Origin of the sequence: Microcoleus sp. LAD1_D3 (assembly GCF_036702135.1) — a bacterium.
Classification (GTDB): Bacteria; Cyanobacteriota; Cyanobacteriia; order Cyanobacteriales; family Microcoleaceae; genus Microcoleus.
In genome coordinates this window covers 1-52,958 of record NZ_JAUBSB010000044.1, presented here as the reverse complement: position 1 = coordinate 52,958, position 52,958 = coordinate 1, and the positions used below count along the sequence as shown (strand labels likewise).

General features: G+C 45.7%; 35 protein-coding genes and 2 pseudogenes. 20 read left to right on the top strand and 17 right to left on the bottom strand.

Annotated features, from left to right (window positions below; genetic code table 11):
* The first annotated feature begins 229 nt into the window (after nt 1–229).
* The 4 genes from rd (at nt 230) to QUA74_RS21460 (ending at nt 3,360) form a co-directional block, all read left to right on the top strand.
* Nucleotides 230–388 carry a rubredoxin gene (rd, locus tag QUA74_RS21475; protein WP_333333291.1) on the top strand — a complete coding sequence of 53 codons (159 nt, stop codon included), beginning with the start codon at nt 230–232 and terminating at the stop codon, nt 386–388.
* A gap of 24 nt (nt 389–412) precedes the next feature.
* A complete protein-coding gene (locus tag QUA74_RS21470) occupies nt 413–1,660 on the top strand; it encodes an NAD(P)/FAD-dependent oxidoreductase (RefSeq protein ID WP_333333290.1) in 1,248 nt (415 codons plus the stop codon).
* A gap of 125 nt (nt 1,661–1,785) precedes the next feature.
* Nucleotides 1,786–2,457, top strand: a complete 672-nt coding sequence (locus QUA74_RS21465) for a hypothetical protein (protein WP_333333288.1) — start codon at nt 1,786–1,788, stop codon at nt 2,455–2,457.
* Between the two features lie 129 nt (nt 2,458–2,586).
* Nucleotides 2,587–3,360: a class II aldolase/adducin family protein gene (locus tag QUA74_RS21460; protein WP_333333286.1), complete on the top strand. Its 774-nt coding sequence runs from the start codon at nt 2,587–2,589 to the stop codon at nt 3,358–3,360.
* 110 nt (nt 3,361–3,470) lie between these two features.
* On the opposite strand, the gene QUA74_RS21455 is transcribed toward QUA74_RS21460, so the two are convergent.
* The 4 genes from QUA74_RS21455 to QUA74_RS21440 form a co-directional block, all read right to left on the bottom strand.
* Entirely contained in the window at nt 3,471–4,373 is a 903-nt protein-coding gene (locus QUA74_RS21455; RefSeq protein ID WP_333333284.1) for an Rpn family recombination-promoting nuclease/putative transposase, read from the bottom strand.
* A gap of 36 nt (nt 4,374–4,409) precedes the next feature.
* Nucleotides 4,410–5,156: a HEAT repeat domain-containing protein gene (locus QUA74_RS21450; protein ID WP_333333282.1), complete on the bottom strand. Its 747-nt coding sequence runs from the start codon at nt 5,154–5,156 to the stop codon at nt 4,410–4,412.
* A 338-nt stretch (nt 5,157–5,494) separates the two neighbouring features.
* Nucleotides 5,495–6,031, bottom strand: coding sequence for a GNAT family N-acetyltransferase (locus tag QUA74_RS21445; RefSeq protein WP_333333280.1), 537 nt, complete (start codon nt 6,029–6,031; stop codon nt 5,495–5,497).
* Between the two features lie 4 nt (nt 6,032–6,035).
* Nucleotides 6,036–6,239: a hypothetical protein gene (locus tag QUA74_RS21440; protein ID WP_333333278.1), complete on the bottom strand. Its 204-nt coding sequence runs from the start codon at nt 6,237–6,239 to the stop codon at nt 6,036–6,038.
* Nucleotides 6,240–6,374: 135 nt separating this feature from the next.
* Here QUA74_RS21440 and QUA74_RS21435 point away from each other — a divergent pair, with 135 nt between their 5' ends.
* Together QUA74_RS21435 and QUA74_RS21430 are read left to right on the top strand one after the other, a co-directional pair.
* Nucleotides 6,375–7,736 (top strand): calcium-binding protein, encoded by a 1,362-nt coding sequence (locus QUA74_RS21435; protein ID WP_333333276.1) that lies wholly within the window; start codon nt 6,375–6,377, stop codon nt 7,734–7,736.
* Between the two features lie 282 nt (nt 7,737–8,018).
* Nucleotides 8,019–9,377 carry a calcium-binding protein gene (locus tag QUA74_RS21430; RefSeq protein WP_333333274.1) on the top strand — a complete coding sequence of 453 codons (1,359 nt, stop codon included), beginning with the start codon at nt 8,019–8,021 and terminating at the stop codon, nt 9,375–9,377.
* 215 nt (nt 9,378–9,592) lie between these two features.
* On the opposite strand, the gene QUA74_RS21425 is transcribed toward QUA74_RS21430, so the two are convergent.
* Nucleotides 9,593–10,957 (bottom strand): MFS transporter, encoded by a 1,365-nt coding sequence (locus QUA74_RS21425; protein WP_333333272.1) that lies wholly within the window; start codon nt 10,955–10,957, stop codon nt 9,593–9,595.
* Nucleotides 10,958–11,091: 134 nt separating this feature from the next.
* Nucleotides 11,092–13,173 carry an Eco57I restriction-modification methylase domain-containing protein gene (locus QUA74_RS21420; RefSeq protein WP_333333270.1) on the bottom strand — a complete coding sequence of 694 codons (2,082 nt, stop codon included), beginning with the start codon at nt 13,171–13,173 and terminating at the stop codon, nt 11,092–11,094.
* A gap of 89 nt (nt 13,174–13,262) precedes the next feature.
* On the opposite strand from QUA74_RS21420, the gene QUA74_RS21415 reads away from it, so the two are divergent.
* The 3 genes and pseudogenes from QUA74_RS21415 to QUA74_RS21405 all read left to right on the top strand — a co-directional run bounded on the left by QUA74_RS21415 (nt 13,263) and on the right by QUA74_RS21405 (nt 15,083).
* On the top strand, nt 13,263–13,505 hold the full coding sequence (locus tag QUA74_RS21415) for a CopG family transcriptional regulator (RefSeq protein ID WP_333333268.1): 243 nt from the start codon (nt 13,263–13,265) through the stop codon (nt 13,503–13,505).
* Nucleotides 13,506–13,521: 16 nt separating this feature from the next.
* A pseudogene (locus tag QUA74_RS21410) lies at nt 13,522–13,776 on the top strand (type II toxin-antitoxin system RelE/ParE family toxin).
* Between the two features lie 122 nt (nt 13,777–13,898).
* A complete protein-coding gene (locus QUA74_RS21405; RefSeq protein ID WP_333333266.1) occupies nt 13,899–15,083 on the top strand; it encodes a DNA cytosine methyltransferase in 1,185 nt (394 codons plus the stop codon).
* Here the strand turns inward: QUA74_RS21405 and QUA74_RS21400 are convergent.
* Nucleotides 15,080–16,210: a hypothetical protein gene (locus QUA74_RS21400; protein WP_333333264.1), complete on the bottom strand. Its 1,131-nt coding sequence runs from the start codon at nt 16,208–16,210 to the stop codon at nt 15,080–15,082. The two genes, QUA74_RS21405 and QUA74_RS21400, sit on opposite strands and share 4 nt — an antisense overlap.
* 289 nt (nt 16,211–16,499) lie before the next feature.
* Here QUA74_RS21400 and QUA74_RS21395 point away from each other — a divergent pair, with 289 nt between their 5' ends.
* Nucleotides 16,500–18,023, top strand: a complete 1,524-nt coding sequence (locus QUA74_RS21395; RefSeq protein ID WP_333333262.1) for a family 10 glycosylhydrolase — start codon at nt 16,500–16,502, stop codon at nt 18,021–18,023.
* Nucleotides 18,024–18,215: 192 nt separating this feature from the next.
* Nucleotides 18,216–18,800 (top strand): Uma2 family endonuclease, encoded by a 585-nt coding sequence (locus QUA74_RS21390; RefSeq protein WP_333333260.1) that lies wholly within the window; start codon nt 18,216–18,218, stop codon nt 18,798–18,800.
* A 392-nt stretch (nt 18,801–19,192) separates the two neighbouring features.
* Here QUA74_RS21390 and QUA74_RS21385 read toward each other — a convergent pair whose 3' ends face one another.
* From QUA74_RS21385 to dusB, 6 genes are all read right to left on the bottom strand, one after another.
* Nucleotides 19,193–20,326 (bottom strand): hybrid sensor histidine kinase/response regulator, encoded by a 1,134-nt coding sequence (locus QUA74_RS21385; protein ID WP_333333258.1) that lies wholly within the window; start codon nt 20,324–20,326, stop codon nt 19,193–19,195.
* A 285-nt stretch (nt 20,327–20,611) separates the two neighbouring features.
* On the bottom strand, nt 20,612–22,333 hold the full coding sequence (locus tag QUA74_RS21380) for an EAL domain-containing protein (protein ID WP_333333256.1): 1,722 nt from the start codon (nt 22,331–22,333) through the stop codon (nt 20,612–20,614).
* 3 nt (nt 22,334–22,336) lie between these two features.
* Nucleotides 22,337–29,203, bottom strand: coding sequence for a PAS domain S-box protein (locus QUA74_RS21375; RefSeq protein WP_333333254.1), 6,867 nt, complete (start codon nt 29,201–29,203; stop codon nt 22,337–22,339).
* 152 nt (nt 29,204–29,355) lie between these two features.
* Nucleotides 29,356–30,549, bottom strand: a complete 1,194-nt coding sequence (locus tag QUA74_RS21370; protein WP_333333253.1) for a transposase — start codon at nt 30,547–30,549, stop codon at nt 29,356–29,358.
* A 718-nt stretch (nt 30,550–31,267) separates the two neighbouring features.
* Complete coding sequence (argF, locus tag QUA74_RS21365; protein ID WP_333333251.1) at nt 31,268–32,188, bottom strand: ornithine carbamoyltransferase; 921 nt, start codon at nt 32,186–32,188, stop codon at nt 31,268–31,270.
* A gap of 99 nt (nt 32,189–32,287) precedes the next feature.
* A complete protein-coding gene (gene dusB, locus QUA74_RS21360) occupies nt 32,288–33,298 on the bottom strand; it encodes a tRNA dihydrouridine synthase DusB (protein ID WP_333333248.1) in 1,011 nt (336 codons plus the stop codon).
* Between the two features lie 463 nt (nt 33,299–33,761).
* Between dusB and QUA74_RS21355 the strand changes: the two genes are divergently transcribed.
* From QUA74_RS21355 to QUA74_RS21345, 3 genes are all read left to right on the top strand, one after another.
* Nucleotides 33,762–35,354: a glucose-6-phosphate isomerase gene (locus tag QUA74_RS21355; RefSeq protein WP_333333246.1), complete on the top strand. Its 1,593-nt coding sequence runs from the start codon at nt 33,762–33,764 to the stop codon at nt 35,352–35,354.
* Between the two features lie 63 nt (nt 35,355–35,417).
* Nucleotides 35,418–36,152, top strand: a complete 735-nt coding sequence (locus tag QUA74_RS21350; RefSeq protein WP_333333244.1) for a DNA-binding response regulator — start codon at nt 35,418–35,420, stop codon at nt 36,150–36,152.
* A gap of 62 nt (nt 36,153–36,214) precedes the next feature.
* The gene (locus QUA74_RS21345; protein WP_333333242.1) at nt 36,215–37,615 is read left to right on the top strand and encodes a hypothetical protein; all 1,401 of its coding nucleotides are present in this window, start codon (nt 36,215–36,217) and stop codon (nt 37,613–37,615) included.
* A gap of 1 nt (nt 37,616) precedes the next feature.
* Here the strand turns inward: QUA74_RS21345 and QUA74_RS21340 are convergent, their stop codons facing one another.
* From QUA74_RS21340 to murC, 4 genes are all read right to left on the bottom strand, one after another.
* A complete protein-coding gene (locus tag QUA74_RS21340; protein WP_333333240.1) occupies nt 37,617–38,120 on the bottom strand; it encodes a low molecular weight protein-tyrosine-phosphatase in 504 nt (167 codons plus the stop codon).
* A gap of 171 nt (nt 38,121–38,291) precedes the next feature.
* A complete protein-coding gene (locus QUA74_RS21335; RefSeq protein ID WP_006634273.1) occupies nt 38,292–38,642 on the bottom strand; it encodes a YbaB/EbfC family nucleoid-associated protein in 351 nt (116 codons plus the stop codon).
* Nucleotides 38,643–38,704: 62 nt separating this feature from the next.
* Nucleotides 38,705–39,661: a UDP-N-acetylmuramate dehydrogenase gene (gene murB / locus QUA74_RS21330; RefSeq protein WP_333144613.1), complete on the bottom strand. Its 957-nt coding sequence runs from the start codon at nt 39,659–39,661 to the stop codon at nt 38,705–38,707.
* A gap of 150 nt (nt 39,662–39,811) precedes the next feature.
* Complete coding sequence (murC, locus tag QUA74_RS21325; protein ID WP_333333238.1) at nt 39,812–41,368, bottom strand: UDP-N-acetylmuramate--L-alanine ligase; 1,557 nt, start codon at nt 41,366–41,368, stop codon at nt 39,812–39,814.
* 620 nt (nt 41,369–41,988) lie between these two features.
* On the opposite strand from murC, the gene nadD reads away from it, so the two are divergent.
* The 6 genes and pseudogenes from nadD to QUA74_RS21295 all read left to right on the top strand — a co-directional run.
* The gene (gene nadD / locus QUA74_RS21320; protein WP_333333236.1) at nt 41,989–42,705 is read left to right on the top strand and encodes a nicotinate (nicotinamide) nucleotide adenylyltransferase; all 717 of its coding nucleotides are present in this window, start codon (nt 41,989–41,991) and stop codon (nt 42,703–42,705) included.
* A 191-nt stretch (nt 42,706–42,896) separates the two neighbouring features.
* On the top strand, nt 42,897–43,916 hold the full coding sequence (locus tag QUA74_RS21315) for a type I glyceraldehyde-3-phosphate dehydrogenase (protein WP_333333234.1): 1,020 nt from the start codon (nt 42,897–42,899) through the stop codon (nt 43,914–43,916).
* 418 nt (nt 43,917–44,334) lie between these two features.
* Nucleotides 44,335–45,294, top strand: coding sequence for a GDP-mannose 4,6-dehydratase (locus tag QUA74_RS21310; RefSeq protein WP_172185785.1), 960 nt, complete (start codon nt 44,335–44,337; stop codon nt 45,292–45,294).
* An 821-nt stretch (nt 45,295–46,115) separates the two neighbouring features.
* Nucleotides 46,116–51,155: an FkbM family methyltransferase gene (locus QUA74_RS21305; RefSeq protein ID WP_333333232.1), complete on the top strand. Its 5,040-nt coding sequence runs from the start codon at nt 46,116–46,118 to the stop codon at nt 51,153–51,155.
* A 291-nt stretch (nt 51,156–51,446) separates the two neighbouring features.
* Entirely contained in the window at nt 51,447–51,611 is a 165-nt protein-coding gene (locus tag QUA74_RS21300) for a hypothetical protein (protein ID WP_333333230.1), read from the top strand.
* A gap of 142 nt (nt 51,612–51,753) precedes the next feature.
* A pseudogene (locus QUA74_RS21295) lies at nt 51,754–52,958 on the top strand (hypothetical protein); the annotation flags it as partial.

The window sequence follows — 52,958 nt, the reverse complement described above, 5'->3', positions numbered from 1 at the left end:
CTTATCACCAGCGACCGTTGCCGTTGGTGAGTGCAGTGACGATCGCGATTTAATAGCTGTTTAGTCTAAACTCCAGTAATTAAATTTTAGATTTTATAATTTTGGAAAACTTAATTTTTAATAATTTGAAAAGTGCCGAAAGTCGCATTACTTTTTGAAAGTGGTATTGCACTAAGTTGGGTTGTCAAGTACAATCAATAGGCTTACCATATAAAATTAAGTTAAGGAAATGCAAAAATACGTTTGTACAGTTTGCAATTACGTCTACGATCCCGAACTAGGCGACCCCGACGGGGACATAGCTCCCGGCACTGCCTTTGAAGATATCCCCGACGATTGGGTTTGTCCCACTTGCGGGGCGGCAAAATCCGATTTTGAACCAGAATAAGCGAGAAAAAATTTGTCCGATCGAATGCTCAAAATTACAGTTATCGGTGGCGGTGCAGCAGGTTTTTTTAGTGCAATTACCTGTGCCAAAACCTACCCGCAGGCCCGCGTCACTTTACTAGAAGCTGGCCGGCAACTCCTGGCAAAAGTTCGCATCTCTGGCGGCGGGCGCTGCAATGTGACTCACGCTTGTTTTGACCCCGGTGTTTTAGTGCAGAATTACCCCAGAGGAGGGAAAGCTCTGCGCGGTGCTTTTACTCGATTTCAACCCCGCGATACTGTAGAATGGTTTGCTGGTCACGGTGTGAAGTTGAAAACCGAAGAAGACGGGCGAATGTTTCCGACCACAGACGATTCGGGGACCATTGTTAACTGTTTGATTCGCGCTGCTGAGGATGCAGGCGTAAAAATTCGCACGGGCGATGCAGTAGTTTCAGTAAAGAAATTAACAGGGAATACATCAGAGAGCGAACAGGGGGACACCGCCCCTAGGTTTGAAATTGAGTTGAAGTCGGGGGAGAGTTTTAAGTGCGATCGCATTCTTCTCGCTACAGGCAGCAATCCTTCGGGTTATAAGTGGGCAAAAGAGTTAGGTAATACTGTAGAACAGCCCGTTCCTTCTCTATTTACTTTTAATATTTCCGACAGCAGAATCAAAGAATTAGCCGGAATTTCTGTTCCTAATGCTAAGGTGAAATTGCCGGGAGCTAAATTAGAACAAAGCGGGCCTTTGCTAATTACTCACTGGGGTTTAAGTGGGCCCGCTGTCCTCAAACTTTCGGCTTGGGGTGCGAGATTTTTGCACGATCGCCATTATAAAACATCTGTCCTGATTAATTGGCTTCCCCAGTACAATGCGGAAGTTTTGCGACAGCAACTGCTAGCGGTTAAGTCGCAGCTGTCGCACCGATTGATTGTCTCTAGCTGTCCGTTTCCGGTGCCGCGCCGCCTCTGGGAACGCTTGACAAGTTCGATCGGCATTGATGAGCAAAAACGCTGGGCCGACTTATCGAATAAAGGGATCGATCGCCTCCTGCAAGAACTCGTTCAAGGCGAATATCAGATTGCCGGAAAAGGGGCATTTAAGGAAGAATTCGTCACCTGCGGCGGTGTCAACCTCAAAGAAGTCGATTTCAAGACAATGGAAAGCCGCCGCTGTCCCGGACTTTTCTTTGCTGGCGAAATCTTGGATATCGACGGCGTGACGGGCGGTTTCAACTTCCAAAGTGCTTGGACTACGGCGTGGTTGGCCGGGAACGCGATCGGCCAATGAACTCGATCTAGACTTGCCAGTATTAAATTTTGTGTTATTTTTGAATTAAGGCGCACCAAATGTGCATCCACTTCAGCTTCTAGACAAAATTCACACTTTTGCTGAGTTAACATTGGGTGAGATACATGAAAAACTTGAATCTAAAAACCCTAAAGTTCGATCGCAACCTTGAGGGCCATTTTGACTCACCTTTCATCGAAAAAAAAGGGTTGCTGGAATTCAACCCCAAATTTATCACTCCCGAATTTTTAACAGCCTGGACGTTTGAAACACACCTGTACGACGAACAAGTTGCGATCGACCACTTTGTCATCACATTTCCCAGCCGAACCGAACTCGAAAACTACGCCGAATCTTTTTACCCCTTGGGTGCCAAAACAGTTGAAGGCCCCGACTTATTCCCGATTAACTTTTGTGCGGGAAATATTAACGTTCCCTCCGATTTGTGGCTGCATTTAATGACTTTATTAATGCCAGCGGGCGGCTTAGTAGTATTAGATGCGCCCCACGCAGCCGGCGACCAAAAAAACCGCTTCCAGCAAGAAAGAGGATTAACAGCAGTTCACCACGTCGCGCTTCGAGTCGAAAACGTGCAGAATGCTGCTACGATATGGCAAAATAAAAACTTTAAACCCCTATCAGAGCGTCCTCTAGACTACGGCTCATTAACCCAGTGGTTTCTGCAAAACCCCGCCGGACAAATTATCGAATTAATCGAGCGCCACCCCGGCAATAACGCCACTTTCGACTGCAAAAACATCGCAGGTTTGCGCCTCAGCGAAATCGCAGTTGAGTAGGGCAGGCAAGATGCCTGCCCCAAATTTCCCAATTCAAATTTCCCAATTCAAAATTTATCTTGTTCCCAGTCTCAGACTGGGAATGCCGATTCGGAGGCTCTGCCTCCTGTCTTTTCACTAATAAAATATATGGTTGCAATAAAAATCCCCAAAGTCTCTTTTCAACCCCCAACATTCAACTCAATTGAAGAAGAACGCCGCCACCGCAAACAACGTTTAGCCGCCGCATTCCGATTATTTGCCCGCTTCGGATTCAGCGAAGGAATTGCCGGACACATCACCGTCCGCGACCCCGAACACCTCGACCATTTTTGGGTCAATTCTTTTGGAATGCACTTTAGTTTAATTCGAGTCAGCGACCTAATTTTAGTCAACCACAAAGGCGAAGTTGTTGAAGGAAATAAACCCGTAAACGAAGCAGCATTTGCCATTCATTCCCAAGTGCACAGCGCCCGCCCCGACGTAATCGCAGCAGCCCACGCTCATTCTCCCTACGGCAAAAGTTGGTCGAGTTTGGGTCGCGTGCTTGACCCGCTGACGCAAGATGCTTGTTCTTTTTATGAAGACCAAGCTTTATTTGACGATTACACCGGAGTTGTTTTGGAAATCGAAGAAGCTAAACGCATCGCCAAAACTTTAGGTGAGAAAAAAGCTATTATTTTACAAAATCACGGACTATTAACAGTAGGTCAAACAGTAGATGAAGCGGCTTGGTGGTTTATTTCAATGGAACGTTCTTGTCAAGCGCAGTTAATGGCAGAAGCAGCGGGAAAACCAATTCTCATCAAGCCAGAATGTGCGCGTTTGACACAGCAACAAGTAGGGTCTCACCGTATGGGATGGTTTAGCTTTCAACCGCTTTATGACATGATAGTGCGCCGGGAACCCGACCTATTAGATTAGGAACTAGGCGGTTGAAATCGCTAGTACACAAACACCGTCCGCCTGCGGCGAATAAAGAATGAAGGGGTATTAAAGCCGGATTTAGTATCAGAAGTGAAAAATTTATAAATTCATGCTGACACGGATTCCAGCCAAGCTATCAAATCCTCTTGACTGGTAAAATCTAACACGATTTCTCCTAAATCATCTAATTGTTCGAGAGATAGCTGCTGGATGCGAGTTTGGATTTCCGGCGAAATTTCACCAGTTCGCCGCGCGATTTGACGCAGAATTAATGCTGTTTGCCCCTCAATTATGCCTTCTTTGCGGCTTTTAATAATAGCACCGCGCTGGTCTTCAAAAAACATTTCCCGCTTTTCCACTTCCTCTAATTCCTTAAGGGTTAAATTACTTCGGCTGGCGATGGAAAAAGCTGTTTGAATTTCGGGAATTGATGCAAATTTTTCAGGAATTTCATCGAAGAGGGGAGCATTTTTGATAAAATAAATCCAGCTTTGAATTATGTTTTCGACTTGTTCCAGTTCTTTGTTAAACTTGGGCAGTTCGACAAACACTAATTCGATTTCTCTGTTATAATACTCGAAGTTTTCTTCTAGTTCTTTAAATACAAAATGGGTGAGAAACTTTTCGGTATTTTCAAATAGAATAAAATCGGTAATTGTTAAAGCAATGAGAGGATTTAATTTCGAGTATCCTTCCCTGGGTCTGAGTTGAGTTGCGTAGGTTTTGGCGGCATTGTACACTACCCGTTTAGTAAAAGCTTCTACATTTATTACCTGCATTTCGATAATCACAGTTTTGTTGCCTGTAATTTTGGCTTTAACATCCAGGTAAGTGTCTTTTAATCCAGTAACGCTCGGCGCGGCGTAAAGGTCAATAATTTCTAAGTCTTCAATGGTTGGCTGTGCGTCATAGAGCATCGCATTGAGGAAGCTAATCAAAATGTCTTTGCTCTGGGGCGAACCAAAAATTTTTTTGAAACCAAAATCTGTTTTAGCACTGATGAAAGGCATAATTAGTAATGGTAATTGGTAATAGGGGCGTTTAAATCACAAAAGTCCTTCCATTTCTAAGTCTTCAATAATCTGCAATCCGCGCGGGTCGCCAACTCGCAAAAGTGAAGATTTAGCATCTTCCCTCACGCCCATATCTTCATCTTCTTCTAAAGCTTCAATCAAACCGTCGATCGCCCCAGCGTACACTATATTATTCGGCAATTCGCGGGCCAGTTGCCCGATCGCCCAAGCGCAGTTGCTCCGCACAGCAGATACAGCATCTCCCCGCAGCGCTTCAATCAACGGCGGAATCGCAGCAATCAGCACATAGTAACCAACCTTTGCCATTTGACCCAGAGAACTCGCCGCCCACAAACGCACCGCCGAAATATCTGTTTTCAGAGCATCAATTAAAGATGGCAAAGCGCGCTGATCTCTGCAATTTCCCAAAGCCCAAACTACCCCTTTGCGAACGTAACCGTTCCAATCGCGGTTGAGCTGAAGAATCAGCGGTTCCACAGCATCGGGACTCGGATTTCGCCCCAAACCATAAGCCGCGCTCACCCGCACCAAGGGGCAACCGTCTCTCAACAAATTAATTAAATGCGAAATTGCTCGATCGTCTTGCAGTTCGCAAAAAGCCCGCGCCGCAATCATCCGGTGCTGAGGTTCCGGGGATTCCAGCAAAGGCAGCATTTCCTCGGGATCTGGCAGCGGGGGTTCGGATTCGTCAAATTGATCCAAAGGGCTTTCCAGTTCCGTATCAGTATCAAGGGCGTTGGGGTAGTCGTTATTGTTCATAAAAAAACTTTACCGCACAGAGGATGCTCCTAAGCAACTCAGTCAGCAGTCAGCAGTCAGCAGTCAATAATTGTAGGGTGCGCGCGCAGTACCTTACTACTGAGATATTGCACCATTGTCAGCAACAGGCTTTTGGGCCTGTTCCACAAGAAAATTTATCTTTTGTGGAACAGGCCAGAAAGCCTGTTCATAAAAGGCTAATTGAGAATGGTGCAACATATGAGTTACTACAAACGAATATCTCTGCTGTTACTTAAGTTGGTAGTGAGGAATTCAGTCCTCATAATTTGGATGAATCAGGACTTTAGCCCTGATTCCAAACCACTAGAATTTATTTTTCAAAGAGACTTGAGCATCGAGACGGAATGACTTTGATAGCCTAATTTTTGATAGAGATTCACCGCCGGCTGATTGCTCAGAAATACTTGCAAACCAATTTGCCGATCGCCCCTTTCCCGCGCCCAGTTTTCAGCATGAATAACTAAAGCTGCACCGATCCCCAGACGGCGGTGTTCCGGTGCTACGTAGAGCAAAAAAATGTGAGCGTGGCGGGCTCCTGTGGTTTGGTCGATCGAATTTCCCAACCACAAACATCCCACAACCGATGTCAGATTTTGGACTTGAGATTGGGGATTGAGATGCTGCGAGGGAAGCATCGGCAAAATTTCTGCCTCTTCCTGGCTGTTTTTCTGGCACTCTACCCACCAAACCGGCGTCTGGTTAGAAAAATACTGCTCGACAGTTTGAGCCAAATGTCCCAATTCCCCATCCGGGTAAAGCTCTTGATATGTCCGGTGCATAAACTTTACCAGTTTTGCCCGATCGAGTCCGGATCCCGATCGCAGCCAGTAACCCGGTATTAGTTGAGCAGACATCAGCTCAGCGGACACGGAGAGCGGCCTCATTTAGCCCCAAGAAAATTGGATTGACTACTGCCGCTTGCTTTTGGGGGATCGCTTCCTCAATCGGTGCCGGGGCAGCCATGTCACCAGGCAAAAAGATGCGAGCACTGACTGCTACCAGAGCCGCGAAAAATACTAATACCGCTATCAATGGAGCAATGTATTGACGAATGATACCCATAACCGCAAAAACTTAATTCTTGAGTTGATATTATCAAGTGTACCATAAAATCTTGTCAGCTATAATGGCTACCATTGGACAATCAGCTCAAGAAGAGAGCGATCGCAAATACCAACAAACAGAAAATATAATATTATGAGTGCCTCGCCTGCTGTTTATGAAGCTCTGGCTAAATCAATTGTTTTTTTGAATCAAAAGCCGAGCGCGCAAAATGAAGTTTCGAGTTTCCTAGATACTAATGGCTACTATATCGATCGCATATTTGACGACCCCGAAACAAACTTTTATGCGATCGGGTTCGGTTCATCCAATCCCGAAAACCCGCCCGCCCTCGTATTTAAAGGTACAGACTTCATCGACGGCGACGCTATCTTTTCCGACTCGCGGGACATTGGTTTACCTGAATTTGAAAAGAACAAAGATAATATCAAAAATTGGCTCACAGAAATCGGGCAAAATACTGGTAAAAACCCCAACAAATTATTGCCCGATGTCATCGGGCACAGTTGGGGCGGAGCAGTCGCTCAAATTGTAGCAACCGAATACACATCTCTGACCGGAGATATCTTTACTTTCAACTCTCCGGGAGTCTCAGCGAGTACATTCAACACTTTTCGGAGAAATCTCAGCAGGGCAGGCAACAAAAATGTCACTCACTACATTGTCAGCGGAGATGTAGTCAGCTTGTTTGGCGAAGCATTTATCCCAGGTAAAGTATTTATCCAAAGTTTTACAGACCCGAGTATTAATCCCTTAACTGTTTTGGCCAAACATCGAAGTGAAAATTTGTTAACTACTCCGCCCGTGGGTTTTTTGCAGAGGCAAATTTCCGTAGAACAATTAAACAGTCCCGAATTTACTTATAACAACGACTCGGATTTTAACGAATTTATCGCTGCCCTAAATTTTCCCCTGGCCAATGTGTCAATCCCAATCAGAACCAGAGGCGGTGCAGAGAGTTTGAGAACAGCACCAGAATTTTCTTTTGTGCAGTTAATCAGACAAATGCAGTACGGTTTAGCTCCCTTACAACCGAATTATTTATCAGGGGACGATCGCAACAATACTGCTACCGGCGGCCCTGGAGAGGATACAGTTATCGGCAATCGCGGTAACGATACTCTCAGAGGCAATCGAGGTAATGACAGCATCATCGGTGGTGATGGCGACGATTTCTTGTACGGCGGCAGAGATAACGATTATTTGGAGGGTGGCGACGGAAATGATTTGATTTCCGGTGAGTTTGGCAACGATTTTTTAATTGGTGGTGCGGGGCGCGATCGCTTTGTATTGGAATCCGGCGGCGGAGCAGATGTGATTTTAGATTTTCAAGATAGTGAAGATTTAATTACACTGTCGAGGGGTCTAACTTTTCCTCAAGTTATAGTAACCCAAGGTGTTGACGGAGCTTTAATTAGTATCCCGATTACTGGGGAAATTCTTGCTACTCTCAGAGGCGTAGTTGCCAGCGATCTTACTAGGGTAGATTTTGTATAGCTTTAGTGCTAGAAAATTGGGTAGTTTGGGTGGCGGGAAAGCTGGGCGACTTTAGTACCAAACTTGTTTTTTATCAAAGGGATTGTTGGCTAACCCCGCCCCTACAAAGCTGGGCTGGTTTTGTAGCTAAATTGTTTTTTATTAAAAAGATTGTTGGCTAAGCCGAACCTAAAAAGCAGGGCGATATGAGAAACTAATTTTTTTAATAAGCGTCACTTAATCTACAATGAGTTAACTAACTTAAAAATCAATTCCCCATCAAACGACAGGAAATAAAAAAATATGCCATCCTCCCCCGCCGCTTACGAAACTATAGCCAAGCAACTTGTTTACATAGATAACAACCCCCAGTCTCAAACTTTAGTTCAAACTGGTTTGGCGGCTGCTGGCTACCAAATCGATCGCACCTTTGACGATCCCGGAACTGGATTTCACGCGATCGGCTTAATTTCCACCACCCCAGACAAACCGCCAGTTTTGGTATTTCGCGGCACCGACTCGCCCGTAGATGATATTGCCAACGCAGACCCGCGCGGCACCGGTTTCAACCAATTTGAAGCCAACAAACAAGCATTAGGAAATTGGCTGACCCAAATCAGTCAAGATACAGCCAAAAACCCCAGCCGCTTGCCACCCGACCTTCTCGGACACAGCTTGGGCGGCGCCATAACGCAACTAGCCGCCACCGAATTTACATCTACTATTGGAGATGTTGTCACCTTCAATTCTCCCGGAGTTGCTCAGAGTACAGTCAATTCATTTAAGCAGAAAGTCGGCGCCGGAAAAAATGTAACTCACTACATAGTTAGCGGCGATTTTGTGAGTTTGGGAGGAGAAGCTTTTCTCCCAGGAAAAGTAGTTCTTCAAACATTTACTAACCCCATTATCAACCCGCTACTTGTCTTGGAAAAGCACACGCAAAGCGGTTTGTTAACTTCTCCACCTCCCGGCTTGACTCAGACAGAAATCTCTGTAGACCAGTTGAGCCGCCCTGATTTCACTTTTACCGATTCAGATTATTTAGAGCTGTTAGCTGGCTTAGACTTTGCACTGCCGGCCTTGGGAACATCGCTGGAATCGCGCAGCAGTTTAGAGCAATTAAGAACCACTCCGGGAGCCTCATTTTTAGCAAACGTTGCAGCAATGCAAACTGCTCTAGATCCATCCCAAATTAATAATTTAGTCGGCGACGATGCCAACAATACAGCATCAGGTTTTGGAGGGGACGATATTATCACTGGCAATGGGGGAAACGACACTCTCAGCGGCAACAAAGGCAACGATATTATCAGCGGTAGCAGCGGCAACGACCTGCTATTAGGCGGCAAAGGGGATGACAATTTGAGCGGGGGAGAAGGAGACGATACGCTCATTGGCGGAGCGGGTGCGGATCTCTTAATTGGTGGCGCTGGACGCGACGTATTGGTGTTAGGACTAGGCGCCGGTACAGATACACTGGTAGACTTTCAAAAAGGTCAAGATTTAATCGGTTTGAGCGGAGGTTTGAGCTTCAACCAATTGAGAGTTACTCCAGGCGATTTTATAACGACGATCGAAATTGCCAGTAACGGCGAAGTTCTTGCCAGTATTCCTGGCATTCCAAGTAGTCCGCTAACAGCTAGTGATTTTATTGCGATTTAGTTGGCTGCTGGCAATACAGATATTGGGTAGGGATACAACAATGTTGTGTCCTTATTTTATTTTAGGAAAACAAATACGCACAATTTATACTCTTCCATGATTAAAAACATCAATATTCCTCCAAGGGCGGGTTCACCGAAATCTCGAAAAAAAAGTGCAGACATTGGTAAACCAGCCCCGCCGGAACCTGATAATTATAGCGACCGGACTTGATATTAATCGAAATCGTCAAGTCCAGGTCTGGGCATGGATGCCAATTTTTTCTCATCTTCTAGGGGCAGAAAGAAAATGGTCAGCATACCGGGAATCACAGCCAGCGCGCTCATCAAAAAATAATTTTGATAGCCGAGATTCGCCTGCAAGTAGCCGCTAAAAACGCCCGGAATCAGCACTCCTGCTGCCATAAAAGCCGTTGTAATTGCATAGTGAGATGCTTCATATTCAGGGCGGACAGTCCGCATCAAGAACACTGTATAGGCAGCTACGCCAAGTCCGTAAGTAAATTGCTCGATCGAATTTACGGCATAAGCCCATTCAATCCCCGGTTGATTGATTGCCAACAGCCAATACAGCACGTTAGTCGAATTTTGCAGAATTGCCGTCGGCCACATCCATTTTTTCAGCCCTTGTTTCGCAATCAAATAGCCGCCCAGCAACCCTCCTATTAACAGAAATATTACCCCGATCGTACCCGATAACAGACCCATGTCCGATGTAGAAACTGCTAATCCTCCTTTCTCCACCTTATCCATTAAAAAGGGCGGAGCCATTTTAAATGTCAAGGCATCGCCTAACCTAAAAATTAAGACATAAGTAACAATCCAACCTATTTTATCTTGCTGGAAATAAGTTTTAAAGGCTTCGATAAAGCTGGTTGTTTGTTGGGGGGTGTCGGATTCCAGCTCGTAATTTCGAGGATAGGGAAGATACCACCGCTGAAAAAGATATATCAGCACAAATATAATCGCACAAATGCCAAAGGCTGTCGCCCATCCGTAGTTAAGCGCCGACACGCTAAAATCCGAACCGAAAAGTGACAGCGGAATGTTTTGATATATTTTGGTGTCGCCTGTATTTCCGGTGACTAAATGCTGTTCTGCCAGTTTCCCCGCTAAGAACACCAATAAACCGCTACCGGCAATGACAGCACCTCTATAAGCCGTGTTGCGAACCCCGACAAATAGTGCTTGTTGGTCTTTATTTAGAGTGTTTAAATAAAATCCGTCAATGGCGATGTCGTGAGTAGCTGACACAAAGGCGATCGCCGTAAAGATAACAAGCGATATAATAATCGGGGCCGGCGTTAATACACCAAAAGCTAGGAAAGCAAACAGAAAAGCACAAATGATTTCGGTTGTTAAAATCCATTTGCGTTTAGTTGAATACAAATCAACCACTGGGCCCCACAAACCTTTTAAAACCCAGGGAAAAGACAACAGACTTGTTAAGCCGATGAGTTCGTTGCTGGTTCCCATACCTTTCAAAAAAATCACCGACATTAAATTAACGACGGTGTAAGGGAGACCTTGAGCGAAGTATAATACTGATACCCACAATCCAGCGTTATGCTTTTTTTCCATTGCAGAGATATTTTACCTAGTTACTTATTTGATTTACTGAGTGCGATCGACAATTCCGGTCAATTCAACCCCTGGCATCACAGTATATGCCATTCCGATGCCAGCCGCAGCCATATAAATAGTGCATTTTAGCATCATTCAGACTCACAAATATTTCTATTTTTTGAATAACCCTGCAAAAATTTTTCTCCGTTAAAATGAACGAGGTAAGCGCGAACATTCTTGTCCCAATCATAAGTACCATAGGTTCGCAGCAGTTCCAAAGCACTTTCTTCTATCTGATATGCCGTTTTTGGACTCTTCAGCGGACGTTTGGGACTGTCAGGATTAACAACAATTAAGCCTGCATCTAGAAATTGATGCACCGTCTGGTGGCGCACAGTTTCCAGCGTATTTGGCGCATACTTTTTACCGTATTCCTGCTCCATAAATTCCATAATTGGTGTGATTCCCCGAAGTGGAGATTTTGCCAATCCCCAAGCATCCTTTGGCTTGAGGTCAAGCAAAGCCAGAAGGGTTAAAGCGGAACGTTCGTTAAGCTGACCTTTTGGAAAACCCAGCGCTGCAAGTATTTCTAGAGATTCATCAATACGGTTCTTGATTGTCATTGGGCTATTTTCTAACGGATTCGGATCGTTAAACAGTTGTGTCTCGACAAGTTGATCGAGCTCCCGCTGTGTAGGAAATATTTCTCTTATTTGAGCGCCAAGTAAAAGTAATTGCTCTACAGTAGGATACTTCAAATTGCGTAAATCCGTAGCATTAACTTGAGTGTGTCCGTTGAACAGTCGGAAAAACGCATCTACCAAACTCGAATTTAGATAAACGGCCAATCCCCGCGCCAGGGTGAGGTCTAATCCGCGTCCATGTTGGTGAAAGTAATTCAAATGGTTCTCAAAACCCACGCGAGAACTATTAATTTTATTGGCATCCCAGACAACTGCAACAATTCGCTTTTTCTCTTCCTTTGACGAGAAGCGCTTGCTCAAAACATAATGTTCGTTAGGTACGAGGAGTGCAGCAGTTTTTTCCGTGACAGCTAAAGCTTGATGCTTTCTCGTTGCTGTGGGATATTCAACACCGCCAGCCGAGAAGTGTGCGGGATAAATCAGCGGAACTGTACCGTTTTCAGGTTTTAGCCGCCAATCAGAGCGAACACGAAAATCTACAACTTTTCCGGTAGAAACTGTTAAGCCTAATTCCTCTAGGGTGCAAGTAAATTGAGCTATTTGCTCGACTACTTTCTGGCTGACAGAATCCGGTAAAATCCGAATAAATTGCTCGGAATCTTGGGGATTCATTAGGGCGGTATAGGGCAGTTGGTGAGACAAAACCAGGTCGTCGCCCCCGCTGCTGCTTGAGGTAATTAGTACAGTATCTGGCTGTTCTATTTGTTTGGTGGCGCGCACAATAATAGTTTCTTGCAGCACCGCATCATCGCGAAATGGCAACTGTCGGGATTCAAAGATGTGTACTTGGCGTAAAGCCATCATTTGAAGGAATACTTTGCGGAAATCTCGAAAGTATAAACCATTGCAAAAGCTGCGGGGAGTAATCGATACTAATTCACCGTTTGGTTTGAGCAGGTGAGCTGCAGCAACTGTGAAGCCCGCGTAGAGATTGCTGGTTTCTAGTCCTATAGAACGCAGCAAAGTTCGGGCTTGGGATTTAGCGTCTATCTTGGCATAGGGAGGATTGATAATTGCATGGGTAAATTCCCGTTTTACTGGTTGTGTAAATAGATTGGGCTGCAACATATCGGCGCTGTCTTGAATAAAATCAATTTCGCGCACCTCACAGGTAAAAGATATCCCAAAATGCTGACATTCAATACTGCATAGTTCTAAAGTTTGCTTGAGGTATTCAATCAAAATAATGTCAATTTCATAAGCTGTAACGTGCAGGCTACTCGGTCTGTTTCGGCGCTGACAAAGTTCGCAAACAACGGCTGCTAACAGCGAACCAATACCAGCACCGGCATCTAAAAGCGATATATCAGGACAGTTAAATTCAAACATTCCCGCCATCAAATTTGCCACGGACGAAGGTGTTAAAAATTGTCCCTTTTCTCCTCTCTGGCTTTGCTGCAACTTTCGGGTTGCTTCTTGGCGCCAGCCATCTACTCGATCGAGTAAATTGCTTGCAGTTGAGTAGCTGTTACCCGGAAGGGCTAGCGTTTGAAAGTGCGGTACTATCATTTGTTCAAAAAGTGCCATCGCCAGTTCAGTTTATTTTCGCCCAAATAGGAATCTCTACGCTATCATAGTACCAGTTTACTCTCTTCCCATAACAGCAAAGGGCAGCCATGAGTCAAGAAAATTTTACATTTCTACTAGACAGCGATAAAAAAGAAGCGCTGAGGGCGATCGCTAGTGTCACCGATCGCGATTTAACCTATGTTTTGAACGAAGCGATCGCTTCTTACCTGGATATCTATCAATGGGAGCTCGATGAGATTAACAAAGGCGTTGCCGAGGCAGAAGCAGGAGACTTTGCCAGCGATGATGAAGTCGAAGCAGTTTTTGCCAAGTTGACTAATAAAAATTAAGTGGCTGCGACAAGCTTTGCGAAATCTAGAACAGGCTCACGCATATATTGTTAAAGACGATCCAGAGGCAGCAAGGCAATTAATTTTAAGGATTCAGAGTGCTGTAGGTCAACTCGCAGAGTTTCCTTTTATGGGCTGAGTTGGTCGCGTAGAATCTACTAGAGAACTTGTCATTTTCAATACCTCTTATCTCATCATCTATGGAGTAAAAGAAGAAAACGTAGAAGTTCTCCGTATCCTTCACAGTTCAAGAAAGTATCCCGAAAATTAGGTGATGTTGCCGATCGCCAGTTCAGTTTATTTTCGCCCAAAATTTCACCGATGTGCGAAAATGTCAAGCGGACGCGAAAATCTACAACTTTCCCGGTGGAAACTATCAGGAGGTAGCTGACGATGACAAAAACTCAAACCAAGCGTTTTCCGCGCAGCCTTGACTTATTTTGCGGCATGGGAGGGTTAACTCTGGGTTTTAAACGTGCTGGCATCCAAGCGATCGGCGGCATAGATTACTGTGAAAACGCCAAACAAACTTTTGAACGCAACCTATCTCCACTTCCGTGTCTGGTATCTGACTTAACCCAGACAACCGTTTCCGAAATAGAGGAATTCTTTAAAATTTCAGCAGCAGAAATCGACATTATTACGGGGGGAGCACCGTGCCAAGGATTCAGCACTGTTGGCAAGCGAGAGATAACAGATCCTCGCAATTCTTTATGGCGCAATTTTCGCGACTTGGTGGCTGAAATTCGTCCTGCTTATGTCATTATCGAGAATGTTGAAGGAATGCTGGTAATGCAGGGAGGCAAAGTGCGCGATTCAGTCATCGCTAGCTTTGCTGATATCGGCTATCACATGAAATGTCGCCTTTTAAAGGCGGCTGACTACGGCGTACCCCAACTGCGAAAACGTGCTTTTTTTATAGGTTGGCTTGATGGATTGCTGCCGCCTGAGTTTCCAGTACCAACTTCTCACTATTATGTGACTGTAGCTGATGCAATTTCAGATCTACCGCCATTAAATGCTGGAGAAATATGTAAATCTTACCAGAGTATACCACAAACTGACTATCAAATAGCTAGGCGCAAGACCGCCAACATACTGCTACATCACGAGGCTGCCAATCATTCACAAAAGTTAATTGAAATTCTGAAGTATATCCCAGATGGTGGAAACCGAAAGTCTATTCCCGATCGCCTTCAACCAGCCAGCGGTTTTCACAATAGCTATGCTCGACTAGCTAGTAATAAACCAGCTATTGCTGTAACATCTAACATGAGAAAACCTTCGTCTGCACGAGCCACTCATCCTAGTCAGCATCGAGGATTGACTGTCCGCGAAGGATTGAGGCTGCAATCTTTTGATGATGATTTCGAGGTTATTGGTTCGAGAACATCACAGTACCTTCAAGTCGGAAATGCCGTACCCCCACTACTAGGATTGGCGGTAGGCAAGGAAGTTGTCAAGGCTTATCAAAGCCACTCAGATGAGGAAATTTTTAGAGCCAGAGCGCAAAAAGTAAAGTCGCTCAATGCAGACTTAAAGTTTCCCATTCAGCTTGCTCTTGAAATCCTAGTTTAACTTTGATAATAAGTAAGAGAGTTGTGTTCAGGATCTCGCTCGCCGATAAATGCCAGTAGCCGGGCAACAGCACTAGGATTCTGTTCAACGTGAGCAAGATAGTGAAGCATTTCATGCACTGCAGCATCCTGCTTTTGCCAATCCCAGATCCTCACGGATCTAATTAGCTCGTCTTGTGCGAACGGAATGATGCCGTCTTCGCTAAGTAGAGAACGCGCTTCGCTGTTTATGGAAAGTACAAAAGCCACGCCAAGAATTTGATGGCCTGTTACTTGTTTCTGGAAACTTCCCAATTGTTGCTTGAGGTTTTTAAGCGAAATGTGGCAGTCTTTTACTTCTATTGATATTTCTAGATCCAGACCGTAATAACAGTCAATATCTCCAAAACGGCGCTGTCGGGACGAACCTGTTCGTACCTTATCAACGACAAAGCTGAGATGAGGCCGATCGGCTTTGAAATAACCGCAAGCAATCGCTTGAAAAACTAAACCCCCATTCTCATCTGGATCGCTGCGCGGGTAATTGTTTATTATCTCTGGAAATAAACGAACTCGTAACGATTCTCTAGTAACAAATATGTTCTTTTGCAATCGTTCAAGACCAAAATCAATAAGTTTTTGGCAGAGTAGAAAGCGTCCAGACTCGGACAGACGAAAACAGAGAATCAGCAGGTCTTGAAACTTTTGCCATTGACCTGTATTGTAAACATAAGCACTGGGATATTTAGAACGATTTAGACTGTGAAAAAATTGAACAATTGACTCTTCTATACGTCGGATACCTACTTGAGTAGATTGAGCAAATTTTAAAGTTAGTGTATTTGCCTGTTGTTCTCCCCGTTCAGTGACAACTTGGTAACGTTTAAATAATTCTTCAATTGTAAGCTGCTCTCTTAATTCTTTGGCAGAGTCATCAACATTAGATAGACGCTGTGCGACGATCGCAAAATCAAGGGCAAGACCGAGGATATACTTCATCCGGGTAAATCGGCTACCTACGTATTCCAATACCTGTTGGATTATTATCTGTTCGCTATTTGCTACTTCGTCAGGCTCAAAGCCAGTCCCAAAGTGTGGCGAAAGAAGTTCTTGAATTGCTTCTATCTCACTATCAGTGCGTTCGTACATTGAAAAAATAGAGTGATCGTATACAAAATACCAGAGTTCAGTATAAGCGATCGCTATTCCAGAACACAGCTTGGCCCCATAAGTTGCTTTAACGCAAAGATGTGCGAAAATGTCAAGCGGACGCTCAAACCAAAAGTCCGTAAAGGACTGTTAAACGCTCTCTCACACATTTCTGATGCGAAATACCAAAACATTCTTTTTGTCAAGCTTGTTCCTGATTGGCTTAACAATTAGTTTTCTGCTGACTCCTGGTTGGTTCTCAAACTTCCCCTCCCGGGCAATCGCAACTATGCCCCCGCAAACCCAAACCGCCGAATTTCGCGCCTTCTGGGTGGACGCCTTCAACCCCGGCTTCAAAACGCCTCAAGAAGTCACAAAATTGATCGCAGACGCGCAGCGGGCAAATGCCAACGCGATCGTCGCCCAAGTCCGCCGCCGTGGCGATGCCTTTTACACGAGTGCGATCGAACCCCGCACCCTCGATCCTAACGTTCCCCCCGGTTTCGATCCGCTGCAAGATTTGATTGACAAAGCCCACGCCGCAGGCATTGAAGTACACGCTTGGATGGTGACGCTGCCGGTGGTTTCGGGCACCAAACTTCCCGCCGGTCACGTTTGGCAACAACACGGGCCTTCGGCCCCCGGCAGCGACAATTGGGCGATGCTGACTTACGGTGGGGAAGCCCAAGGCTATCTTGATCCCGGTCATCCAGACGCCGTAGATTATACTGTTTCCGTCTATTTGGACTTGCTCAAGCGCTACGATGTGGACGGCGTACAGTTGGATTATGTGCGCTACGGCGGGCCGACTTGGGGCTACAATCCGACTGCGATCGCCCGTTTCAATCAGCAAACAGGTCGATCGGGCAAACCCGCACCCACCGATCCAGCGTGGATGCAGTGGCGGCGCGACCAGGTAACAAATTTAGTGCGGAAGCTTTATGTAGAAAGCCTTGCGATTAAACCGCGTGTTAAAATTACCGCCGCCACGATCGCCTGGGGAGACGGCCCGAAAAACGAGGCAGGGTGGTATCAAACGCAGCCTTACAAAGAAGTATTGCAGGATTGGCGCGCTTGGCTGGAAGAAGGGATCGTAGACATGGTGATGCCGATGACTTACCAGCGCGAGTACAAACGATCGCAAAAACTCGCTTATGACAACTGGATCGAGTACGCCAAAGACCACCAGTACAACCGCCAAATTGCGATCGGCCCCGGCAATTACCTCAACTACATCGAAGACACTCTAGGCCAGATTCGTCGCGCCGAACAGCCGTCTGCGAAAGGAAATCACGTCGCAGGTACGGTGCTGTATTCCTACGCTAGCAGCAACGTGTACACGAATGTGGAACTGCGATCGGGCGGTAGCGGTGATTTGCCCCGCCAGCCTTGGAAATACGTTCCCCAAAGCAACGATTTGTTTTACACCGCGCTTTCGCAGCCGAGTCAATACGTTGATGCTGCGACGGGCAAAACCTATGAAACTCAGCCTGTGTGGGCGACAGCAGCAGCGGTTCCCGATATGCCTTGGAAGTCGCGGCCGACTACAGGTGCGATCGCCGGAAATTTGCAGCGGTGCGATTCCCTACGGGATAGCTTCGCTGCACGAACTTGCGACGGTGCGAACTTGACATTGCAGTCGATCGATGCTGTTGGCAAGGTGCGTCAACTGCGCGCGGATGGCAAAGGATGGTTTGGGGCGATCGAGCTTTCTCCAGGAACTTATCAGTTGAAAGTTGACGGAAGTCAAATTCAACAAACAGTTAATGTTCTTGCGGGCGAAGTAACAAAAATCAATCTCGGAGCATCTTAATCAACTTGTAGTTTACTCGTTACCAGGCAGAGCCTGGTAACGCAGATCCGCAGGCTCTGCCTCCAATTTCCATAAAAGCTTGCGAGGCAGAGCCTCTAGATATCGGTTCCCCGGCTCTGCCTGGGAACCAGTTAATATCATAAGCTAAAATAAAATCATCCCACATCAAATTATAAATTTATCAATCGAGATATGCTAACAACCGAAGCTGCTTTCACGCTCCGTAAATGGACAGTTAAAGAGTATCACAAACTGGGAGAGATGGGATTTTTTCACCCAGAGGAACGAGTCGAATTACTTTCAGGAAATATCATCAAAATGAGTGCAAAAGGAACTGCTCACACTTCAGCCACGAGACGTACTGCCAGCGTGCTGAGCGATCTTCTGGGAAATCAGGCTGCTGTTTATACCCAAGATCCGATCGCCCTTGATGACAATTCTGAACCAGAACCGGATATCGCCGTAGTCAGAATCGATCCTTTTGACTATGCGACTCACCATCCGACTCCCTCAGAGGTATATCTAATTATCGAAGTGGCAGATACCAGCTTGGCTTACGATCGCGAAATTAAAGCCAAAATTTACGCGCGATCCGGCATTGCCGATTATTGGGTGCTAAATGTGGGCGATCGACAACTGCACGTTTTTCGAGAACCTACTGAAAATGGCTATCAAAGTGAAGTAATTCTTGGGGAAACTGCGAGCATTTCACCGCTGGAATTTCCCGCGTTCAATATCGCAATTCAGGCAATGTTGCCTCCTCTGGTATCACATTGAAAACGGGTGTATCAATTCTATTCATTGGCTAGCAGAGTGTTCGCAGATAAGTAATTAAATATTGGTTCAGAAAAATTGGGGGTTAAAACTAATTAATTAGCGCATTAATGGTGTTTTAAGCAGCTAGTAATTGCCTGATATTTAGAGTCATGATTAAACCTACATATTTTTTTACGGTAGTAGATACAAGTCCTTAATTTAACTGAGATTATTAAATTATAATGCCTATTAGCTTTAAACAAGCGAATTAAGAGCATTTTTTCATTTGAGGTTGACTCTCAGTCCAAATAATGTGGAGGCCCTTGGCATAATAGCTGTTTAATCGCAATCCTTCAATCGACACCATTCACTATACGATAACGATGCCGCCGAGCTTGATATAAAAACTCATGCTAATTGCCGACAATCGGCAGAGTGATATGTACCGTTGTTTCCTTTTGATAGATACTGGTAATTGAGAACTCTCCTCCTGCGAGTTCGACAATTTTCTTGACAATTTTTAAGCCGATACCGATGCCCTGTTGCTCATAAGTCTTGCGATCAAACTGCATGAAAGCACCAATTTTAGCAATTTGCTCTTCTGTCATGCCCCGCCCTGAGTCATGTACAGATAAATTCAGCATCTTCCCTACAACTTGACTACTAACATTAATGGTTGTCTCTGGTGAGGAGAATTTCAGCGCATTATCAACTAATTGATAGAGAATCGTTGATAGATATCGGTCTGATAGAGCGATCTCCGCTTCCTCAAGTGCCAACACGAGATCGTTGCTACGGTTGACGCTCTCAGCCTGGGATTTCAACGCGGCTTCAATGGCGGAAGCTGAAAATTGAGTCCGGGCCGATTCGATCTTGTGCTGGCGACTTGCGGATAGTTCTAATTCTAAATAAATCAGGAATTTTTTCGTTAATTTTTCTAGGCGACGGGCAGATTCATCGGCCCAGCCTAACATCTCACGGATTTCGGCGATATCCATGTCTTCGATATCGTCCTTGAGCAACCCGATCGTGCCTAAGATGCCATTGAGGGGCGTATTCAGTTCGTGGGACAGACTAGAAGCTAAGTTGCCACGCAGTTCATTGAGGGTGCTTTCCAAGACATTAATGGTATTTTCTTGGATGTGGTATAAGTTCTGGATATTATCATACTGTTGCTTGATTCTGAGCATTGAATGTACGCGGGCACGCAGTTCAATTCCATTCAGAGGTTTACTAATAAAGTCGTCGGCGCCCGCGGTTAGACACTGGGCAAGATCGGATTTTGAGCTTAATGCCGTTACCATAATGATTGGAACAGCTTTCCATTTTGACATCGCTTTGATTTGCCGACAAACTTCGATCCCGTCTATTCCTGGCATCATCACATCGAGTAAAATTATATCGGGCTTAAATAAATCTAGAGATGCGATCGCCTCTTGACCATTAGCAGCGTAATACAATTCATACTCCTGCTCTGATAACAACGTTTCAAGTACATCAAAGTTATCAGGCTCATCATCAACAATTAAGATAGAGAATTGAGACATGGTTGTAACCCCTGCAAGAATGTAGAAAGTTTTATGGGTTTAGGTGATAGTTTTTAGCTGTGCTGCCAAAGTGATTTCAAAAATGCTTCCTTGCGGTTGGTTGCTTCTAATATCAATTCCGGTTGCACTCCTCCGGAATAGTTGACTGTTGAATCGGGGTCGAAAAACTGCATGGTTGAGTGTTAAATCTTGACTCTATTTTATGATTCCGATGCAACCGGAAACGATATGACAGAAATTTCGCCATGTGCCTCAACGAGCATTTTGCAAAAGGCTAAACCCAACCTATTTGAGATAAATCCTTTCAATTTCAGCCCCCGCGAGGGGTTTAGAAAATAAATAACCCTGTCCAAATTCACAGCCGAGTTGTTGGAGGCACTGAAGTTGCTGAGTCGTTTCAATGCCTTCGGCAATGACGGCAAGTTCGAGTTGATTACTCAGAGTAATAATGGTGTTAACGACTTGATATTTGCGATTTCCTGCTTGGATCTGATTGACAAAAGAGCGATCGATTTTGAGGTTATCCACTGGAAAACAGTGCAAATAACCCAGGGAAGAATACCCCGTCCCAAAGTCATCAATGCTGATCTGAATTTGCCGCGATCGCAATTGTTCAGTCAGCGCGATCGCCTTCTGAGCATTGTCCACGATCGCGCTTTCGGTAATTTCCAGTTTCAGGTGAGCGGGGTTGACGGCGGTTTCTGCCAAAACCCGATCGATATCAGCCAAGAGGGTCGGGCAAGTAAATTGCCGCACAGAAAGGTTTACGCTCATGGTTAACTGAGTCCAGCCCCGTTGCTGCCATGCACGCAGTTGCTGACACGCCTGCTTCAACACCAGCATCCCGACTGGCACAATCAGCCCTGTTTCCTCCATGCAGGGGATAAATTCTCCTGGTAAAACCATGTCTCGATCCGGATGCTGCCAGCGTACCAGTGCTTCAAATCCAACGACCTTTTGGGTTTGAAGATTCACAATCGGCTGGTAGTAAGTGACAAACTCTTGATGTTCCAGCGCTCGCTGCAAATCATTTTCCAGCGTCAGGCGGTTCAGCATTGCCAAAGACATCTGGCGATCGAAGATTTGATAGCAGCCTTTACCTCGAAGTTTAGCTTTGTACATTGCCGTATCAGCATCTTGCAAGGGTTCTTCCGGTTGTTGATAAACACTACTGCCTAGAGCAATGCCGATACAAGCAGTCATAAAGAGTTCACAATCGGCAACCACAAACGATGTGTCAAAGCCCCGTAGAATAGCTTGGATAAATGGTTCAAGGGCGATCGCATCATCAATTTGGTGCAGCAAAAAGCAAAACTCATCCTCACCCATACGCGCTAACACGTCGCCGGGGCGCAGATGATGCTGTAACCGTTCTGTGATGGCGATCAGCAATTGATTGCCAATAGCGTAGCCAAAGGAACCATTCACCAGTTTGAACCGATCGCAGTCTAGATACACCACCGCAAAGGAGGATTCCCCAGCTTGTAAAACCTCAGCCAACTTCTGAAGCAAGAAAGTCCGACTGGGTAGCGTTGTGAGCGCATCCTGAAAAATCATGGTTTGCAACTGGGCGGTTCGCTGTTGCACCGTTGCTTCTAATCTGGCATTGAAGGTTACTAATTGCTGATATTGTCGGTGGATGCGTAACATCGATCGCACCCTTGCTGTTAACTCCAAGCGATTCACGGGCTTGCTGATAAAGTCATCCGCCCCAGCCGTCAAACATCTTGCGAGCTCCGTTTTGGTTGTCAGGGCGGTTACCATAACGATCGGCAGAGCTTCCCATTTGGGCATAGCTTTAATGCGCTGACAAACTTCAATGCCATCCATCCCTGGCATCATCACATCCAGCAAAATCACATCTGGCTCAAAGAAGTTTAAGGAATCGATCGCTTCTTGCCCGCTGGCAGCGTAATGCAATTTATAGTCTCGATTGTTCAAGAGAGTTTCAATCACATCAAAATTATCAGGTTCGTCGTCAATGACCAAAACAGATGGTACATTCATGAATTATCTTCCCTGGGAAGTTAAAAGCTGTTGAATGGTGGCTGCTAACTGCTTCAGCTTAACGGGTTTACTAAGGTAATCATTAGCTCCGGCGGCAAGGCAACGATCGCGATCACCTGTCATGGCTAAGGCAGTTAGGGCAACGATCGGCACATCGACCAAGCTAGGATCGAGGCGAATCTGCTGCATAGCTTCTAGACCATCCATACCAGGCATTTGAATGTCCATCAGAATTAGATTGGGGTTTTCCGACTTGGCCAGGGCGATCGCCTCCTCTCCATTCTTAGCCAAAAGAATGCGATAGCCTTTAGCTCTCAGGTAGCTCGAAACCGTACTGATATTGGCTTCGTTGTCTTCGGCCAGCAAGATTAAGGGAGAACCTTCCTGTTCGGGCTGGCTGGGTTCGATGCGGGGATCGGTCTGGGATTCTAGGTCACGAGAGGAGGGCGCACCAGCAGTGCAGGGAAGGTCGATCGCGAAGCAACTTCCTACACCCACCTCGCTAGTTAGCAACACCTGCCCCCCGTGGAGTTCGACAAAGCGTTTCACCAGGGCAAGCCCCAAGCCAGTGCCTGTATATTGACGATTCAGGGCGCTATCGATTTGGATAAAGGGCTGAAACAGTTTGTTGATATCTTCTGGGGCAATACCGATGCCCGTATCGATGACAGCAATTCGCAGGGTCTCTTTGACCAAAAAATCGGGTGGGGAATCGGCAGAATCTGGGTCGGCCGGGCGCTGTTGACGGCTGACTTCTAGGGTGATGCGTCCTCCCTCTGGGGTGAATTTGACAGCGTTGTTGAGCAGGTTGATCAAGACTTGGCGGATGCGCCGTTCATCTATTAATAAGTCGGGCAGATTGAGTTGCAGTTTAATCTCTAGCTGGAGGCGTTTTTGCAGGGCTTGTTGTCTGATAAATGCTAGACTGGATTGACAGAGATGATTGACCGAAACTGGGGTGCAATCCAGCTCCATTTGACCCGATTCAATTTTGGCGACATCCAAAATGTCGTCGATTAATTCTAGTAAGTGAAAGCCACTGCGCTCGATGGTTTGTAAAGCTTTAATTTGTCGTTCGTTGACGATGCCAAAAACTTGATCTTGTAGCCCCTCGCTCATGCCCAGAATGGCATTGAGGGGAGTGCGGAGTTCGTGACTCATATTGGCTAGGAATGCGTCTTTGAGCCTTGTAGCGCGAATTAATTCTTCGTTGGAAATGCCGAGTTGGGCGTTTGTTTCGGTCAGTTGAGCTTCTGCCCGTTGACGTTCGGCTAATTCTGTCTGTAATTGCTCAAAAAGATTAGACTGCTGAATGGCGATCGCTAATTGGTTAGCCGTTTGTTTAAATAAATTAATTTCCCAATCTTCCCACTGGCGCGGACGATCGCAGTGATGGGCGATCAGTAATCCCCACAGAGATTGATTCAGAATAATTGGAACTACAAGTTTAGCTCTGACATGGATGGATGCGAGGAATTCAATCAAGCAGGGTAAGACTGACTGGTTTTCATCTTCGCGATCGCTGAGGGCATACACTCTTCCTTGGAGATAGCGATCGTAGTTCTGTTTTGGGAAAACTTCTTCAGGAAATACGATATCCAGAATCTTAGGCCATTTTGGCAAAACAGATTCCGCAATGGCAGCCCCCGTTCCTCCAGGAAACACACGATAGACTAGCACTCGATCTGATTGCAAAACCTGATGGACTTCCTCAACAGTGACATTGAGAATCTCGTTTAGGTTCAGAGATGACCGCATCCTTTGATTAATCGATCCCAGCAAGCGTTCCTGTTTTGCTTGTTGTTCCAATCTCAATTCGGCTTGTTTGCGATCGCTGATATCCGATAAAACTCCCTGGATATTAATCACTACTCCTTTAGCATTTCTAATAGCTGTGATGCTGGTTCTCACCCAAATATAATTACCATCCTGGTAGTAATATCGGAACTCAGAATGAGTTGACGTTTTAGAAAAATTGAGATTTTGCTGATAATCACTATACACTAATAGCCGATCGTCTGGATGCACCAGTTCTATAAACGGCTTACCAATCCATTCACTCTCTTCCCAGCCAAAAATATTCTTGAATTGCGGTGAGAGATAAGTGATAATGCCATCTTTATCAGATGACCAAATCACATCTTTACCTCCTTCTACTAGCTGCCGGAATTTACCTTCACTCTCTGCTAATTGAGCCTCAATCTGTTTGCGATCGGTAATGTCTTGGATCAAGGCCAGTATATAAATCAGTCCGTCGTTGCTCGATAGGATTGAGGCAGAAATGGCGATTGTGCGTTTCTGCCCATCTTTACGCTGGATTTCCCTTTCCTGGGCAATAAAGCTTTCCCCTTCTTGTATCTGTCTGAGGTTGGCGATCGCCTGTTCTTGAGCCTCTAAATCCGGGTACACACTTCGATACAAACCCAAGTGGTTGATTTCTTCTAAGGTGTAGCCCGTAATCGCTTGCATTTGCTGATTCCAGACCGTGAAGCGGACAAAGGGAAATTTCTCAGTTTCATTGAAAACGCACAGCCCTTCTGCCATGTTTTCTACAATTTGTTGACGGAAACTATTTTCCTGCTGAAGCGTTGCTTCGGCTAACTTGCGATCGGTAATGTCGAAGTGAATGGCTAGATACTGAAAAGGCCGCCCGCCTTCGTCCAGAAAGGGGACGATGGTGCTGGCAACCCAGTACAGGCTACCGTTCTTCGTGCCGTTGCAAATTTCACCGCGCCAAATCAGACCGCTGGCAATGGTGCGCCACAGGTTTTGGAAAAAGTCGGGGGGATGGTAGCCAGAGTTTATCAGGCGATGGGTTTTGCCGATGAGTTCATCGCGGGAGTAGCCAGAGACTGCACTGAAGCGATCGTTGACGTAGGAGATCACCCCTTTACCATCGGTGATGGCGACACTCGCGGAATGATCGAGGGCGAGTTTGAAAGCGGAGAGTTCTTGAATTAACTGCTGCCGTTCCAGTTCAATGTGTTTGCGATCGGTAATATCAAAGTTGACCCCAATCATGCTCTGGGGATTGCCTTGGACATCTCGCACCACCACTCCAAATGCTTTAACAAAGTGGATGCTGCCATCGGGATGCAAGATCCGATACTCGGTATCGTATTCTGTCTGTCCCAAAACAGCTTGGTGGAGCAATGTTTCAGTGGAGGTGCGATCGTCGGGATGTAGCCTGTTCATCCACAAGTCGTAGACCATATAGGAATTAGATTGTTTCGTGAGGCCAAACAGTTCGTACATCCGCTCATCCCCAAGGATGGTGTTCTGTGCAATGTCCCATTCCCAACAACCGATCGCCCCAGATTTGAGGGACAAGGCGAGGCGATCCGATAGTTTCTGTAGTTCTGCTGCGGTTCGTTTGCGATCGCTAATATCTTTGGCGATGGCTAAAAAGCCGATAATTTGCTGATTGGCGTCCTTGAGGGCGGTGATGGATAGTGACACAGGAAAGCGAGAGCCATCTTTGCGAATATAGCTCCACTCTTCTTCACTGATCGTGCCTTGGCGGGCTTGGGCAACAAAAACTTCAAAGCCAGGAGGAATATTTTGCCCCAGTTCAACAGAGAGCAATCCTGCCCGATCGATTACCTCGTTTACATCGTGGATGAATGCGGGTGTGACTTTGCCAACTATTTCTGCGGCACTGTAACCCAGCATCCGTTCGGCCCCGGCATTAAAGGTCTGGATGATGCCAGTTGGGTCAGTGGAAATGATGGAATAATCAGCACCATCGAGGATAGCGCGTTGCAGGCTGTTGACTTGCCAAAGCTCTTGGGTGCGTTCTGCGACTTTTGCTTCTAGATGTTGGTTGAGTTGGTACAGTTGTCGCTCGGCCTGTTTGCGATCGCTAATGTCTCGAATCATAAACAGGGCTTCATCTTCGCTGCTTTTGACAACTCTGACCTCTTCATCGTGAAAGCGATCGCCTATCTGCACCTGTTGTTCATAAATTTGCAGTTCTCCTGTGCGTAAGGCTTGTTCTAGGTAGTGTAGATGTCGGGTTGCAATCTCTGCTGGCATAACATCTACCATCGCGAAACCAGTAGAATCGAAATCTATGGGGAGAAAGTCAATCTCACGATTGGCTGTCACGCCCCCCCGATAAATACCATCGGCACCCACGCGAAACATGAAGTCTGGAATGGCTGCTAATATGGCTCGGCTTTGGGCTTCGCTTTCGATCAGGGCCGCTTCTGCTTGTTTGCGATCGCTAATATCCCGAGCAATTTTTGATGCGCCAACGATCTTTCCAGTCCCATCTTTAATAGGAGAAACCGTAAACGAAATATCCATTAACTTTCCATCTTTGTTTTGTCGCACAGTTTCATAATGAGTAACGGCTTCTCCTTGCTGAATTTTTTCCAGAATGGATAATTCCTCATTCCTGAGTTCAGTGGGCCTCAGTAGGAGTATCGATTGACCGATGACTTCCTGAGCCTGATAACCAAATAGTTTTTCTGCCCCTGCGTTCCAGCTAACGATCGCGCCATCTAAAGTTTTACTGATGATGGCCTCCGCAGACGACTCGACAATAGCTGCCAGTTGAGACAGGGCGACTTCTGTTTGCTTGCGATCGCTAATATCTGTAACAGTGCCTACATAGCCGATGGCTTGCCCCTCTGTATCGAGTTCGGCAACAGACTGCCCATAGACCCAAGTCACCCCACCGTCGGGACGTTGAAAGCGGTATTCGAGCTGGAAGGGACGATTTTCTTCGATAGATTGCTGCCATTCGGTGGCGATCGCGACGCGATCGTCGGGGTGTAGCCCTTCTCGCCATCCGTCTCCGAAGGCGCTTGTTGGGGTGAGTCCGCTAATCTGACACCAGCGATCGTTAACATAGATGCAGTTGCCCGCAGCATCGGTGCGAAAAATCCCCACTGGAGACGCTTCCACTAAGGTGGCGTAGCGTTCTTCGCTCTCTTGCAGGTGGGCTTCAGCTTGTTTGCGATCGGTAATATCTGTAACTGTGCCCAAATAGCCGACTATTTGCCCCTTGGCATCCTGTTCAGCGACGGACTGCCCATAGATCCACGTCACCACACAGTCGGGACTTTGAAAGCGATATTCGAGCTGAAAAGGCTGTTGGTCTTGGATGAATTGCTCCCATTCGGCGATGACCCAATCGTGATCGTCGGGGTGTAGCGCTTGTTGCCATCCGTTCCCAATGGCAGCTTCTGGTGTGAGTCCGGTGAGTTGAAAGTAGCGCTCGTTGATATATGTGCATAGCCCCGCAGGGTCGGTGCGAAAAATCCCCACTGGAGCCGCAGCCGCAAGAGTAGCATAGCGTTGTTCGCTCTCTCGCAGGCGGGCTTCGGCTTGCCGTCGTTCCGTCAGTTCTTCCTGCAATTTTTGGTGGGTGGTAGCTTGCCCAAGGGCGATCGCCAGATGCACCGATAAGGCTTGCACGAGTTCGATTTCTTCCGGTTGCCACTCGCGGGGATGCTGGCTTTCGCTGGCATTAAGCAAGCCCCACAGTTTATCGCCACACAGAAGAGGTACTAAAATTTTGGCTCGCGTTTGGAGGCGGATCAGCAGATTTCTGTGACAGTCTGACATTGCGATCGTGTAGATATCCGGCACAACGTGAATCCGCCCCAGGCGATACATCTCAGCCTGGTCTTGCTTAAACCAGGTGTCCTCGATCCGTTCGCCGATCAGAGACAGGGACGAGTCGGTGGATTCTGCTACGGCACTGACTTGCCCATCGGCTTCAAACTGCCAAATATTGACGCGATCGCAGCCCAACACTTGCCGCACCTGCTCGACAGTCGTATCCAGAATCGTTTGCAGGCTCAGGGACGAGTAAATTTGCGTGGCTAGCTCTGCGACTAATTTTTCTCGCCCGGCCTTAGCTTTTAGGGCGATCGTCCGGGCTTCAACTTGCTCCTCTATGATATTTTCCAGCATTTGAATCTTCTCCGCCTCTTGGCGCACCACTTTCTCTTCCAACTTCTGGGCCAGCTTGTAGAGTTCCAGCGGGTTGAGGGCTTGCAGCAAACTGGTCTGGGTGACGATGCCCAATAACTCCCCTTGCTCGCTCGTCACTGCCAACCGCCCGCTCGATCGCTGCTCCATCATCTGCTGCACAGTCCAGAGCGAATCGTCGGGTCTAACGGCGAAAATCGGCGTACTCATTACCCCCTGTGCCGTACAGGTTTCCTGGTCCAAGCCCAATGCCTGAAATTGTACAATATCCCGCTCGGTAACAATCCCCACCGGAATTTGCAGCCGTTCTGGTCGATCGCCCGGTTCTAGAATCATGACGGAACTGACGCGGTGCTGGGACATCCGTTGGGCGATCGCGAGCATGGAAGTATCTGGTGCAACACAAATGACATCACTCGTCATCACCTCAGACACCAGCCGCAACCGCAACAGGTCAATTGGTCGGGAGGTTTGCCGCAGACTTTCATGAGTCACGATCCCCACGAGGCGATCGTGCTCATCTAGGATGGGCAAATGGCGAATGTGATACTGCTGGAGCAAACTAATAGCAAAAAATAAATCGGTCAAGGCAGACTCGTGCAGGGTGACGACTGGATGGAGCATCACCTCCCGAATTGCCAAATTCTCTAAGGAACGCTGCTGAGCACTCAGTAGCACCACGTCCCGCTCTGTCAAAATACCGAGCAACTGCCTGTCTTCCATGACCAATACGCAGCTTGACCGTACCTCTAGATGGAGTTGAGCCCGTTGTCCATCCACAGTTTTGGCGGCATCACAGATAGCTCGCATGCCACTCATCTGGGCGATCGCATCCATCACTGTTGTATCCGGTGAAACCACCAAGGGTTCCCGGACGATCGCAGCCCTGAGTTCTACTGGAGTGAGAGCCGTAGTACGAATGAACATGGGTTTATAGGGTTAGAATCTGTATCACAGAATCTCTGCACGTCTGTGTACATCAGGTCATTTTGCGTAGGTTTATGCCTAATTGTATCCGTCCTTCCCATGAACTGGTGTTAATTGACACTCCCCTGCCTAAAGGCGAGGGGATTCTTGGATCAGCCAGTCAATTTGCTCGTTGATGTCGCCACCAACAAGTAGAGATCGCCCTGTCCCCCAGCGTGAATTCCGGTGTGCCCCACCGTATTTAAATTGATTCCTGCCTGCTTCAATCCCTTTGCCAAAATATTTCTTCCGGCATTATGGTCGCGATCTAGTACCGTACCGCAACCACAAATATGAGTTCGAGTTGACAGAGCTTTCTTGACTGAATTGCCACAATTTGAACAATCTTGGGAAGTGTACTGAGGTGGAACAGCAATTACTGTTTTGCTGTACACTTTCCCAAAATATTCCAACCATTGAGCAAACAGTGACCACGCCGCATCGCTAATTGACTTAGCAAGCTTGTGGTTTTTGACCATGTTCCGCACCTGAAGCTCTTCGTAGGCTACGAAATCGTTAGATTTCACCACGCACAACGCCGTCTTTATGGCGAAGTCTTTACGCTGCCGACTAACCTTTAAGTGCTTTCTTCCTAACTTGTCGATCGCTTTTTTCCGGTTTTTAGAACCTTTCTTTTTCCGAGAAACTCGCTTCTGCAATCTCTTTAAAGCTTTTTCACTTTTTTTGAGATACCGAGGATTAGGAACTGTTTCACCGTCGCTGTCGGTATAGAAGTGGTTTAACCCGACATCTATGCCAATAAACTTACCAGTAGAAATGGGTTCCTCTTTTCGTTCAACGTTGATGCAGAATTGGGCATAGTATCCGTCGGCACGACGCACTACTCTAATTCGCTTAATCTCATCGGGTGCATAGAAATGCAAATCCCGACTGCCGATTAACTTGAACTTCCCAGCAGCAAAACCATCCTTAAATGTTAGGCATCTTTTGTTATTAGAAAGCGACCAACCCGACTGCTTGTACTCAACGGAGCGAGTGTGTTTCTTGAACTGTGGGTATCCTTTTTTCCCTGGTTTCTTGGCTTTGCAATTGGCAAAGAAACGTTGGATAGCAAAAATGGTACGTTCCGCCGAAGCTTGACGTGCCGTTGAGTTAAGCTTGCCTGCCCATTCAAACTCTTTCGCCATAACGGCGCATTGTTTGTACAGGTCTACTAGCTTAATTCCTTGATTGTCTACCCAATGTCTAAGAGTTTTATTTCGGACAAATTGAGCCGTCCGAATCATGTCGTCAATGATCCGATATTGCTCTGCTTTGCCTTTCAACTTAAACTCTAATACTATCATTGAAATAGTTTATCATTTTTACTGAAACTTTTACTTACAAATCTGTGCATTTAACAAATTTTTACGATCTTTGTAATTAAAGCCGTCCTATAAGGACGGGGCTTTAGACCCAATTTCTTGGTAAGTAGGCGGGGAAATTTTATAAGTATGTAACTGAATATTAAGAGTCGTGATTGGAGTTAAATTTTATCCGTTTCGTGCTGTAGTTTCCTCTTTCTCCTCTAGTTTCCACTCCCTGAATGACTCCGTAGGCAAGTGTTCTAAGCTGCTACGCATTTAAATTGAATCCAGATCCGGGTTCTCCGGCCAGTTCCACAATAATTGTAGAAAAATTGACTGTCAAATTAGATGCACAACAGCTTAGCTCGTCATCCAACATTTTTCCTACTTCTTCATCTTTTTTAATGTGTTGCCACTCCTATTCAATTGGGTTCATTTCTGAACAATATGTGGGCAATAACAAGATGTATGAACCTTAATCGAGCGCCTCTATATTGAGTTATTTTAGTAGATATATTTTTTATATTTACTTATTATTTTAACATAGTTTTTTTTAGCACAGACTTACTTATGTTTTTTTATTAACCACAGAGGGCGCAGAGAAAGAGAAGAGATAGAGAGAATGGCTTTTCTCTTATTTTTCAGTCCCCCTCTGCTAGGACCAGAGTTTGTGTAGACGCGGTTTCAACCGCCGATTCTTCTCTTCCCTTCTCTATTCCTAATCGCTTTCTAGAATGCTTGCAAGCAAAGCTTGCTGAGCGTGCATCCGATTTTCTGCCTGATCCCAAACGCGCGATTGACTGCCTTCAATCACTGCATCGGTAATCTCTTCATCCCGGTGTGCGGGCAAACAGTGCAATACAATTGCATTTTTATCTGCTAACTTCAGCAATTGTTCGTTTACCTGATAGGGTTCAAACAAAGGAATCCTGATTTTTGCTTCCTCTTCCTGTCCCATACTCGCCCAAACATCAGTATAAATCACTTGAGAATTTTTAGCAGCAGATTCCGCATCAGCAGTCACAGTAACTTCTGTTTTTCCCTGAGCAATTGCCTTAGCTTTTTCCACAATCTCAATATTCGGGCCGAAATCTTCAGGACAAGCAATTCTGACATTTATCCCGGTCATTGCACAGCCCAACATGAGCGAATTTGCCATGTTGTTACCGTCGCCAAAATAAGTCAGGGTCAATCCTTCTAGCTTGCCAAAACACTCTTTTACTGTCATTAAATCCGCCAGCACTTGACATGGGTGTTCGTCATCTGTCAGCGCATTAATCACAGGAATTTTCGCATAGTTGGCAAAAGTTGCTAAATCCTTTTGCTCGAAAGTCCGAATCGCCAAAATGTCTAAATATCTGTCTAAAACCCTGGCTGTATCTACCAAAGGTTCACCGCGGCTGACTTGGGTAACGTTGGGATTAAGGTCAATCACTTGCCCTCCCAATTTATACATTGCCACCGTAAAACTTACCCGCGTTCGCGTTGAAGCTTTGGAAAATAACAAGCCGAGAACTTTATTGCGTTTCAGCTTGACCATTCCCGATTTTAAACTGGTTGCTAGATCCAGCAAATAATTTAATTCGTCAATGCTTAAATCTGCCAGACTTAATAAATCTCGCCCTTTTAAGGAATCCATGCTTTCCCCCACACACAAATTTTTAACTTTGTCTTAAATCTTAGCCCGCAGAGGTGAATTTTGTTTCTGTAATCCCTAATTGACATCTGCGGGTAAGGTTTATGCGGGCAATTGCTCGATCGCGCGATCGATCGAATCGCAACCTTGTTCAACCGTTTCTACCACAGCCAACACGCCGCGCAATTCCCCAGCGCCGGGGAAGCCCTTAGCATACCAGGTTAAGTGCTTGCGCGCTTGGCAGACACCGCTTTCACCTTTATATTCCCACAAAGCCCGCAAATGTTCCTTAGCACATTCGAGCCGTTCAATTGGTGTCGGAGCTATCTTTTCCACACCAGTTTTCAAGAAATAATCAACTTCTCCCACCAAAAAAGGATAGCCCAAAGTTCCCCGCGAACACATCACTCCATCAGCGCCGGTTTCTTCCAGACATCGCATCGCTGCTTCCACTGAAAAAATATCCCCGTTAGCAATAACTGGAATCGATAAAACTTCTTTCACTCGGCGAATCCACTCCCATTTTGCCGGGCCGGTGTAACCTTGCGATCGAGTGCGGCCGTGCACGGTAATCATTTTTGCTCCCGCATCTTCCATCCGCTTCGCAAATTCCAAAATATTAATTTCTTTGTCAGTCCAACCGATTCTAGTTTTAACAGTGACAGGAACATCTACCGCTTCCACAACAGCCCGCACAATTGCCTCGGCTGTTTCCGGGTCTCGCAGCAGGGAAGAACCGCCGCCGTTTTTAGTAATTTTGTTAACCGGACAGCCCATATTAATATCAACAGTATCCGCTCCTTCTGCCACTGCTTTCTGCGCCGCTTCTGCCAAGAAATCCGGCCGGCAGTCAAACAATTGAATGCTAATCGGACGCTCGTTCGGGTCAACTTCCATAATTCTTGGCAGTTGCTTCACGTAGTGCAAACCCGTAGCGTTCACCATTTCCGTGTACATCATCGAATCCGGCGCGTAGCGGCGCACTAGGCGGCGAAATACCAAATCGGTAACGCCGGATAAGGGCGATTGCAGGACGCGGCTTTTAACTTCAAAATCGCCGATTTTGAGCGGAGTTGCTAATCTTTCTTGTAATTCTGGAGATAGAGTAAGCATAGTCGATCGCACTTTAATTCTAATATCTGTATATTATACTACACTTCAGATAGTTGACCGTTGTTAACTATATTTTTAGCCGATTATTGACTGACAGCTAAAAGTATATTTAACCTAACCACAATGCCTATTTTACATATCCCCATCGCCCGAATTTGAATATTGTGAAACCAGAGTCCAAAGGGCAACCCCGACCACAGTTAAATCTCTGTGCCACTTCGCTCTATCTATGGGGTGTGGCCATTAATGGGGGATCTACCTACTAAGAGTGTTGCCCAAGTCATATTTTTCTTGTTTAATTCGGCCGAATGCTCTGCCTGCCGAATGCTCCGGCTGCCTTCAGACGATTAATGCTTAAATTTATTGCGATTCTGCAAAAGCCGTACATCAGATCGTTTTAAACTACAATTGGTGGATTCCTGACGACGCCGATCGAACATTAAAAAAATTGTAGAGAATTCCTATGGACGCCGCAGCACTCTGGCAACGCTATCAAGACTGGCTTTACTATCACGAGGGATTGGGACTTTACCTCGATATCAGCCGCATGGGATTCGACGACGCTTTCGCAGCAGCACTGAAGCCCAAATTTGACAAAGCTTTCAAAGATTTGGCAGCTTTGGAAGCAGGTGCGATCGCCAATCCAGACGAAAACCGCATGGTGGGCCACTACTGGCTGCGAAACCCCGATTTAGCTCCCACTCCAGAATTAAAACAAGAAATAGTCGAAGGCATAGCACAAGTCGAAGCATTTGTCAAAAAAGTTCAAAACCGCGATATTAAACCGCCCTTTGCTCCGCAATTTACCGACATAATTTCGATCGGCATCGGTGGTTCTGCCCTGGGTCCCCAATTTGTCGCCGAAGCTTTATCCCCAGACATTCCGCCCCTAGCAATTCATTTTATCGACAACACAGATCCCGCTGGGATCGATCGAATTCTCAACAAAATCAAAGACAAACTCGCCAGCACCCTAGTAATTACAATCTCCAAATCCGGCGGCACCCCCGAACCCCGCAACGGGATGATCGAAGTTCAAAAAGCCTTCGCCACCGAAAAACTGGATTTTGCCAAACAAGCAATTGCCATCACCGGAGTTGACAGCCAACTAGACAAATTAGCCAAATCCGAAGGCTGGATTACCACTTTTCCAATGGCAGATTGGGTGGGAGGACGCACTTCCGAATTGTCAGCAGTCGGACTTTTGCCCGCAGCTTTGCAAGGCATCGACATTCGGGCGATGCTCGACGGCGCTAAAGTCATGGACGAAGCTACCAGAACCACCGAAATCAAACATAATCCCGCCGCTTTGTTAGCAATGTCCTGGTATTTTGCTTGCAACGGACGTGGCGAAAAAGATATGGTAGTTTTGCCGTATAAAGATTCACTGCTATTGTTCAGCCGCTACTTGCAGCAATTAGTCATGGAATCGATCGGCAAACAGGAAGATTTAGACGGCAACACAGTTCATCAAGGAATCGCAGTTTACGGCAACAAAGGCACCACCGACCAACACGCTTACGTCCAGCAACTCCGAGACGGCGTGGCGAATTTCTTCCTAACATTTATCGAAGTTTTGCAAGACAGGCAAGGCATTTCCCCAGAAGTAGAAACAGGCGTCACTTCAGGAGATTATTTGTCGGGTTTGTTGCAGGGAACTCGACAAGCTTTGTACGAAAATCACCGAGATTCAATTACTGTCACCATTCCCCAAGTCAACCCTCGGACAGTAGGAGCATTAATCGCCCTCTACGAAAGAGCCGTAGGTTTTTACGGTTCTTTGGTGAATGTCAATGCCTATCACCAACCGGGCGTCGAAGCAGGCAAAAAAGCAGCCGCTGCTGTATTGGACTTGCAGCAACGGGTACTGCAAGTGCTCAAAGACGCCCAAAAACCTCTTTCTGTAACAGAACTAGCAAAAAAAGCAGGAAGACCAGAGCAAATCGAGACAATTTACAAAACTCTGCGGCATTTGGCAGCCAACGGGCGCGGCGTAGCTTTGGAGGGCAAATTAGGACAACCGGCGACTTTAACTGCAAGTTATCAAGAGAATTAAACAGTAGAATTAAACATTAAAAGTGACTAATTTCACTTTTAATGTTTAATTTTTAATTCCCCCATGCCATTAACGATTCTGGTTGCTGACGACGATTTCGCGACTCGCTTGTCGATTACTGATTATCTGGAAATTACCGGATACTCTGTAATCGCTGCTGAGAACGGCAAAGAAGCTTTAGGCTTGGTAGATGAATTTCAGCCGCACTTGATTGTTACCGACATTACAATGCCGGAGATGGATGGCTACGAATTTGTGCGGCGAGTTCGGACTCGTCCCTCTTTCCGCTTGCTGCCGGTGATTTTTTTGACGGAACGCACGAGCACGCAGGAACGGATTCGCGGCTATCAGATGGGGTGCGACAATTATCTGGCTAAGCCTTTTGAACTCCAAGAATTGGGGGCGGTAATTCGCTCTTTGCTCGATCGCTACGCTCTAATCGCTCAGGCGCCCTCTCGTTCCCCGGAACCCGAACCAACGCCAACAGAGACACGCAGCAGAGCCAATGACAAGCCAGAAGCAGATTTTTTAACTCAAAAGTCAAACACAGGCGATTCCCTACGGGATAGCTCCGCTTCACGGGCCTCTCCCAGCCAAAATGCTCCGACTTTGACTCAGCGAGAGCGACAAGTGCTAGATTTGCTGACAGAAGGTCTTTCTAATATTCAAATAGGCTCCACACTCCACCTCAGCCCTCGAACGATCGAAAAGCACGTCAGCAGCTTGTTTAGAAAAACTGAAAGCAACAACCGAGCAGAACTCGTTCGCTTTGCGATGGAACACCATTTAGTCAGATAACCGCCAACGCTCTGGGCAAGAAAATTACCTGCACTTACTTACCACACTGAATAAATAACATCATGGTCAACAATTACTTAAAAAATCAGAAAATTCTATATGCTGCAGCATTAGCAGCTTCCATAATTTTCTGTATGGCCATGACCTCAATGGGAATCACCAAGTATTACAGCGTTTTACAGGGTGGAGACAACTATCACGATTTCCCTACCAGCGGTTTCAGCCTCATCCGAGTTCTAATTAACGGTTCCTACTTGATAGCAACAGTTACATATATTATTTGGTTAATTCAAAAAAAACAGACAAGTTCCAGGTTTCTAGACATTTGCAAGTATGCAATCTCCTTTCTGGCACTTGCTCTCATAGCTTATCCCCAAAGCAGTGACATTTATATTTACTTGCACTACGGAACAATGAGCTTAAATAAAATTAATCCTTATCTGAATAATCCCGATACCTTAATTTCTAACGTATCTCCCTTCCTCCACTGGGGGCAAACTTCTACCTACGGCCCCGTTTCTTTATTCTTTTTTGCCCTATCAGCACTTGGTGGAGTCATTAGCCCTTTACTAGCAGTTTATATTTTTAAAATAATCTGCGTGTTGGTACACACGCTCAATGCCTACTTAATTTGGCGGTTGCTAACAAATGCTGAAAACCGCAACCTCATAACAATGGCATATTTAGTCAATCCCATGCTATTGAACGAGCAAATAGCTAATGCTCACCTTGACGTTCTTCTTGCCAATACATTGATCGTTTTAATAGGATGTATTTATTACCAACGTTATGTTTTGGCAATTTTAGCAATTTGGGTAGGTTTTTTAGTAAAAACCTTACCTATAATTTGGTTACCCTTAGTTGTTGCTTTCCTCTGCAAGCAGCGTCGGTGGAAAGATGTAGCAGCATCAGTCTTGCTTTCTTTATTAATTATCGCGGTGATAACTTATACATTTATGCCAACAGTTTCAGCTTGGAGAAGTCTTTTAAATCCGGGAACCGCCGGGGCGACCGCTCGATCTTTTCAGCATGGAATCAATTTATTTCTGAATTTTTTGCCAAATGTAAGTGTTGAAACTAGGGAAAGTATTCTATCATTCCTCAAATATTTTGCGTATTTGAGCTGGATTGTTTACTATGCAGGGACGTTAATTAAATCATTATTCCGCAAAAAAGATTCGGAAATTAATTTGGTATCAGATATTGGATGGACGACTCTGACTTTGTTTTTGTTTGCTACACCTTGGCTAATGCCTTGGTATCCATCTATTTTGCTGCCAATTGCTGCTTTGAGTATCAATTCTCCCAATTTTGTATTGACAAGTTTAACTTTTTCTTTGTCACCCAGTATCATTTTGGGAGGGGGAGCTGGAACAACTCTGATCTCCCTAGTTACGAGTTTTGTTACCGTTGTCCCCCCTACAGCATTGCTAATATTCGGGCGGAAAAAGGCACTTTTTTAATTTAAATTAATTGCGGAGCGCCAACTGTTAATTTTTCCTGACTGACAACGTACTCTAACAAACCCTCGGAAGCATCGTGCAGCAAATCAATTACTCGATCGAATCCCTCCGGGCCACCGTAGTAAGGATCTGGCACTTCTTTAAGGTCGTATTTCTGGCAAAAATCGCACATCAACCGCACTTTATCTTTATACTTTCCAGCAGCATCCAGGGCAAGAATATTGCGATAATTGTCCCGATCCATCGCCAGAATCAAATCAAAACTTTCAAAATCTTTCCTGGCAAATTGGCGGGCTTCGCCTAACAATTCAATGTCTCGCTTCCTAGCCGCTAATGCCATCCGCCTGTCAGGGGGGCTGCCAATGTGATAGCTAGCAGTTCCGGCAGAATCGCAGGTGATACGATCGCTCAAACCAGCTTGTTCAATTAAGTGATTCATAATATTTTCTGCTGAGGGCGATCGGCAGATGTTTCCGAGGCAGACAAACAATAACTTATAAGACATTTAATTGATAATTAGTAATTGGTAATTTTTAAGGGGAAAGAAGAAAGAAAATTTTTTATTTCTTCTTTCCCAAAGTTTCGTGTTTGAGAGAAATCAATCAGTCATTAGCTATAGATTTCTTTTTAAACACAGAGAGCTAACAACTAATGACTGATGACTGATGACTAATGACTAACCGAAACCGGGGAGATTTAGTCCGCCGGTAAGTTCTTCCATTTTTTCCCGCATCGTCATCGTAGACTTAGCGTAAGCATCCTGCATCGCCACCGTGACGAGTTCAGAAACCACATCAGCACCTTCACCGAGGGCATCCGGTGAGATTTCCACGCGGCGGGGTTCTTGGTTGCCGCTGAGAAAAACCTTGACCAAGCCGCCGCCGGCAGTTCCCTCAATTTCCATTACATCCAACTCTTCTTGGAGCTTTTTAGCTCCTTCTTGAACCTGCTGAGCTTTTTTGAAAGCTTCAGTCAGTTCTTTCATTTTTCCCAGGCCGAAGCCAAATCCTTGTCCTGATTTTGTCATAACTACTTTGTGATGGTGTGTGGGCTGGCAGTCTGCCGTTTCCGTATTACTTCAATGATGCCTTAGAAGGGAAACTCTCCCAGTATTCTAACTTCTGGCTCCAACAACAGCGACCACCGCTGCTCGACTTGCTGTTGAACGTGGCGGATCACTTGAAAAATATCATTGGCCGTTGCCGACCCGCAGTTAAGAATAAAATTAGCATGGCGCTGAGCCACTTGTGCGCCGCCGATCTGATATCCCTTCAGTCCCGCTTGTTCGATGAACCAACCTGCCGTCTTGGGGCCGGGGTTACGGAAGACTGAGCCACAGCTCGGTAAGTGGTAAGGTTGAGTTGTCCGCCGCTGGCTGAAATGGTCATTAGTTTCTGCCATTACTTGCGATCGGTCAAATCCCGGCTGCAACTGGAAAGTCGCTTCTGTTACTAGCCGATCGCCCCCTTGCAGCACTGAAGTCCGGTAGCGGTACTCCAACTCTTGGGGAGTCAGAATTTCCACCTTGCCGCCGGGGGATAGGACGCGAGCATTGACTAGAATATCAGCAGTACAGCCTCTGTGAGCGCCTGCATTCATCACCACAGCCCCTCCCACGCTGCCCGGTATGCCAACTGCCCATTCTAGACCTTTCCAGCCGCGTTTAGCCGCCAACCAAGCGAGGCGGGGAATTGACTCCCCCGCCCCCGCTGTAACTTGACCTGTTTCTGGATTAAAATTCACCTGTTTGAGGTAGCGAGTGCCGACGACCAAACCGGACAAACCCCGATCGCTCACCAACAAATTAGAACCCGCACCCAGCAGAGTCACCGGCACCCCTTCAGAGTCAGCCCAGGCAAAACTCGCTTGCAAAGCCTCCATACTGCGGGGAGCAACGTACCACTCGGCCGGGCCACCGACTCGGAAGGAAGTCAGGCCCGCCAGCGAAACTTGGGAATTAATCTTGCAATCAGTTCCCCGCAAAGAAATAGGAGAATACACTCGCCGATTGTCCTTAACAGAGGAGTCATTCGAGATAGTCACCATCTTGAAAATCCTTAAAAATACCTTCGCTCGAAGACGTGGTTGAAAATCCATTTAGCTAACTTATGTCGCCCCTTTGAGCGAGCCGTCCGACAGAAGTTTCGGCACAACGTGCCATGCCATAATGTCGATCAACTCTACTCAGTTCGCGAGCTAATCGGGGCGATCGGCTTGTTGATAAAAAGCCATAACCTCTGGAATAATCTGATTCAGATTACCAGCGCCCAAAAACAGAGCCAAATCCCCCGGTTGCAGATTTTTGGTTAAAAACTTAGTGACTGACTCCAGGGAAGGCGCAAACTCAACCTCTCGGCCTTCTTTAGCAATCAAATCAGCAACTTGCTGCCCGCTAATTTCTCCTAAATTTGGTTCCCCAGCACTATAAATATCGCAAGCCACAACCAAATCAGCATCCCCAAAAGATTGAGCAAATTCTGGCAAAAATGTCAGAGTCCGGCTGTAACGGTGGGGTTGAAAAATTGCAACCACTCTTCTGGATTTGGGATTTTTTTCGCTACCTTCGATCCGCAAGCGAGCCGCCGCCAAGGTGACACGAATTTCGCTAGGATGGTGGGCGTAGTCGTCCACAAACAGGATGTCATTGTGAAAACCCCGCACCTCAAAACGGCGGCGAGCTCCTTCAAAGCCAGCAATCGCTTTGGCAATCGCCGAAAACTCTAACCCCAACAATCGGCCCACTGCTACCGCAGCTAGTGCATTGCTGAGATTGTGTGTGCCCAGCAACTTCAACTCCATTTCCCCCAGGAAAGCTCCTCGCTCCCAAATCCGAGCCTTGGTGCTTTCTGCCCCGTACTCCACGCCCGAAGCCGTGTAGTCCGCACCGCTATCCGGCTGCAAGCTATAACTGACATCAGGCTGAAGGCAGTCTTTGACGATTTGGTCGTCAATGCAGCCCACCAAGGTTTGACAGTTTTGGGCAAACACCTTAAATGTGTCTATTACCTGGTCAAGGGTATCGTAATGGTCTGGATGATCCAGTTCCACATTCGTCACTATGCCTATTTTGGCTACCAGCTTGACGAGAGAACCGTCGGATTCATCAGCCTCGGCCACTAAGTAGGGGCCTTCCCCCAAACGGGCATTGCCTTCCCAAGCATTTACCTCGCCTCCTACTACGATGGTCGGGTCTAGACCCGCAGCCATCAGCATGAAGCCGATTAAGCTGCTAGTAGTAGTTTTGCCATGAGTCCCGGCTACGGCTATGCTTTGGTAATCTTGAATTAACGCTGCCAACACATCCGATCGATGAAAAATCGGACAGCCCAAATCTAAAGCAGCTCGATATTCGGCATTTGCTGGGTGAATAGCCGTCGAACATACTACTTGAGGCAATCCCGGAATTGCTTGGGCGCTTGAACCGTTGCCGTTCAATTGGAGAGCTTTGGCTGTCGCGACAGAAGTCCCTACCGTACCCGCGACTATCGAGGATACTGCCCTTTCCTGTTGCCCGCAGTCGGGACTGCTACCGTTAAGGGCCGTTTGAAATAATTCAAAATTGCTGGCGTCTTGACTCCAAAAAATATGAGCTCCCATTCCTTGCAAGCGCTCGGTTATGTGACTCGATTTAATGTCGGAGCCGTACACAGGCAACTTGCGTTTAGCTAGAATGTAGGCAAGGGCTGACATCCCAATCCCACCAATGCCGATGAAATGAAATGGTCTACCGCTAAAATCAACAGAACTCGGCATCTTTGCTCCTCACACACCACACCACGCCAATAACACGCGATATCATATCAAGAATTGTTTTTTCAGGATACAGTTCGCTATAGATTTTGTACAAAATTCTCTGCGCGTCCCTAGATTTGAGGGACTTGTAGAGATGTTTGTCTTGTATCCTATATGACTTAGTACCGAGTAGTTTTCCGGAACAGTCACAGCTCGAAAATTGCAGGTAACAGAAAACGGGGTCTGGGGTCTGGGCCAATAGACTAATTTTGGGTGGTTGCATACTCCTGCATTCTTTCTATTTCGATCCGCCTGCTGTGCTGGGATACGGCAGCAAAAGCCCCACAACCTTTCTACCAAGATTGAGGGTAAAACCCATAAGGATTTACAAACACTACCACGAACAACAAAATTTCGCTCATTTTGTAGTCATTTATCTAGTTGTACGGTCATTTTTTCTTGAAAGTCAGAGATTGACACGATCGCAACTCAACTATAGATAATATGTATTCTCACTTAATTGTATATATACCAAGTTATGCAGTTAGTCGAATAAGTCGAAAAGCGATAGAGCTTACGGTTAAAAGTGTATAAACATAAAATTGGCGCGATGTCTCTACTAATCCTGATTTTGGGGAAATATGGCGAAAATAGCGATTTTGGGGGGGACTTTTGACCCGGTTCACTGGGGTCACGTGTTGGTAGCCGAGACGGCTGCGAGTCAATTTGCTCTCGATCGAGTCATTTGGGTACCGGATCGCTCTCCTCCTCACAAGTGGCGCCCGGATTTGGCAAGTTTTGAGCAGCGGCGGGAAATGCTCGCTCTCGCAATCGCCGATCGCCCAGACTTCGTAATTTCGCCGCGGTCGGCAAATCCCAGAGGCAGTTGTTTTGCCATTGACACCCTGCTGTATTTGCAAAAATTGTATCCCGGCGATCATCGCTGGTACTGGATTATTGGTAGTGACGCACTCCTTACTCTCCCCAAATGGCACCGGTGCGACGAAATTGCCGGGTTGTGTGACTGGTTGGTGGCCCCGCGTCCGACTCAGGGAGAGCGAGAGACACCAGAAAGCGGGGAGATTGGGGGAGTGTCGGAGTGGGGAGATTGTCCGAGTGGAAAACCCATCGATTCGGGGGGAGACAGGATGCAGGTTCAGGCAAATGCTGTGGGCCGACGAGTTGCCGAACAAATGGCTCTTCTGGACGTGGAAATTCGCTGGGAGGTGCTGTCCATGGCTGCGATCGAGATTTCGTCGAGCCACATCCGCCACTGCTGCGCCGAAAGTCGCAACCTCCGCTACTTAGTCCCGGAAGTTGTACGAACTTATATTGCTGCCCATCAGCTTTACCAGTAACCAGTGGCAGAAAGCCTAATGCCTTCTGCCTTGCAATTTCAGCCTTCTAGAAAAGTTCAAGCTTTTTTGATCGACACAAAAAGTTAGAAAGGATCGACCTTTGCGATATGATCTTGTCTCATAAGTCAATTCTTAAATTTTTCCAAAATTTAAGCCTGAGCTAAGGGCTGCCATCGTTAGGAGGTACTAAAGTGATTCGAGTCGCGATCAATGGTTTTGGACGTATTGGGCGCAGTTTTGCGCGCTGCTGGCTGGGCAGAGAAAACAGCCAGCTAGAGTTGGTAGCTATTAATGACACTTCCGATCCCAGAAGTAATGCTCACTTGCTCAGATACGATTCCATGATGGGAACGTTGAAGAATGTGGACATCAGTGCGGATGAAAATTCCATTACCCTAAATGGGAAGACAGTTAAATGCGTGAGCGATCGCAACCCGCTAAACTTGCCTTGGAAAGATTGGGGTATTGATCTGATTATTGAAGCGACCGGCGTCTTCGTTGACCAAGCTGGTGCATCGAAGCATATCACTGCCGGCGCTAAAAAAGTGCTAATTACCGCTCCCGGCAAGGGTTCTGAAGTTGGCACTTATGTGATGGGAGTTAACCACCACAACTACAAGCACAGTGACTACACTGTCATCAGCAATGCTAGCTGTACTACTAACTGTCTAGCTCCTGTACTGAAAGTGCTGCACGAAAATTTTGGCATCGTCAAAGGCATGATGACCACTACTCACAGCTATACTGGCGACCAGCGCTTGCTGGATGCCAGCCACCGCGACTTGCGGCGGGCGCGGGCGGCAGCAATGAATATTGTGCCGACTTCTACCGGAGCAGCCCAAGCTGTGGCTTTGGTGATTCCGGAATTGAAGGGCAAGTTAAATGGTATTGCCATGCGCGTGCCGACTCCCAATGTGTCCGTAGTCGATTTTGTGGCTCAGGTAGAGAAAAAGACTTTTACCGAGCAAGTAAATCAAGTGTTCAAAGAAGCTGCCGAAGGCCCCATGAAAGGGATTTTGGAGTACAACGATTTGCCTTTAGTTTCTTGCGATTATCGCGGAAACGATGCTTCTTCGATTCTGGATTCCAGCTTAACGCTGGTGATGGATGGCGACATGGTAAAGGTTTTGGCTTGGTACGACAATGAGTGGGGCTACAGTCAGCGGGTGGTTGACTTGGCTGAATTGGTCGCCGAACGTTGGGAAGCTTAATCCGAAGGCAGAAGGCATTAGTCATTCGGCAGAAGGTAAAAAATGCTGATATTTTTTACTTTTGAGTCGATTTCTAGCTGACTTTTTATTTCTGTTTTCGAGCGCTAGAGACTTTTGGCAGTCGATAGTTGGCGAGTACAAAATGAAATATCCTAGGGACATGGCAGTCCCGTGTCCCTACCCGATATCTGTATGCTGCTACTCCCAGCTATCGAACTTTTTGCAATAATACTTCGATCGGGCGATCGGGTCTGCTTGATGATAAAGTTGTTGTTTGTTCGTAGTAACCGTTTAAACTTGCTTTGGTTAAATTCTCGGAAAATCCCAAATATTAAAAAAATAAAAATTATGACTATAAAAGTTAAAAACCTGAAAAAATAGCAACAGCTACGGTACAGTGTTGAAAACAAAATGTGATATGAAAAAAGCGTTAATTAGCGGTATATCAGGTCAGGACGGAGCTTATTTAGCTAAACTGTTGCTCGATCGAGGTTATGAAGTTTGCGGCACCTCCAGGGACGCCCAAATGTCTAGTTTCGGAAACCTGGCCCGTTTGGGCATCCGAGACAGAGTAAAACTAGAATCCATGTCTCTCAACGATTTTCGCAGCGTCTTGCAAGTGCTTGCCAAAATAGAGCCAGATGAGGTGTACAATCTAGCAGGTCAAAGTTCCGTCGGTCTGTCTTTTGAACAGCCCGTAGAAACCCTCGAAAGCATTGCCACAGGCACATTGAATCTGTTAGAAGCAATTCGGTTTACAGGCGGAAAAATCAAACTTTACAACGCCAGTTCCAGCGAATGTTTTGGGGATACCCGAGGCAATCCAGCCGATGAAAATACGCCTTTTCGCCCTAGAAGTCCTTACGCGGTGGCGAAAGCAACGGCATTTTGGGAAGTAGCGAATTATCGAGAAGCGTACAATTTGTTTGCGTGTTCTGGTATTTTGTTCAATCACGAGTCGTCGCTGCGACCGGAGAGGTTTGTTACCCAAAAAATTGTATCGGTTGTGTGCCGAATTGCTGCGGGTAGTTCGGAAAAACTGCATTTAGGTAATATTTCAGTGCAGCGGGACTGGGGTTGGGCGCCGGAATATGTGGAGGCGATGTATTTGATGTTGCAGCAGGAAGAACCGGACGATTATGTAATTGCCACGGGTGTAAGCTATCCTTTGGAGGAGTTTGTGCAGACAGCGTTTGTTTCTGCGGGTTTGGATTGGCAGGAACATTTAGTAACCGATGCGAGTCTTTACAGACCGACTGAGATTGCAGTTGGGAGGGGAAATCCGGGTAAGGCAAAAGAAAAATTGGGCTGGGAGGCAAAATATAAAATGCCCGATGTGGTGCGGATGATGGTGGAAGCGAGGATGGGTAAGGTGTGAGGATTTTTTCAGAAAATATAGCTCTTTGTTTGCAATAAATACCTGTTGTGAAGTATCAGCGTTTGTGTACCCTTTTCAAGATGTGAAACAATGGAAATAGTTATATTAGCCGACAGTTTGGGGACAGGTTTCCGAGAATAAAGAGAGTTTCGTCCCAAGCCCCTAGTAGATGTGGGCGGGTATCCAATTCTCTGGCATATTATGAAAACCTATGCCCCTTAAGGATTTCAAAATTTTCTTGTGTGTTTGGGTTATCGGGGCAACATGATTAAGGAGTCTTTCCTCAATTATGAAGCGATGAATAATGATTTTACTATTTGCTTGGGCAGCCAAAATCAGATTACCTACCACCAAGAACACCAGAAGCAAGATTTTAAGGTGACACTGGCGGAAACAGGGCCAACACAGCATGATTGGGGGGGTGAAACGTGTGGAGAAATAAATTACTGATGATCCTGAGTGGAACAGGGAGCATCGTACTGCGGCGGCTGAGTTTGCCGATCAACATTCTGATTTTGTGATCGAGCAACCAGCATGGTATTTTAATGAAAGTGAGTTAAGTGAAAACCTTACTCACTGGCCTGGATCGTGGTTGCGGCGACTGTGAGCAGGAATGCCAGGGAAAACTGTAAAATTAGATTTGCGGGAACAAAGGGTGATCGCTTTTAATCCTTATAAGCTGATGGAAAGGAGCTTTAGTGAAGGCAATAAAGCTCCAGAACAAGCAAAAAAATACACACAGATATTTCAGACAACAAGCTAGAGCTGTAACCATCTTTCAGATGTACGTATTTCCCAATTTTAGATAAGGAGTAATTAGAATGGGTTTAATCAGAGGAGGAGTGCCAACCGAGCTAGCAATAGCCTTGAAAGAGGCATACAATTTGCAAGGTTTTATTGAAACTGGCACTAACTGCGGTGCAACGGCCTTGTGGGCTGCACAGTATTTTCCAAAAGTTATAACAATCGAAGCAGCTAAAGAAATATATGAGGCAGTAGTAAACAACTACGGTCACTTAAAAAATCTAGACTTCGTATTGGGAAACTCAAAAGAGCAGCTTGCAGCAATTGTACCCACACTCAAGGAACCTTGTATTTTTTGGCTAGACGCTCACTGGAGCGGGGGAATAACCTATGGAGAATCTGAGGAGTGTCCGCTGCTGGAAGAGTTGCAAATTATCAACGATTCTGAATGCGAACACTTTATCCTGATAGATGATGCCCGCCTTTTTTTATCTCCGCCCCCGAGTCCTCACCGTATAGAGCAGTGGCCGACTATTGATGCTGTTACCAGTTTGTTGAATTCTGGAAGAAGTCGGTATACCGTTATAGTTGAAGATGTGATAGTTTCTGTTCCCGAAGAAGCCAAATTACTCGTGGCTCAGTATAGTCAGGAAGTTAGCACAAAGGCATGGGAAGATCAAGTGCGATCGCTCCAAAAGCCAGCACCTGCATTGCCTGAAAAACCGCCAAAGCCTAGCTCCACAGTCAAGACAAGCTTGCACAGCGGCGAATTACTATGTATCGAAAGATTCATCGCATCTGGTCAAGTAGTTTTTGATGTAGGTGCGAATGTTGGCAGTTGGAGTGAGGAAGTATTTAATCAATTTCCTAATGCAGAAATCCACCTGTTTGAGCCAGTTCCTAAAATTTACAAAAGTCTTTTACAAAATTTAGCCGAAGGAATTTGTAATAGTCAAATTATTCCCAATAACTATGCGTTAGGGAAACAAGAAGAATCAAGGAAGTTTGCTTATTATCATGACTCTCCAGAATGGAGTACATTTTACCGCAGGTTGCAGGCTGAAAAGGAATATGATATTAAGCAGCCTCAAATTATCAATGTTTTGACAACTACTATAGATAATTACTGTCAAAGGCAAGAAATTAACCACATTAATTTTTTAAAGATAGATGTGGAAGGTGGCGAATTAAATGTACTAGAGGGAGCTAATAATTTATTGCGCCAGGGTAAAATTGATTACATTCAATTTGAATACGGGGGTACTTATATAGACTCGAAAACAACACTAAAACAAGTTTTTGAATATTTTCAAAACTTGCGGTATGCAATATTTAAGATTCAACCAGATGGATTAGAGTATTTTCCCTATTTTCAGCCCGATCATGAAAACTATCAGTGGAGCATTTTCTTAGCAGTAAACGAACGCTTTCGCTCGGCAGTTTTGGGTGAAACACCCCAAATGCTTGATTTACAGCAAGTTTGTACGCAGCATTCCATCGTTCCGCGCGGTGTGGTTCACGTTGGAGCTCACGAAGGTAATGAAACTGCATTGTACCAAGCAATGGGCATACAAAGGGTATTGTATATCGAAGCTAACCCAGAAGTATTTGAAAGATTGCAGCTCAAAATAGCAGGATTCCCCAACGTGCAAGCAGTTAATTGTGCTGCGAGCGATAGAAATGGCACGGTCAACTTGCACGTCACTTCAATGGATCAAAGCAGTTCGATTTTGCCGTTAAAGCTTCATGCAGAGATTTATCCCACCATTCAGGAAACTCACCAAGTAACAGTAGAATCAAAAACTCTAGATACCCTGCTGCAAGAACTGGAACTGGAAGCTGCGGATTTTAATATCCTCAACATAGATATCCAAGGTGCAGAACTTTTGGCTTTGCAAGGAGCGGCTAATTTATTGAAATATGTAGAAGCAATTAACACAGAAGTAAATTACGAAGAACTGTACGAAGGCTGCGCCTTGATTGACCAAATTGACGAATTTTTGGAGAATTACGGTTTCGATCGTGTTGCAACAACAACCCCGCTTCACCCGTCTTGGGGGGATGCGTTTTATGTCAAAAAGCCAGCGGTTACTATGTCGGAACTTGACATCAATCGATTTGGCAATCAGATATTTGAGTACGCTTTTTTAAGAATCTATGCCAAACAGCATAATCTGCGGTGCGAGACACCTGCTTGGATCGGACAATATCTATTTGGTCTTCAAGACCAGCCAATTTCTCAGAAATTACCTCAAATTCAAGAAGTTAGGCAACAAGATGGAACATTTTCTGTTTGGTTTGCTGAAGCTATCATCCCCAATTCGCCAACAATTTACAAAAATGTAGACTTTTCGGGTTACTGCCAGTACCACACAAAATATTACGCTCCCTACAAAGATTACCTGCGCTCGTTATTTAAACCAGCGACAGAAGTTGAAACAAAAATGCAAGCTGCAATCGCGTGCCTGCGTTCTCTAGGCAAAACTGTTGTAGGTCTGCACCTGCGCCGCGGAGACTACAGCCAGTTTAATACAGTACCTTTCTTGACAGCACCTAGCGAATGGTATAAAGAGTGGCTCAGAGGTCTGTGGGAAAGGCTGGACGAACCTGTACTATTCGTTGCGAGCGACGAAATTGAAAAAGTTATCGGAGAGTTTGCAGAATACAACCCCGTAACAGCACAAGATTTAGGTGCTAATGTGTCGGAAGCAGACTTTTATTCAGATTTTTATATATTGAGCCAGTGCGATGTTGTCGCTATATCAAATAGCAGTTTTTCGTTTGCAGCCTGTATGCTTAACGAAACAGGCAAGTTCTTCTTTCGTCCCGACTGGTCAACAGAGAAACTAATCCCCTTCGATCCTTGGAATAGCGAGCCTCTTTTGTGGGAGAACCCGAAAAAATTAAACAGCGATTCAATACCAGAAGAATTTAAACTAAACGACGTACAATTTCTGCTAACCAATTATCACCTCAGCGATGAAGAGTTTTTGCAAGCAGCTTACCGTAAATATTTGCTCCGCTATCCAGATGAAGCAGGCAAACAGTGGTATATCAAGCTCCTTGGGGACAAGAGCATTACGCGCAGAACAATTCTCGCCGGAATGCAACAATCAGTAGAATTTAAGTGGGTGTGGGAACCGATCGCCTCAGCTTCTGAAGAGGAAACTTACTGGCATTTGGCAGCTCAATGGGCAAAACAAGGCAAATGGGATGAGGCGAGCGCCACCTATCACGAGGCAATTCGGTCAAAATCCGACCTAGTGCTAGCCTACAGTCGTTGGGCCGACAATCTAGACGCCCAGAACCAACCCGATGCACAGGTGGCTCTGAGAGCGAAATTTGTCAAAGCCTTACTAAATCAACCCGACTCAGCCGAATTATACGCTTGTTTGGGGAAACTCCTAGCAGCAAGGGGCAAGGCAGGTGAGGCCATACAGGCATACCAAAAGTCGCTCTTAATTCAATCTGACTCCCCCGACGCAGCTCAAATTTACTTCGATTTAGGGAAAGCGCAAGCACAGCAAAATCAGCTTGATGAGGCAATTACCTCATACCATAAAGCTATTGATCAGCACCCAGAATGGGCGGAAATTTACTTTTATATCGGGCAAGCACTAGCACAGCAAAACCAATTTGATGCGGCAATTACCTCCTATCAAAAAGTTATTCAGCAGCATCCAGAATGGGCGGAAGTTTACTTTTATATAGGACAGGCAAGGTCACACCAGAAAAATTTTGACGAAGCAATTAAATTTTACAAAAAATCTATCCAAATAGATCCAGAATATGTTGGGGCTTATCTGCTATTGGGAGGCTTACTTCATGCACAATCTAAGTTCGATGAAGCTATTTCGTGTTTCCAAGACCTAATCGATTTAGAACATCACAGGTTTGGTTCGATCGCCCAAACTTATATAGGCAGTATTCTCCAACAGCAAGGCAAACAGGAAGAAGCTAACTTGTATTTTCAAAAAGCACAGCCTGCTGCACTTCCCCAAGGGTGTGGCACTGTGCGGGAGTGGGTACTTGCATCTCCATTAAAGCAAACTAACTACATAGAACTCCACTCTCCCCATCACTTCTCGCTCTCAGCACCGCCGCAAACAATAGATAGAGCTTTCTATCCGATATTGAATAGTAGTTGGTGGAGTCAATTTGAGTCGCCCGCCACATTTGTAGTCACAATACCAGAGGGTCGGTATTGCGAGTACGGCTATAACACTAAAACTGCTGTTATCACCTCAGATAATCAGTTATTGCTAGATGTTTCTACCTGTCCTGGCATCCCCATAGATCGACATCCTATTTTCTCAGCAACCAATTTACCACTTGTTGAGCATATTAATGGTACTGTAGCTGTCTTATCTGTAGATACTGGACTCATTTATTACCATTGGATGTTAGATTTACTTCCGAGGATAGGATTGTTACAACTAAGTGGAATTGAGCTGGGCAGTATTGACAAGTTTTTAATTAATGGTTACCGATCACCTTTTCAAAAAGAAACCCTTGAGGTGTTTGGTATTCGCGCCAATCAAATCATAGAGACCAAGAATCATGCCCATATAAAAGCTAATAAATTAGTTGTTCCCTCTTATCCCGGTTTTCAGTGTTTCCCAACCAAATGGGCGTGCGATTTCCTCAGAAGCAATTTTCTTCCCCTAGCACTACCATCAAAATCAAGCCAGCTAAAGCGTATATATATCAGTCGGAATGCAGGAACAGAACGGAGAACAATTAATGAAGATGAAGTGTTAAATCTTTTGAATGAGCTGGGTTTTACAAGAATCTTTGCAGAGTCAATATCCTTTGCTGAACAAGTCTCATTGATGGCTCAGGCTGAGGTTGTAGTCCTGATGCACGGTTCAGCAGTCAGCAACCTTGTTTTTTGCCAGCCGGGAACTAAAGTTATCGAAATTTTCTCGCCCCACCAGGTCGTTCAAATTGGCGAACTGATTAGCCATTACCAGAGACTTGACTACTACTATTTGATAGGTTCAGGAATTCCATGTCCTCAGTTGCGTCAACTCGTTTACTACAAAGATGGTTATGAAGATACACTTGTTAACATTGATTCCCTGAAAAATCTGCTAGAGCAGGCTGGAGTCGCTTAGAAGTAAAGAAACAGAGTTTAACTTTATGATGGAGTCCAACACCCCAACAACATCAAAAAGACAGCCAATCCCCTCCTCCAGATTCCCTGACTCTAGAAGTCGATCGCCCTGGTCCAAATAATCAACGGCAGTTTTTTTGGCTTCCCTCTTGAGTTACTGTCAATCGTGCTAAGCTGATGAGCCAGTTCAGATTACACTAAGTTGTGTACATTTGACAAGATGTAACCTTAATGACCTGACCTTAGTGTAAACTGTGGTGGAATCCCGGACTATTGAGAGGCGATGTACTTGATGTTGCAGCACGAACAGCCTGATGGCTGGGTAAGTGTAACAGGTGAAAGTCATCATGCGTTGTCAGAACTTCTGGCGATCGTGCTTGATGCCAGATTAAATCGGCAGGAACCTATAGCGATCAACTCCAGTCTTAATAGACTAACGGAAATTGCTGTAATATAAGCTGCCATTAGGGAGCATTTATGGGAAAATTGGGTTGACTTGCAGATTAGTCGCATGGCATCGGTATCAGTATCAATTGCGTCAATTCACAAAACTCTCAAATTCGACTAAATTTAATGTAGAAAAAACCGGAGAATCCACAATGCAAGAATGGAAAAGAACGTTTTATTTTAATAAAAAAGAGTTTTATTACAATCGTATAAAATTTAACAATCCTACCGAAAGAGCTGTAGAGATACCTATTGCTTTTAACTTTTTGGCAGAGATCCAAAAACCAGCAAGCATACTTGAAGTGGGAAATGTACTTTCTCATTATGAAAATCATTTGAGTGAAACGCTTGGTATAACATCAAGACGAATTGTCGATAAATTTGAAGTAGAAGTAGGGGTAGATAATGAAGACTTAATGAACCTGCCGTCTGACAAAAAGTACGACGCGATTGTCTCACTTTCTACAGTTGAACACATTGGACAAAAAGGAGATCCTTCGGGTGGATATGGAGAGCAGGAAGAAAATCGCGATCTTGAAGGTCCCTTAAAAGCAATTGCTAAGATATACGACCTACTTGCCCCTGAGGGCAAAGCTTTGATTACCGTTCCTTTTGGAAAACTTATAGATGGGGAATGGTATATTCAGTTTAGTAAAGAGTATTTGTATTTATTAGGCAAAAAATATGGAATTCCTAAAGAGGCTGTCTCTGTTAATTGTTTAAAGCTAATAGACAGAGAAACAACTGACCGTGGTTTTAACGTGCTTTGGGAAGAGTTAGATGCTCTTGAACTGAGTTATGTGGAATACGGCTCGCCTTTTTCTCAAGCAAATGCGATCGCAGTTATCGAGCTTTCCAAGCTTTCAAGTGACTTTCACTTGAAATTAAATGTCGAGCCGAGTCCTCTGTTATACAATATGCCTTATGAGACGCGGACAGAATTCGAGGAAAACAAGGCTCTATTACAGCAAACTCAGAGTGAATTGGCAGAATTTCAGTTGCAATTGCAAGTGACTCAGAGCGAATTGGAACAATCCCAAGCAATCCACCAGGAGACTCAGAGTGAATTAGAACAATCCCAGTTACAACTCCATCAGACTCAGAGTGAATTAGAACAATCCCAGTTACAACTCCATCAGACTCAGAGTGAATTAGAACAATCCCAAGCAATCCAGCAGCAGACTCAGAGTGAATTAGAACAATCCCAAGCAATCCAGCAGCAGACTCAGAGTGAATTGGAACAATTCCAGTTACAACTCCATCAGACTCAGAGCGAATTGGAACAATCCCAAGCAATCCAGCAGCAGACTCAGAGTGAATTGGAACAATTCCAGTTACAACTCCATCAGACTCAGAG

What these genes read in the sequence shown, in the direction of transcription:
- rd (WP_333333291.1), top strand. Translation starts at nt 230, where the DNA reads ATGCAAAAATACGTTTGTACAGTTTGCAATTACGTCTACGATCCCGAA.
- QUA74_RS21470 (WP_333333290.1), top strand. Translation starts at nt 413, where the DNA reads ATGCTCAAAATTACAGTTATCGGTGGCGGTGCAGCAGGTTTTTTTAGT.
- QUA74_RS21465 (WP_333333288.1), top strand. Translation starts at nt 1,786, where the DNA reads ATGAAAAACTTGAATCTAAAAACCCTAAAGTTCGATCGCAACCTTGAG.
- QUA74_RS21460 (WP_333333286.1), top strand. Translation starts at nt 2,587, where the DNA reads ATGGTTGCAATAAAAATCCCCAAAGTCTCTTTTCAACCCCCAACATTC.
- QUA74_RS21455 (WP_333333284.1), bottom strand. Translation starts at nt 4,373, where the DNA reads ATGCCTTTCATCAGTGCTAAAACAGATTTTGGTTTCAAAAAAATTTTT.
- QUA74_RS21450 (WP_333333282.1), bottom strand. Translation starts at nt 5,156, where the DNA reads ATGAACAATAACGACTACCCCAACGCCCTTGATACTGATACGGAACTG.
- QUA74_RS21445 (WP_333333280.1), bottom strand. Translation starts at nt 6,031, where the DNA reads ATGTCTGCTCAACTAATACCGGGTTACTGGCTGCGATCGGGATCCGGA.
- QUA74_RS21440 (WP_333333278.1), bottom strand. Translation starts at nt 6,239, where the DNA reads ATGGGTATCATTCGTCAATACATTGCTCCATTGATAGCGGTATTAGTA.
- QUA74_RS21435 (WP_333333276.1), top strand. Translation starts at nt 6,375, where the DNA reads ATGAGTGCCTCGCCTGCTGTTTATGAAGCTCTGGCTAAATCAATTGTT.
- QUA74_RS21430 (WP_333333274.1), top strand. Translation starts at nt 8,019, where the DNA reads ATGCCATCCTCCCCCGCCGCTTACGAAACTATAGCCAAGCAACTTGTT.
- QUA74_RS21425 (WP_333333272.1), bottom strand. Translation starts at nt 10,957, where the DNA reads ATGGAAAAAAAGCATAACGCTGGATTGTGGGTATCAGTATTATACTTC.
- QUA74_RS21420 (WP_333333270.1), bottom strand. Translation starts at nt 13,173, where the DNA reads ATGGCACTTTTTGAACAAATGATAGTACCGCACTTTCAAACGCTAGCC.
- QUA74_RS21415 (WP_333333268.1), top strand. Translation starts at nt 13,263, where the DNA reads ATGAGTCAAGAAAATTTTACATTTCTACTAGACAGCGATAAAAAAGAA.
- QUA74_RS21405 (WP_333333266.1), top strand. Translation starts at nt 13,899, where the DNA reads ATGACAAAAACTCAAACCAAGCGTTTTCCGCGCAGCCTTGACTTATTT.
- QUA74_RS21400 (WP_333333264.1), bottom strand. Translation starts at nt 16,210, where the DNA reads ATGTACGAACGCACTGATAGTGAGATAGAAGCAATTCAAGAACTTCTT.
- QUA74_RS21395 (WP_333333262.1), top strand. Translation starts at nt 16,500, where the DNA reads ATGCCCCCGCAAACCCAAACCGCCGAATTTCGCGCCTTCTGGGTGGAC.
- QUA74_RS21390 (WP_333333260.1), top strand. Translation starts at nt 18,216, where the DNA reads ATGCTAACAACCGAAGCTGCTTTCACGCTCCGTAAATGGACAGTTAAA.
- QUA74_RS21385 (WP_333333258.1), bottom strand. Translation starts at nt 20,326, where the DNA reads ATGTCTCAATTCTCTATCTTAATTGTTGATGATGAGCCTGATAACTTT.
- QUA74_RS21380 (WP_333333256.1), bottom strand. Translation starts at nt 22,333, where the DNA reads ATGAATGTACCATCTGTTTTGGTCATTGACGACGAACCTGATAATTTT.
- QUA74_RS21375 (WP_333333254.1), bottom strand. Translation starts at nt 29,203, where the DNA reads ATGTTCATTCGTACTACGGCTCTCACTCCAGTAGAACTCAGGGCTGCG.
- QUA74_RS21370 (WP_333333253.1), bottom strand. Translation starts at nt 30,549, where the DNA reads ATGATAGTATTAGAGTTTAAGTTGAAAGGCAAAGCAGAGCAATATCGG.
- argF (WP_333333251.1), bottom strand. Translation starts at nt 32,188, where the DNA reads ATGGATTCCTTAAAAGGGCGAGATTTATTAAGTCTGGCAGATTTAAGC.
- dusB (WP_333333248.1), bottom strand. Translation starts at nt 33,298, where the DNA reads ATGCTTACTCTATCTCCAGAATTACAAGAAAGATTAGCAACTCCGCTC.
- QUA74_RS21355 (WP_333333246.1), top strand. Translation starts at nt 33,762, where the DNA reads ATGGACGCCGCAGCACTCTGGCAACGCTATCAAGACTGGCTTTACTAT.
- QUA74_RS21350 (WP_333333244.1), top strand. Translation starts at nt 35,418, where the DNA reads ATGCCATTAACGATTCTGGTTGCTGACGACGATTTCGCGACTCGCTTG.
- QUA74_RS21345 (WP_333333242.1), top strand. Translation starts at nt 36,215, where the DNA reads ATGGTCAACAATTACTTAAAAAATCAGAAAATTCTATATGCTGCAGCA.
- QUA74_RS21340 (WP_333333240.1), bottom strand. Translation starts at nt 38,120, where the DNA reads ATGTCTTATAAGTTATTGTTTGTCTGCCTCGGAAACATCTGCCGATCG.
- QUA74_RS21335 (WP_006634273.1), bottom strand. Translation starts at nt 38,642, where the DNA reads ATGACAAAATCAGGACAAGGATTTGGCTTCGGCCTGGGAAAAATGAAA.
- murB (WP_333144613.1), bottom strand. Translation starts at nt 39,661, where the DNA reads ATGGTGACTATCTCGAATGACTCCTCTGTTAAGGACAATCGGCGAGTG.
- murC (WP_333333238.1), bottom strand. Translation starts at nt 41,368, where the DNA reads ATGCCGAGTTCTGTTGATTTTAGCGGTAGACCATTTCATTTCATCGGC.
- nadD (WP_333333236.1), top strand. Translation starts at nt 41,989, where the DNA reads ATGGCGAAAATAGCGATTTTGGGGGGGACTTTTGACCCGGTTCACTGG.
- QUA74_RS21310 (WP_172185785.1), top strand. Translation starts at nt 44,335, where the DNA reads ATGAAAAAAGCGTTAATTAGCGGTATATCAGGTCAGGACGGAGCTTAT.
- QUA74_RS21305 (WP_333333232.1), top strand. Translation starts at nt 46,116, where the DNA reads ATGGGTTTAATCAGAGGAGGAGTGCCAACCGAGCTAGCAATAGCCTTG.
- QUA74_RS21300 (WP_333333230.1), top strand. Translation starts at nt 51,447, where the DNA reads ATGTTGCAGCACGAACAGCCTGATGGCTGGGTAAGTGTAACAGGTGAA.